The sequence below is a fragment of the Rhodococcus globerulus NBRC 14531 genome, assembly GCF_001894805.1.
Taxonomy (GTDB): Bacteria; Actinomycetota; Actinomycetes; order Mycobacteriales; family Mycobacteriaceae; genus Rhodococcus_F; species Rhodococcus_F globerula.
The window spans coordinates 56,144-113,353 of sequence record NZ_BCWX01000009.1; the positions used below are offsets into that span (position 1 = coordinate 56,144).

At 60.2% G+C, this 57,210-nt stretch carries 57 protein-coding genes and 1 pseudogene (1 of these 58 running past the window's edge); 34 read left to right on the top strand and 24 right to left on the bottom strand.

Translation table 11 applies throughout. From position 1 onward, the window contains the following. Positions 1-50 precede the first annotated feature (50 nt). The 3 genes from RG2_RS28405 to RG2_RS28415 all read left to right on the top strand — a co-directional run bounded on the left by RG2_RS28405 (position 51) and on the right by RG2_RS28415 (position 1,568). Positions 51-434 (top strand): MerR family transcriptional regulator, encoded by a 384-nt coding sequence (locus RG2_RS28405; RefSeq protein ID WP_051730773.1) that lies wholly within the window; start codon positions 51-53, stop codon positions 432-434. 126 nt (positions 435-560) lie between these two features. Next, positions 561-764, top strand: a complete 204-nt coding sequence (locus RG2_RS28410; RefSeq protein WP_072782779.1) for a cold-shock protein — start codon at positions 561-563, stop codon at positions 762-764. A 159-nt stretch (positions 765-923) separates the two neighbouring features. Beyond that, positions 924-1,568: a TetR family transcriptional regulator gene (locus tag RG2_RS28415; protein ID WP_051730750.1), complete on the top strand. Its 645-nt coding sequence runs from the start codon at positions 924-926 to the stop codon at positions 1,566-1,568. A gap of 537 nt (positions 1,569-2,105) precedes the next feature. On the opposite strand, the gene RG2_RS31945 is transcribed toward RG2_RS28415, so the two are convergent. After that, positions 2,106-2,258, bottom strand: a complete 153-nt coding sequence (locus tag RG2_RS31945) for a membrane protein (RefSeq protein WP_033236823.1) — start codon at positions 2,256-2,258, stop codon at positions 2,106-2,108. A gap of 336 nt (positions 2,259-2,594) precedes the next feature. On the opposite strand from RG2_RS31945, the gene RG2_RS28420 reads away from it, so the two are divergent. From RG2_RS28420 to RG2_RS28435, 3 genes are all read left to right on the top strand, one after another. Continuing rightward, complete coding sequence (locus RG2_RS28420) at positions 2,595-3,074, top strand: hypothetical protein (RefSeq protein ID WP_033236903.1); 480 nt, start codon at positions 2,595-2,597, stop codon at positions 3,072-3,074. A 1,143-nt stretch (positions 3,075-4,217) separates the two neighbouring features. Continuing rightward, the gene (locus tag RG2_RS28425) at positions 4,218-5,225 is read left to right on the top strand and encodes a beta-propeller fold lactonase family protein (RefSeq protein WP_051730751.1); all 1,008 of its coding nucleotides are present in this window, start codon (positions 4,218-4,220) and stop codon (positions 5,223-5,225) included. 1,322 nt (positions 5,226-6,547) lie between these two features. After that, positions 6,548-6,964, top strand: coding sequence for a hypothetical protein (locus RG2_RS28435; protein ID WP_033236824.1), 417 nt, complete (start codon positions 6,548-6,550; stop codon positions 6,962-6,964). 945 nt (positions 6,965-7,909) lie between these two features. Here RG2_RS28435 and RG2_RS28440 read toward each other — a convergent pair. The 3 genes and pseudogenes from RG2_RS28440 to RG2_RS32770 all read right to left on the bottom strand — a co-directional run. Then, the gene (locus RG2_RS28440) at positions 7,910-10,657 is read right to left on the bottom strand and encodes a class I SAM-dependent DNA methyltransferase (RefSeq protein ID WP_033236825.1); all 2,748 of its coding nucleotides are present in this window, start codon (positions 10,655-10,657) and stop codon (positions 7,910-7,912) included. Beyond that, positions 10,654-12,381 carry a C-terminal helicase domain-containing protein gene (locus RG2_RS32765; RefSeq protein ID WP_371851353.1) on the bottom strand — a complete coding sequence of 576 codons (1,728 nt, stop codon included), beginning with the start codon at positions 12,379-12,381 and terminating at the stop codon, positions 10,654-10,656. The genes RG2_RS28440 and RG2_RS32765 overlap by 4 nt, the downstream gene beginning before the upstream one ends. A gap of 555 nt (positions 12,382-12,936) precedes the next feature. Next, positions 12,937-13,842: pseudogene (locus tag RG2_RS32770) on the bottom strand (phospholipase D-like domain-containing protein); the annotation flags it as partial. Positions 13,843-14,133: 291 nt separating this feature from the next. On the opposite strand from RG2_RS32770, the gene RG2_RS28450 reads away from it, so the two are divergent. The 4 genes from RG2_RS28450 to RG2_RS28465 all read left to right on the top strand — a co-directional run bounded on the left by RG2_RS28450 (position 14,134) and on the right by RG2_RS28465 (position 17,401). Continuing rightward, complete coding sequence (locus RG2_RS28450; protein ID WP_033236827.1) at positions 14,134-14,547, top strand: hypothetical protein; 414 nt, start codon at positions 14,134-14,136, stop codon at positions 14,545-14,547. A gap of 154 nt (positions 14,548-14,701) precedes the next feature. Further along, positions 14,702-15,805, top strand: coding sequence for a DUF3320 domain-containing protein (locus RG2_RS28455; protein WP_072782781.1), 1,104 nt, complete (start codon positions 14,702-14,704; stop codon positions 15,803-15,805). Between the two features lie 165 nt (positions 15,806-15,970). Beyond that, positions 15,971-16,525 (top strand): SLATT domain-containing protein, encoded by a 555-nt coding sequence (locus RG2_RS28460; protein ID WP_207787567.1) that lies wholly within the window; start codon positions 15,971-15,973, stop codon positions 16,523-16,525. A 9-nt stretch (positions 16,526-16,534) separates the two neighbouring features. Next, positions 16,535-17,401, top strand: a complete 867-nt coding sequence (locus RG2_RS28465; protein ID WP_165826430.1) for a nucleotidyltransferase domain-containing protein — start codon at positions 16,535-16,537, stop codon at positions 17,399-17,401. 756 nt (positions 17,402-18,157) lie between these two features. Here the strand turns inward: RG2_RS28465 and RG2_RS28470 are convergent. Further along, positions 18,158-18,376: a DUF8691 family protein gene (locus RG2_RS28470; protein ID WP_033236828.1), complete on the bottom strand. Its 219-nt coding sequence runs from the start codon at positions 18,374-18,376 to the stop codon at positions 18,158-18,160. Between the two features lie 535 nt (positions 18,377-18,911). Between RG2_RS28470 and RG2_RS28475 the strand changes: the two genes are divergently transcribed. Further along, positions 18,912-19,160: a hypothetical protein gene (locus tag RG2_RS28475; RefSeq protein ID WP_033236908.1), complete on the top strand. Its 249-nt coding sequence runs from the start codon at positions 18,912-18,914 to the stop codon at positions 19,158-19,160. 86 nt (positions 19,161-19,246) lie between these two features. On the opposite strand, the gene RG2_RS28480 is transcribed toward RG2_RS28475, so the two are convergent. Further along, positions 19,247-19,609 carry a histone-like nucleoid-structuring protein Lsr2 gene (locus RG2_RS28480; protein WP_033236829.1) on the bottom strand — a complete coding sequence of 121 codons (363 nt, stop codon included), beginning with the start codon at positions 19,607-19,609 and terminating at the stop codon, positions 19,247-19,249. Between the two features lie 513 nt (positions 19,610-20,122). Between RG2_RS28480 and RG2_RS28485 the strand changes: the two genes are divergently transcribed. From RG2_RS28485 to RG2_RS31605, 3 genes are all read left to right on the top strand, one after another. Next, the gene (locus RG2_RS28485) at positions 20,123-20,458 is read left to right on the top strand and encodes a hypothetical protein (protein ID WP_072782783.1); all 336 of its coding nucleotides are present in this window, start codon (positions 20,123-20,125) and stop codon (positions 20,456-20,458) included. Next, positions 20,455-20,580 carry a hypothetical protein gene (locus RG2_RS32490; RefSeq protein WP_255285243.1) on the top strand — a complete coding sequence of 42 codons (126 nt, stop codon included), beginning with the start codon at positions 20,455-20,457 and terminating at the stop codon, positions 20,578-20,580. Before RG2_RS28485 ends, RG2_RS32490 begins: the two co-directional genes overlap by 4 nt. Positions 20,581-20,713: 133 nt before the next feature. Beyond that, the gene (locus RG2_RS31605; protein ID WP_116538833.1) at positions 20,714-21,172 is read left to right on the top strand and encodes a hypothetical protein; all 459 of its coding nucleotides are present in this window, start codon (positions 20,714-20,716) and stop codon (positions 21,170-21,172) included. Positions 21,173-22,578: 1,406 nt separating this feature from the next. Here RG2_RS31605 and RG2_RS28490 read toward each other — a convergent pair. The 4 genes from RG2_RS28490 to RG2_RS31950 form a co-directional block, all read right to left on the bottom strand. Further along, positions 22,579-23,232, bottom strand: a complete 654-nt coding sequence (locus RG2_RS28490) for a TetR family transcriptional regulator (RefSeq protein WP_080711861.1) — start codon at positions 23,230-23,232, stop codon at positions 22,579-22,581. 6 nt (positions 23,233-23,238) lie between these two features. Next, positions 23,239-23,598, bottom strand: coding sequence for a histone-like nucleoid-structuring protein Lsr2 (locus RG2_RS28495; protein WP_033236830.1), 360 nt, complete (start codon positions 23,596-23,598; stop codon positions 23,239-23,241). Between the two features lie 118 nt (positions 23,599-23,716). Further along, a complete protein-coding gene (locus RG2_RS28500) occupies positions 23,717-24,211 on the bottom strand; it encodes a hypothetical protein (protein WP_033236831.1) in 495 nt (164 codons plus the stop codon). 134 nt (positions 24,212-24,345) lie between these two features. Next, entirely contained in the window at positions 24,346-24,495 is a 150-nt protein-coding gene (locus tag RG2_RS31950) for a hypothetical protein (protein WP_165826426.1), read from the bottom strand. Positions 24,496-24,546: 51 nt separating this feature from the next. Here RG2_RS31950 and RG2_RS31955 point away from each other — a divergent pair, with 51 nt between their 5' ends. Both RG2_RS31955 and RG2_RS31960 read left to right on the top strand, forming a co-directional pair. Beyond that, complete coding sequence (locus RG2_RS31955) at positions 24,547-24,714, top strand: hypothetical protein (RefSeq protein WP_155276699.1); 168 nt, start codon at positions 24,547-24,549, stop codon at positions 24,712-24,714. Between the two features lie 569 nt (positions 24,715-25,283). Further along, entirely contained in the window at positions 25,284-25,433 is a 150-nt protein-coding gene (locus RG2_RS31960) for a hypothetical protein (RefSeq protein WP_155276700.1), read from the top strand. A 953-nt stretch (positions 25,434-26,386) separates the two neighbouring features. On the opposite strand, the gene RG2_RS32495 is transcribed toward RG2_RS31960, so the two are convergent. From RG2_RS32495 to RG2_RS32500, 5 genes are all read right to left on the bottom strand, one after another. Continuing rightward, positions 26,387-27,511: a hypothetical protein gene (locus RG2_RS32495; RefSeq protein WP_230590405.1), complete on the bottom strand. Its 1,125-nt coding sequence runs from the start codon at positions 27,509-27,511 to the stop codon at positions 26,387-26,389. Next, positions 27,512-28,309, bottom strand: a complete 798-nt coding sequence (locus RG2_RS28520; protein ID WP_033236834.1) for an N-formylglutamate amidohydrolase — start codon at positions 28,307-28,309, stop codon at positions 27,512-27,514. A 38-nt stretch (positions 28,310-28,347) separates the two neighbouring features. Beyond that, positions 28,348-29,010: a DUF8176 domain-containing protein gene (locus tag RG2_RS28525; protein WP_033236835.1), complete on the bottom strand. Its 663-nt coding sequence runs from the start codon at positions 29,008-29,010 to the stop codon at positions 28,348-28,350. Positions 29,011-29,118: 108 nt separating this feature from the next. Continuing rightward, positions 29,119-30,339, bottom strand: coding sequence for a hypothetical protein (locus tag RG2_RS28530; protein WP_033236836.1), 1,221 nt, complete (start codon positions 30,337-30,339; stop codon positions 29,119-29,121). Between the two features lie 84 nt (positions 30,340-30,423). Beyond that, positions 30,424-31,236, bottom strand: a complete 813-nt coding sequence (locus RG2_RS32500) for a P-loop NTPase family protein (protein ID WP_230590407.1) — start codon at positions 31,234-31,236, stop codon at positions 30,424-30,426. A gap of 254 nt (positions 31,237-31,490) precedes the next feature. On the opposite strand from RG2_RS32500, the gene RG2_RS32505 reads away from it, so the two are divergent. Further along, positions 31,491-31,658, top strand: a complete 168-nt coding sequence (locus RG2_RS32505; protein ID WP_230590409.1) for a hypothetical protein — start codon at positions 31,491-31,493, stop codon at positions 31,656-31,658. 231 nt (positions 31,659-31,889) lie between these two features. Here the strand turns inward: RG2_RS32505 and RG2_RS28540 are convergent, their stop codons facing one another. The 3 genes from RG2_RS28540 to RG2_RS28550 form a co-directional block, all read right to left on the bottom strand. Continuing rightward, complete coding sequence (locus RG2_RS28540) at positions 31,890-32,453, bottom strand: hypothetical protein (protein WP_230590411.1); 564 nt, start codon at positions 32,451-32,453, stop codon at positions 31,890-31,892. Continuing rightward, positions 32,453-32,806: a hypothetical protein gene (locus RG2_RS28545; RefSeq protein ID WP_033236837.1), complete on the bottom strand. Its 354-nt coding sequence runs from the start codon at positions 32,804-32,806 to the stop codon at positions 32,453-32,455. The genes RG2_RS28540 and RG2_RS28545 overlap by 1 nt, the downstream gene beginning before the upstream one ends. 101 nt (positions 32,807-32,907) lie before the next feature. Next, entirely contained in the window at positions 32,908-34,992 is a 2,085-nt protein-coding gene (locus tag RG2_RS28550; protein WP_033236838.1) for an FtsK/SpoIIIE domain-containing protein, read from the bottom strand. A gap of 684 nt (positions 34,993-35,676) precedes the next feature. On the opposite strand from RG2_RS28550, the gene RG2_RS28555 reads away from it, so the two are divergent. The 10 genes from RG2_RS28555 (at position 35,677) to RG2_RS28600 (ending at position 47,278) form a co-directional block, all read left to right on the top strand. After that, positions 35,677-35,988: a hypothetical protein gene (locus tag RG2_RS28555; protein ID WP_033236839.1), complete on the top strand. Its 312-nt coding sequence runs from the start codon at positions 35,677-35,679 to the stop codon at positions 35,986-35,988. Between the two features lie 48 nt (positions 35,989-36,036). Further along, positions 36,037-36,441, top strand: a complete 405-nt coding sequence (locus tag RG2_RS28560) for a hypothetical protein (RefSeq protein WP_051730755.1) — start codon at positions 36,037-36,039, stop codon at positions 36,439-36,441. Next, positions 36,441-39,470, top strand: coding sequence for an ATP-binding protein (locus RG2_RS28565; RefSeq protein WP_033236840.1), 3,030 nt, complete (start codon positions 36,441-36,443; stop codon positions 39,468-39,470). The genes RG2_RS28560 and RG2_RS28565 overlap by 1 nt, the downstream gene beginning before the upstream one ends. Continuing rightward, the gene (locus RG2_RS28570; RefSeq protein WP_230590413.1) at positions 39,467-41,596 is read left to right on the top strand and encodes a hypothetical protein; all 2,130 of its coding nucleotides are present in this window, start codon (positions 39,467-39,469) and stop codon (positions 41,594-41,596) included. The genes RG2_RS28565 and RG2_RS28570 overlap by 4 nt, the downstream gene beginning before the upstream one ends. A 1-nt stretch (position 41,597) precedes the next feature. After that, positions 41,598-42,395 carry a hypothetical protein gene (locus RG2_RS28575; RefSeq protein WP_033236841.1) on the top strand — a complete coding sequence of 266 codons (798 nt, stop codon included), beginning with the start codon at positions 41,598-41,600 and terminating at the stop codon, positions 42,393-42,395. Further along, positions 42,395-44,008: a peptidoglycan DD-metalloendopeptidase family protein gene (locus RG2_RS28580; protein ID WP_051730756.1), complete on the top strand. Its 1,614-nt coding sequence runs from the start codon at positions 42,395-42,397 to the stop codon at positions 44,006-44,008. The genes RG2_RS28575 and RG2_RS28580 overlap by 1 nt, the downstream gene beginning before the upstream one ends. After that, entirely contained in the window at positions 44,005-44,595 is a 591-nt protein-coding gene (locus RG2_RS28585) for a hypothetical protein (protein ID WP_033236842.1), read from the top strand. The genes RG2_RS28580 and RG2_RS28585 overlap by 4 nt, the downstream gene beginning before the upstream one ends. Before the next feature lie 237 nt (positions 44,596-44,832). Beyond that, positions 44,833-45,726 carry a nucleoside hydrolase gene (locus RG2_RS28590; protein WP_051730757.1) on the top strand — a complete coding sequence of 298 codons (894 nt, stop codon included), beginning with the start codon at positions 44,833-44,835 and terminating at the stop codon, positions 45,724-45,726. Further along, complete coding sequence (locus RG2_RS28595) at positions 45,678-46,262, top strand: hypothetical protein (protein ID WP_167378161.1); 585 nt, start codon at positions 45,678-45,680, stop codon at positions 46,260-46,262. The genes RG2_RS28590 and RG2_RS28595 overlap by 49 nt, the downstream gene beginning before the upstream one ends. After that, a complete protein-coding gene (locus RG2_RS28600; protein WP_033236843.1) occupies positions 46,259-47,278 on the top strand; it encodes a DUF6545 domain-containing protein in 1,020 nt (339 codons plus the stop codon). Before RG2_RS28595 ends, RG2_RS28600 begins: the two co-directional genes overlap by 4 nt. On the opposite strand, the gene RG2_RS28605 is transcribed toward RG2_RS28600, so the two are convergent. Both RG2_RS28605 and RG2_RS28610 read right to left on the bottom strand, forming a co-directional pair. Then, complete coding sequence (locus tag RG2_RS28605) at positions 47,235-47,603, bottom strand: hypothetical protein (RefSeq protein ID WP_033236844.1); 369 nt, start codon at positions 47,601-47,603, stop codon at positions 47,235-47,237. The genes RG2_RS28600 and RG2_RS28605 overlap by 44 nt on opposite strands. Further along, a complete protein-coding gene (locus RG2_RS28610) occupies positions 47,596-48,186 on the bottom strand; it encodes a helix-turn-helix domain-containing protein (RefSeq protein ID WP_165826424.1) in 591 nt (196 codons plus the stop codon). Before RG2_RS28610 ends, RG2_RS28605 begins: the two co-directional genes overlap by 8 nt. A 620-nt stretch (positions 48,187-48,806) precedes the next feature. Between RG2_RS28610 and RG2_RS31610 the strand changes: the two genes are divergently transcribed. The 5 genes from RG2_RS31610 (at position 48,807) to RG2_RS28640 (ending at position 52,056) form a co-directional block, all read left to right on the top strand. Further along, entirely contained in the window at positions 48,807-49,070 is a 264-nt protein-coding gene (locus tag RG2_RS31610) for a hypothetical protein (protein WP_133637989.1), read from the top strand. Continuing rightward, entirely contained in the window at positions 49,067-49,462 is a 396-nt protein-coding gene (locus RG2_RS28620) for a hypothetical protein (RefSeq protein ID WP_051730760.1), read from the top strand. The genes RG2_RS31610 and RG2_RS28620 overlap by 4 nt, the downstream gene beginning before the upstream one ends. Then, complete coding sequence (locus RG2_RS28625) at positions 49,459-50,010, top strand: hypothetical protein (RefSeq protein ID WP_033236846.1); 552 nt, start codon at positions 49,459-49,461, stop codon at positions 50,008-50,010. The genes RG2_RS28620 and RG2_RS28625 overlap by 4 nt, the downstream gene beginning before the upstream one ends. Beyond that, complete coding sequence (locus RG2_RS28630) at positions 50,007-50,330, top strand: hypothetical protein (protein WP_230590415.1); 324 nt, start codon at positions 50,007-50,009, stop codon at positions 50,328-50,330. The genes RG2_RS28625 and RG2_RS28630 overlap by 4 nt, the downstream gene beginning before the upstream one ends. 430 nt (positions 50,331-50,760) lie before the next feature. Then, positions 50,761-52,056, top strand: a complete 1,296-nt coding sequence (locus RG2_RS28640) for a hypothetical protein (RefSeq protein WP_051730761.1) — start codon at positions 50,761-50,763, stop codon at positions 52,054-52,056. 14 nt (positions 52,057-52,070) lie between these two features. Here RG2_RS28640 and RG2_RS28645 read toward each other — a convergent pair whose 3' ends face one another. Next, a complete protein-coding gene (locus RG2_RS28645) occupies positions 52,071-52,310 on the bottom strand; it encodes a hypothetical protein (protein WP_033236849.1) in 240 nt (79 codons plus the stop codon). A gap of 284 nt (positions 52,311-52,594) precedes the next feature. Here RG2_RS28645 and RG2_RS28650 point away from each other — a divergent pair, with 284 nt between their 5' ends. Next, entirely contained in the window at positions 52,595-53,716 is a 1,122-nt protein-coding gene (locus RG2_RS28650) for a hypothetical protein (protein ID WP_033236850.1), read from the top strand. Between the two features lie 283 nt (positions 53,717-53,999). Here RG2_RS28650 and RG2_RS31965 read toward each other — a convergent pair whose 3' ends face one another. Beyond that, the gene (locus RG2_RS31965; RefSeq protein ID WP_165826422.1) at positions 54,000-54,167 is read right to left on the bottom strand and encodes a hypothetical protein; all 168 of its coding nucleotides are present in this window, start codon (positions 54,165-54,167) and stop codon (positions 54,000-54,002) included. Next, complete coding sequence (locus RG2_RS28655) at positions 54,164-54,493, bottom strand: hypothetical protein (protein WP_133637988.1); 330 nt, start codon at positions 54,491-54,493, stop codon at positions 54,164-54,166. Before RG2_RS28655 ends, RG2_RS31965 begins: the two co-directional genes overlap by 4 nt. Before the next feature lie 314 nt (positions 54,494-54,807). On the opposite strand from RG2_RS28655, the gene RG2_RS28660 reads away from it, so the two are divergent. Continuing rightward, complete coding sequence (locus RG2_RS28660; protein ID WP_080711863.1) at positions 54,808-56,808, top strand: cutinase family protein; 2,001 nt, start codon at positions 54,808-54,810, stop codon at positions 56,806-56,808. A 131-nt stretch (positions 56,809-56,939) separates the two neighbouring features. Here RG2_RS28660 and RG2_RS28665 read toward each other — a convergent pair whose 3' ends face one another. Beyond that, a protein-coding gene (locus tag RG2_RS28665; RefSeq protein ID WP_033236851.1) for a hypothetical protein crosses the window boundary here: on the bottom strand, positions 56,940-57,210 show its 3' portion. It continues 83 nt past the right edge of the window; 271 of the gene's 354 nt are visible here — the last part of the coding sequence; its start codon lies beyond the right edge, outside the window — the gene reads right to left on this strand; it ends in the stop codon at positions 56,940-56,942.

The window sequence follows — 57,210 nt, forward strand, 5'->3', positions numbered from 1 at the left end:
AAGTTCAACCCAGACCCCCGGCGGCCTCCACGGCGCCGGGGGTCCCGTCCGTGGACAGGAAGAAGCGACCCATTCAGGTAGAACCACCCGGCAGTGCACTGTCCGACAAATTCGACGACGAAAACTACCCCGCCTACAGCATGGGTCAGGCCGCCGACATCCTCGGCGTCCGGCAAGCATTCCTGCGCAGTCTCGACGCCGCGAAACTCCTCACCCCGCAACGCTCCGGCGGCGGACACCGCCGCTACTCCCGCTACCAACTCCGTATCGCCGCCCGCGCCCACGAACTCGTCGCCTCCGGTACCCCTCTGGAGTCGGCGTGTCGCATCATCATCCTCGAAGACCAACTCACCGAAGCCCGACGCATCAACGCCGAACTTCGACACACCCAGCAGCAAACTCACGGGTCCGGTAACACGCCCGAACAACCCTGATTCCGAGTGTCGGCCCCTGCGTATTCACTCCGCCATGACCGCCGACGTGTACGGCGTGGGAGGATAGAGCCATCGAGATCGGGACTTCGATGTGAAACCCGGATCGATTTTGTAGGGAGTATTTGTATGGCACAGGGCATCGTGAAGTGGTTCAACGGCGAAAAGGGCTTTGGTTTCATCGCTCCCGACGACGGAACACCGGACGTGTTCGTTCACTTCTCCGAAATCTCAGGCAACGGCTACAAGTCGCTCGACGAGAACCAGCGTGTGGAGTTCGAGGTCGGCCAGGGCCAGAAGGGCCCCCAGGCCACCAATGTGCGCACCGTCTAGTTAAAGACCTCAAGTAGAGGGCCGCACCCGCCCGGGTGCGGCCCTTTACTGCATCACTACGTTTTTTCAGGACCACGACGAAGCACTACGACACAGAACCGTCACATCCCGGTGTGGGCCGAGAACACGACAGTTGGCCCCCCACAACAGGAACGCGACATGACCGAACCCACCCATCACGTACACCCGGCCACCCCGCAAGTACATTCACGCCGCCCACGCCAACCGCGGGCAACGATCACCAAAGCAAGAATCCTCGAAGCCGCTGCGCGATCCTTCGCCTACGACGGCTATGACGCCACCTCACTGAACGACCTCGTTGCTGCCTCGTCATCAACGAAGGGCGCAATCTATTTCCACTTCGACTCGAAAGAAGCGATAGCGCGAGAACTCCTCACACGCTGGTCGAGCGCACTGCATCACGCGTACTCAGCCGCACAGGAATCACCGCAGCAGTCCGTCGCCGACATCAGCTCATTCTTCCGGGACCTCGCGGCAAGCCTGGCAGCCAGTTCACTGGCACGAGCCGGTCTCCGACTCGCTACGGAAACCGGAATCGACGGCGCCCGAGAAGCATTCACTAATTGGGTTGATATCACGAGCCTGCTCGTTGATGCTGCGATCGAAGCAGGAGAGCTCCCGGACAACTCCGTAACGCGTCAACTCCCGTGGAACCTGTGCGCGGGATTCCTCGGAACCGTCACCATCATCCGAGTCGTCGGCGACCCGGGCGACTTCACCACTCGGATGCAGAACCTGGCCGAGGTACATCTCTCGGCATGCACGAGCGCAAAGAGGAATTGAAGATCCGTAGCTGCCCGTGCCTGTGCTGTCAGGTTCGCCGCACCTCGCCATCACAACTATGTCAGCGCACCCGCCGAGGAATCCCCTGGTTTATGACAGCGTGAGCCGAGACCACCGGCACCGGCACCGGCACCGGCCACCTTCAACGAGACCGAGCAGAGAACATAACTCCGGAAGGATAGTCAGGGTGGCAGCCACTGGGAGAACGTGCCCCCGCCGAACCATCTGCGACTTACCTGTAAAAAAATTGTTGATCGATACCCATCTACCGAACCCGGCCCGCACGACGACCGCAAGGTAATGGAACAGTAATATATTCGAGTGCTCTTCCTTGCCAGGTCCGAGCGCTGGCTCATCGGTGCAGCGGTCACACGCAATCCGATGAGCCATCAAAAAATTGATGGTCTGCTGCGATCAGCATGGCCCCACAGAAAGTATGTGGGGACATCGCGGTGATGGAGAAAACTGTTGCAGCTCAACGCGAGAGCGGGCGCATCTCCAGTTCATGCATTGCGCCGATCCCCCGAATCCGCCGATCTATGTGGCCTTGCGCTTAAGCCATCCCCATACCGCAGTCGCGACGAACAGGATGGCCCCGATGAACGCCAACCACAATAATCCCTTGACGGCGAAACCCAGTACCACGAACACCAGCCAGACTATGAGAAGAAAACCTATGAGTGCCAACATGTCTACATCCTTGCACCTCAATCAACTCCCATCCGCGACATCCTGCCGAGTGGGACGGATGTGTCGACTTGTGAATGCCCGTGCGTCGTGCCGGCACCGGTATTGAGCAACGACAATGTCCGCGCGTGAGGAACGTGCACCGTCGACTCGCCAGCTCACAGCATCGTCATCTCACCTCAGCCGTGCAGGGCCGTTTTCGCTGCCTGCGTGAAGAACCCGCAGCATGGGGGCGCAGTCCCGGCAACGCCGACGGCGAAGCGATTGCGGCGGGGCGGTTGCGGCGGGCGGCAACCACCCCACTCCCAACCTCTGCGGGCTGCGAGGTAAACATCAATGATGCTTACTCCAGAACGTAAAACCCCTCGCAACGACGACACGGACGAGCGGTTCCGATTCCCCCGCACATGGAACCAGGTCGACGAATCACGCCGCGGCCTGGTGCTGGCCTGGCTCGCGTTCACCCTCACCTTCGGCGGCGCCCGACTGGTGACATGGCTTATCCAGATCGATACACGAGACATCGGCGACGTCAGCGCCGGCGGCACCCACCTCCACCACTACCTGTGGGGAATTCTGTTGTTGGCCGGGGTGGCCGTTTTCGGGCTCGTCGACCGTAGTCCGCGCACCCGGACATGGATGGGCATCGCGTTGGGTGTGGCACTTGGACTCATTGTCGACGAGGCTGCATTGTTGATCACCCTCGAAGATGTCTACTGGCAGACGGGCGGTTGGCCGAGCATTGCCATCGCGGTGTCTCTCATCGGAATTGTCGGCACCGGACTCATCCTTACCCGCAGTGGCGCGAAAAAACCCTGAACTCCGCCTTCCCGCTCTCATGTTCATTTTCGATCATCCAGAGTTCGAAACGCCTCCAAGTGCTCATCCCGGCGCGATGCCACACCGGCGAGATGTTCAGGGCGCTGTCGGCCTGCGCTCGATCAGACTGCGCGCGGCGCAGGGATCCTGATTTCGGAGTATCTCGCGTCAGAACAATGTCCCCATCGAACCGCTCCCCGGCAACTCGTTCTCCGGCACCTATCGCCCAGAATCAATCGGCGACCATAGCTCTCGAAACCGCAAGAGAATATCTACAGCAATTGGGGTAGACATTCCGGACCCTGCAAACACTTACAAGCAATTCACTCCGATTTGATGTGCGAGGAGAGAAGAAAAGTCCTGCGGCCCGCAAGAGTTACATATAGAGTCGAAATGTAAGCATAGTTGATATCGCCACCAGCGTCTTATCAGCGCCGTCGGTCCCCTGTTCTGTGTGGCCGTCGGAGTCTGCCGGCTTGAACGAGCCAGCGAGTCGGTGCGCTTTTCCTGCTCATGTCATGGCCGGGAGTCGATGTCCGCTTCACATCGCCGACTCTCCTGCACGGTGCACTATGCAGAATCAACTCCTCCTCGCAGCTCCTCCGGTCTAGCTTGATCCTGACCTTCCGCTGCCGTTGATCCGATTTTTTCGGCACATTCCTGCGTTTCGCCTAACGCAACCCTGCGGGGTGTACTTTCCCAAAGTGTGCAACACGCGCATGTCGACACCTGGTGTCCGGTGACGCACGCATCTCCGGTACAGACCCCACCCCCTTCCCGCCAGAAGTGGACGTCGGCACGCAGCCCAGGGATCGACACCGCAGAACGTTCCGGAACAACACCGTCAACCACGGCATCGAACGCATCAGTACCCAGCGCAGGGCAGGTCACCTGCCTCACACCGCGGGCATCACCGAACAGTCACTTGCGCCGCGATCTCGAACTCTGACACCGGTCTCCAATTTACTGCTGCCTATTCGCAGGAACCCCATACCTCGCCGGGGGCCGCGCACGGGCGGTAGCTCTCGGCACTACCCGGTTGCTCGTCCGTTCCTGAGTCAGATACCTTTGTGACCAAGTTCACTTGTCTTTTGCGACAAAGTGCACTTGCTCTTTCCCTGGACAAATGCCCTCACTTGGGGTGTGGACTGCACCTCCGAAGGGAGCACCGTCATCGCCGTCGAACGACCTCACCCGCGCACGCAATGCTCCAGGACTGCCGCCGACACCATCATCAACCCGATCGCAGTCGGCGCGTCTCCCTGCGGGGTAGCGATCACCCCCGACGGCACCTGTGCCTACGTGACCAACTACTACGACGATTCGGTGACGGTGATCGACACCGCCACCAACACAGCCGTGGACACCATCGGAGTCAGCGCGAATCCGGTCGGGGTGGCGATCACCCCCGACGGCACCCGCGCCTACGTCACCAACCAGAACAGCCGCTCGGTGTCGGTAATCGAGACCGCCACCAAAACAGCCGTGGACACCATCACGGTCGGCTCGTCTCCGTGCGGGGTAGCCATCACCCCTGTTGGTGCCCACGTCTACGTCACCAACGAGTTCAGTAATTCGGTGTCGGTAATCGACACCGCCACCAACGACGTCGTTGCCACCATCACGGTCGGAGCGCAACCGTGGGGGGTCGCGCTCACCCCCGACGGCACCTGCGCTTACGTCACCAACCAGAACAGCCGCTCGGTGTCGGTAATCGACACCGCCACCAAAACCGCCGCTAAAATTCTCGTCACGGGCGCTTCGCCGGTCGGGGTGGCCATCACCCCCGACGGCACCCGCGCCTACATCACCAGCCGAGGCCGCATCTCGGTGATCGACACCGCCGCTATCACCCTCACCACCACGCCCCTCGGAGTAGGCGCATCTCCGGTCGGGGTGGCCATCACCCCCGACGGCACCCGCGCTTACGTCACCAACTACTACGGCAACTCGGTGACGGTGATCGACACCGCCACCGGCGACGTCTCCACCACGTCCCTCGCCGTCGGGAGTTTTCCGGTCGGGGTGGCGATCACCCCCGACGGCACCCGCGCCTACGTCACCAACTGGGGAAGTAATTCGGTGTCGGTGATCGCGATCGACCAGCGCGCCACTCTCACCGGATACGGGAACGTCACAGCTGCGCCGTGATGCTGGTTCGTCAACGCGAACACAATGGTCGACAGCGTGATCGCGGCATCGTACCTGCACAGCCAAAACCAGGATCGATACTTCCCGGCCGGCACTACCAGATCGGCCGAATCCCGCACCCAGCTAGTAAATCTAATGAACTTGCGCAGAAATCTGTATCGAATCTGATGCGCTGACTTACCGTGGTTGCACAGAGATTGGACATGAGGGGTCAACTCGGCACGGATATTGGGTCGCCGTGTTGTGTGCTCAACACGGACGACGTTCGGCTCTCCCCGGCTTCCTCGACGTCGGAGGGAGCCGAATTTGAGAAGCGGCCGTCATCGTTCGGCTCCGGATGGCCCCGTTTCCGCCGACACCAGAAACCCTGCCGGCAACCGTCGAGAACCCCCTGCCACCGGTAGCAATCCGACATAGATTTTCGACACGAGTTCTCGACATACCCGGATAGCTCTGAACTGTACAAACACGATCGCATGCCGGGTGACGTAAACCGATCCATTTTCGACAAGACTTACATTCCGGACTAGGGCCAATGCGCTCGGAGTGGGCTTACGATTCCGGCGGTGTTCTGATTTTGACTCTCGAACTGGAAGAAATACGGAAGCGACGAGCGCCTGACGTCTTTGGCGACAGTGTCATTTTGGCCTTTCCCTACGACTTGGCCTTTCCCCACGACTCTGATTCGGTCAGTGAAGTCAAATATTGATTTGAGCGCCACCGCACGCACCCCAGAGGCTGAGTGGAGTGGCAGTGGGACGATTTCGGTGCTGAGCGAAGAATCTACGCGGCGGCGCAGCGGTGAATGGCTCAAAGCTCGCGGTCGTGATTGGCCGATTAAGGCAGCTCAGTTAGTTGACGTTCTGGTCTGCGGTAATGCGCAGCTGACGGAGGACCGTCCTACGCCAAAGGTTGATGCGATCGCGTCCAAGCTCTTGCCTCGACCTCGTAGTGTCCGGGCGACTTCGATCTTGTCCGGCGTCATGACGGTGGGGCGTCCTCCGAGGCGACCTTGTCTGCACGCGGCCTTTTGGGAGCATCCTTCATCCTGAAGTGCAGCGCTCGTCCCCTGAAGAATCTCCTCTCCACTGACACTCCCATTCACAGCATCCTGGAAGCGTTCGCCGGAAAGTTCGACTTCCGCCCGGAAAAAACGCGGACCCATCCACAACAACTTGGAGCGTCAACGAGACTAACCTCAATGAGATGGCCACGACTTGGAGTTGTCACAAAACGATTCATATCGAATCAGCACACAACAAGTTGACTGTCAACACTCGTCACGCACCTTCATTCAAGACGTGAGTCAGGAGATGGCACACATGGCATTCGAAGTTTTCGACAAGCGAAACACTGCACTGGGCAGGTCCCCCAGCGTCACCGTCCAGAGGAAGGGGATATTTTCCTTGAACCGAGCTGCGCACAGCCTGTTAAACGAGGCCGGGACGGTTGAACTGCTCTTCGACAAGGAAGATGGGATCATCGGCATGCGTCCTGTGGGTGACGAGGTAGCGCATGGTTACGCCGTCCGGCCTCAATCACAAACCAGAGATACCGGGCCTGTTCTTGTAGCTGGCACAGCATTCACCCTGTACTTCGACATTGATACGAGCATCTCGCGCAGGTACACGCCGCATCTTATAGATGGGGTTCTGTGCCTCAATCTCAAGACTGATGGCGTCGAGATCGTAGGAAACCGAAGTGGCAAGACCATCGATGGTCGGAATGAGAACGAGTAACTAAAGCGCATGTTGACAGCTTGGGATGACGAGTCGCAGTCCAACGGATCCATGGATCCAGGAACATACATTTGGCTGTTGCGTTGAGTTTTTCTGAAGACTTAGACACGATCCGTAGCGGGATGGAAGAACTCAAACTACCTGGCGAGCGAAAGATCGATTGGCGTGATGACGACGAACGCCCGCCATAGAAAAGCTGTCAAGGCAATCAGCGAATGCCCGTAGGAGGTTTTGTAGCAGTTCGGTGCGCACTCAGCGAGAGAGGGGAACGAGGCCGCCGGAAGTGCCTGGAAAAACTTCTGCCAGAGTTACATGATTTTGGGTGTGACAACTTGACCCTGGAATCCAGAGGACGTTCTGATGATCGCCGGGAGATCAATGCTTCAGAATTTGCGTCAACAGAAGAATCCGGGCGGTTCAATCCGGTTACACCATGAGGTTGGCCCTAAGCAACCGCTCCTTGGGTCGGGGATGCTCTGTGCCACCGCGGTGGGCTGGCTACGCCCTTAACGTGCCTGATTCACCTGTTCGGCGCCAACGAAACAACCGCGCATCGCGGCAAGCCCGCCAAACGCCGCCGTTTGCCCAGTGGCTGCTTCATGCAGGGTATGCACGATCTACGAGTCTTCCTTGCCAGCGTCGCCTTCGACACTGCACGGACTAACCTTGTGCAACAAACGTCTGGTTAAGGTTGCGATAGGGGTTGATCGACTGACTTACGAGCGCGTGAGCCATCGTGGTCATCGAGGCGCCAGAACCTTTCACTTCGCGCGGGATCGCATTTTGCTTGTCGTCGAGCGCTGGCGCGCCCGTACCTTGAGCGTATCCGCGACATTCGCATCGGCACACAGACACAACGCCTGCCTTACACGTGCTCAGCCGGCAAGCTCGCCGCCTGAGCGCTTTGTTCAGTCGCCTTTATATAGAAAAGATCTTTTTCCTCACCTACAGGAGCATCGCCTGTCCAGTGAGAGCGGCGTATTGCCGGAACAGCACTTTTTGCCGAGCGGCCTCTGTACTTAGGTCAACTCGTCCGAAAAGTTGGTCTACGAAATGATCCAGAGTGTTGTGCGCCTCGATTAAGTCGCCGGGCATGCCCGCCGGATCGTAGAGTTTCGCTAACGACATGCCCGGATGCGCTTCGCGCGCTACCACAATTCCCGACGCGGCTTCCGTGATCGATCGCCGCTGTCTAGCTGTCACTTCCGGAAGAGGGAACGTGTTGTAAGTGAATGTGTTTGAAAATCGGAGATCGGACTTGATACGGCCACCTACAGCCCTCATCCACGCGATAAACATCGACGAAGACAAGACACCTAGGAGAAATCCATCAGGATCGGGTGCTAAAGAGTTCGCATCGCCGCATATCGTGTCGGGTGCAAAACGTCTGGCAGTGAAGTAACGACGTAGCTCACCAACATGCCGGGGAATCGCAAGGTAGCTCGTATCGGGGTGCCGTCGTTCGTCAAACAAGTGTGGCGTGGACGCCTTCTTGACTGTCGCAGCTTTCGAACTATCCTGCCGCATTGCTTTCACCGCCGCTATTCGCTCCCGAAGCACAGGACTAGATGAGAGGTCCGATATCCGGGCTCCATCCAGCCAAAGACACCATCTCGGCAGATCGTGAATGAGCTCACGAGCCCCAACGAATCGTCGAATATATTGAGCAGCAATAGGATCTGCTGCGACATCTTCGTACTCGGCCGGGGAAATCAATAAGCTACCCCCGTCTGTCGGCTGATTCCCTTTGGTGACAGCGGGCATCTCAACACTCAGAGGTGCAGATCGGTTGCTGACAAGGACATTTGGCGCTGCGACGAGGTAAGGGTTGATATTCGGAACCCGATTCGGGAAACCTTGACTTTTCCCTCCTTCTTGATAGGTCCACAATATCGGCCTTGGCGAGGAAAGTTTATCGAAGCCGACGATAGAAACGTGAACCGCTGCCCCTCCCGTAGACTCGGTAACCCACTGGAAAGATCGGTGCGCAAATCGGCATCTCCATCCAGATTCCAAAATGGGACGCCACAAAAATTCGACGGCCTCGCCTTGACAAATCGAGTTTGTGGAAACAAAGCCCCACCGTCCGGCGTAGTTACCGTAATAATCGATGGCTTTGGCATACCAGCAAGTGACATAATCGAGATAACCATTATATCGCTTACCCCAGATTGATTTGGCATCTGCAGTCTGTCGCGGAGTTTTGGTATATTGCCCGATAAATGGCGGGTTCCCGAGGATGACAACATCATCCGACGGTGGAATAATCGTAGCCCAGTCTATATGGAGTGCATTTTGGTGATGAATGGTAGGGGATATTGCGATCGGAAGTCGGTCGGGAGCGAAACCAAAATCTAGAGCCATCTGCTGGTTCGCCAAGTGGTCGACGAGGAGCATTGCAGTTTCAGCAATCCGTGCCGGCCATTCTTCAATTTCTATACCGTAAAAGTGATCGAGGGTTACCTTTATGTCACCGGTGACGTCAAGGCTTAGCTGCGCTCGTTCCACCTTTTTAGACAATGCCTCAGTCATATCGAGGTCTCGACGCCGTTTGAGAATATCCAGTTCGAGCGCTCGAAGTTCTCGGTAGGCGACGATTAGGAAGTTTCCACACCCACAAGCAGGGTCAAGGAATCTGAGCCTGCCGAGGTCGTTATGTAACTTCGTAAGCTGAGCTTTGTCGTCCCAGGCTCGTTCCAACCGCTCTCGGTACTCGTCGAGGAACAACGGCCGGATAGTCTTGAGGATGTTCTCCTCAGTAGTGTAGTGCTCACCCCCGTGTCTGCGGGCTTCCTTGCTCTTGACCGTCTGAAACATCGATCCAAACACGGCGGGCGAAATGATTGACCAATCGAACTCACATGCTTCTACCAGCGTGGAGCGAAATCTCGTGGTGAGCTCCGGTAACCGAATCGTGTCATGAAACAGTCCACCGTTGATATATCGAAACTGAGCAAGCGGGCTATCGGCGGGAAGGGTGCGCTTTCGCTCATCAGTGTTGAGGACAGAAAATAGTTCCAGTAACTCAGTATGAAGGTTCTGAGCAGAAGTGTTTTCGCGAAGGTATCGCTCGAATTGACCCGCAGGTTTCCACATGTCGGCGTCGTCACCGAAGAGCAAAAACAACAGTCGGGCGAGTAGCAGAGTCGCATCGCGTTCACCGACACCGGCGGTTTCGAGCTCAAGGTACAGCGCGCCCATCAGGCGAGCCGCAGCGACTGAGGCAGTTTCAGCCTCTGCATCGAAGGCATCCCGCATTTTGTCGAGCAAGGCGACGAGAGGAAGATTCTCGTCGAAGTCGAGTTCGATTGCCTGGAGTCGTTGCGTCAGATGTGTCGTGCGGTCGCCAGCAAGGTGTTCGTGAACGAGAAGTTTCGCATTGGCACTACCGAGTTGAGCCCGGCGCGGCCAACGCCATTCCTGCTTGTGTTCACTGCTGAAGATAATCAGTCGTTCGTGGTTGTCTTTACCGACAAGCACATCAATCAGTCGTTGAGTCTTTCGCGGCGGAATTACCTGGCAGTGCCAGATACGTAAACCTTTGTATCCGGCGACTTGGGTAAGGGTGAAGGTTTCGTCGTCGATGTCCAGGTCAAGATCAGGTTGGTCCGGGTTTCCCCAGCCGAGTTCGTCAATGAACAGGGTCCGGAAGTCGCGGGCGTCGACGAGGTCGAGTAGGCGGTGTTCGGTCATGATGTGACTCCCATGCTGCTGACGACCCGGATCGGGTCCTTACCTGTTCGGGTGGCGATGACCAGTCGCTGATCGCGGTGCAGTGTCCTGATCATGGTGGTGAGGTCGTCGTCGCTGGCGCCGTTGCGGACGGAGCGTTTGAGTCGGTTCTCCGCATCGCGCTGCAGGGGGTGCTGGAACAACTCGTCAAGAGCCTTTTCGGTCTCGTTGTCGTGCTTATGCAGCGTCTCGCCGAGCCGACGCCACAAGGTGCGTCGGACTCCGCGCAGACGACCGGCAGCCACAGTCGGTGTCGCGAGCGGGCCGCGAACCAGCTTTTCGATCAGCTCGTCGTGGTCTGCTCGGTGTTCGAGACCGAGTTCCTCCGGTGTTGCTTCGAAGGCGCGTAGAACCTCATGCCCGGTGAGCAATCGGGTTTCACCGTCCGGGGTGGCAATCCCGAATCCGTCCATTCCGGAATCAGTGCGCACGTAGCAGATCACGCCTTCGTCCTTGTCGCTCAACCGTTTTGCGCGGGTGGCATCGATCATGTCCGGCAGTGCCGCGATCCGCGCGGCAAGGTCAGGATCTTTTTCCTGTGCTTGATGCCAAAGTTGATATGCCAAGCTGGATGCATCGACGTCGTCGGCGGAGTCCTGGTCGTCGAGGGTGCCGTTGTACAAGTCCGCGATGGCTTGTACTTCGCCGTCGCTGCCGAAGAATTGTTCGTCGGATCCGAATGCTTCTGCGTTTGCGCTGAGCCGATCGCTGATGCGTTGACGCAGGGAGATGACGTTGTCGACAGATTCGTGGAAGAACGAGTACAGCAGTACCTCGTCGGATTGCTGGCCGACGCGGTCGACACGGCCGGCACGCTGGATCAGTCGGATGATCGCCCAGGGCAGGTCGTAGTTGACGACGATGTGCGCATCCTGCAGGTTCTGGCCTTCGCTGAGGACGTCGGTGGCGATCAAGACGCGTAGTTCGTTGTCGATGTCGAAACTGTCGTGCCCAGGTAAGGCGTTTGAGCGTGGGGAGAATCGGTGTGCGAGGGCAGTGGGGTCGTCGCTGTCTCCAGTCGCCAATCCGACGCCGCTGATGCCGGCTTCTCGTAGTGCAGCGGCGATGTAGTTGGCGGTGTCCTTGTATTCGGTGAACACGAGGACTTTGTCACCAGGGTGATCGGCGGTCAGCAGTTTTTTCAGGGCATCGAGTTTGGAGTCGGTCGCTACTTCCCACCCGCCGTACGACTTCAGCAGACCATGCAATTCGGTGGTGTCGCGGTCGAGGTCGTTACGCAGCTCGGTGGTGAAAAGCTCCGGCCGAATCCATGTCACGGCAGCAGGATTCGAGGATACGAGCGCTTCGTAGCGTCGGCCGGGGTCGTCGGTGAGACTCTCGGCGGTGTCGAGGTCGGAGGCTGTGGGGTCGTCGTCATCGGTGAGACTAGTATCGACGATCGTGCCCGTCGGGATACGTAGGCCGTTGTCGATCGCGTAGCCGAACAACTCGTTGCGGGCGATATGCCGTTGCAACGACAGTGTGAACGAGTGCCCGCATGAGGAAAGCCGTTTGTAGAACGTGGTGCGGACGAAGCCGGCGACATTGCCGCGGCCGCGTTTGAGATTGTCGACGAACTCCTTCTCCTCATCCGTCAGCTTCGCCGTCTTCTTCAAGTATTTTCCGAGCTCGTAACGAGGCAGGACCAAGTTCGTGAGGGTGTCGAGGGTGGTATCGCTCGACATGATCGCCGCCGGGTCGTTCGGCCCGAAGGAGTGATCGACGGGCTTAGGGATGCGCTCCGGGAACGCGAACCGTGTCCCGTTGGAGAATTCGAGGTACTGACGACCGTTCTCGTCGATCTGGGAAAAGTTGTTCTTGATGAAGGTACGGGTACGGCGCACCAGATGCTCACTCATCAGGCGTTTCCAGTCGTCCGGATCCTCCGATTTACGGAAGGCCGCCATCGTGGTGATCTTGCCATCAACTTTGTCGATGAGCCTTGGGTCGGCAGCCATGGCGTTGGTCGGGGAGATACCGAGGTCGTCATCGTCGTCGATGTAGAGCGAGAGCTGGTTGGCAACGTCCCGGAATCGGATGTTGTACGGGGTCGCGGTCAGCAATAGCGTTTTGCTGTCGTTGGCATGAATGTATTCCTGGATCGCCTTGTAGTCGCGGCGTTCGTCGTTGCGCAGCGTGTGAGACTCGTCGACGATCACGAATGCGTACCGGCGTAGATCCGGAAGGATCGTATGGGCCATGCTGTACGGCACGACGCGCCCATACAGGTTGTACGCCTCGAAATGCTCTTCCCACATCTTGACCAGGTTCTTCGGGCACACCACCAATGGCATGTAACCGTGTTCGTCCCGCAGCATCAGCGCCACAGCGATCGCGGTCAGGGTTTTACCCAAACCGACGACGTCGCCGAGCATGGTGCCCTGTTTGGTCATGATCCGCCGCGCCAACGTCCGGACGGCGGTGGACTGATATTCGAGGAGCTGAGAGCTGACCTCGGACGGGACGGAGTACTCGGCCAGCCCTTCGCGCACGTCGCGGGAGAGGTCGTAGCAGACCTTGAGGAACACCTCGTACGGCCGACGTGGCTCTTTGCGGGCCCATGATTCATCCAACATCGTCAACAGATCCGCGGTGACTTCGCGACTGAACTTGTCGGTCCATCGGTCCTCGAACCACTCCGCCAACGCCTCCGCGGCATTTGTGTCGATGACGTCGACGTTGAGTTCATAGTTATGAGTCAAACCGGGGGCGGTGAGGTTCGAGGATCCGACGAATCCTGTGATCGGATTGTTCAGGTCTTCCCGGTGGAAAATGTATGCCTTGCCGTGCAGTGGCCGGCGGGTGAAGACCTTGATCTCGACAGCTTTGGATTCGAGGAGATCTCGAAGTGACTGCAGCGCGGCACGATCCGCAGTGGTGGGCAGTCCTCGCATGAGCTGGGTGCGCAGTTGTTCGAGGAGTTGCGCTTTGCGTTCACGACCGACAGTGAAGTCTGCATCGAGCACTTCGGTGCCTTCGACCGCAGCTTGCAGTTCCTCGAGTGCTTCTTCCTGCGGCCCGGTCATAACCATGCCGATCAGGATTCGCACGACCGGCACGGGCTTTCCCTGTTCCGCTTTCTCCTTTACCAGAGAGTCGAAAACGGACCACCCTCGCAGGTTGAAGTACCCGACGGCGACGTCCATCCGCTCTGATACCTGCAGTGTCTTCTGCAGGTGAGAGCCCAGTTTCAGATGGATGTTGTCGAAGATCCGCGTCACGGGAAATATCGCTCCGTTCGAGTGTCAGCCCTGGAGGATCCAGGAAATGCACCGAACTCGTCGTCCGGATGGGATGAGTCTTTCAAACATGCTCGCGGACGCTCGATCGCACCCAGTTATTCGGTGCGTCGGCCGAAACCTGTCGGACTTGTCTGCTTAAGTGAAGGTTCTCATTAACGCCGCCGTAATTAGCGACTTGAAGAAAAGACCTATGAAATGAACTCGTTGAAGATCTTCGCCGCTGTCTCGGCTACCGCCGCGCTTCTCCTCACGTCGGGTTGTTCGTCCGATTCCTCCGATGGAGCTGCAACACCGGAAAGTGTGTGTGCGCAGATCGAAGACGCTGGTATCGGCGAGAACTGCGCACCGGGAGATCCCGGCGGGCTCGCTGTGGCAGCAACTGAGAAATACGACTTCGATCTCCCCTCGGTGCCGGGGGAGGGCGGGACCGTCATGATCTTCGACAATGCCGATCAGTACCGCAAAACAGTGAAAAGCTATGACGACGCTGCCTTTCTGGCCGGGCCACACCGCTACGGGTCGGAAAATGCGTTGATCTTCGTGCAGATAAACGAAGGACTCTCCTCGAGCGATGGACAGAAAGTCAAGGACATCGTCGATTCCCTGTAGCTCCACTTAGTGCAGTAAATATCTGAGAATTCAAACCATTCCAGGCGTACACCTCTGCCCGATTCACCCGCTCTGCGTACGTCGCCGACGTGATCGGCTGGTGGGTGTAACCGCATGGATGAACGCCGGGCAACCTGATGACGATAGGAAACGCATGGACAATCGCGCGGCGATCCAAAAAGGTCTCGACCACCTCGCCTCTCGACTCAATCCCTACTTCGCTGCCGCACTGGCAGACGAGCTCGGAGGCCTTCCATGGACGGCGGTACTGACCGAACTTGATCGAGCCAAGGGATATACCCCACGTCAACACTCCACCGGCGATCTTCAGGCGCAACTGCGCATGCTCACCGAAAGGCTGGGCAAGCTCGGGTTTCCCTTCGACGACCCCACCCGGACGGTGTCCGTACTCGGCGGCGAACTACGCATCGTTCGCAACAGGTGGGCACACAATGACGATTTCTCGTCGCTCGACGTATGGCGTGCCCTCGACTTCGTCGTACGCCTGCTCAGTCATCTTGGTGACCACGAGGGAACCGCTGAAGCTGAGGCCCAACGTAACGACGCCCTCACGCACGTCGTTGCTGACGCCGGCCTCGCAACAACAAGTTTCAGCGAGCAGGTCGACGATGAAGAGGGTGGCGAGTACGTCGAACCTGATAAGTCCGTTCTTACACGAGGCGAGGACACCGAGACTCCCACCATCGGTGAACAGCGTTTTGAGTTCGAACCGTGGGTCGTCGTTCCCGTTGGTGACATCGCCGTTCTAGATGCGCTACCCAAAAAGGTTGCGAAAGAGGCGGTTCGAGCTGTCGCCGCCGAGATCGTCGAGTACGAAGGACCCATCCAGATCGATCGACTGGCCAGCCTCACCGCACAATCGTTCGGAGTGCAACGCCTCCATGCCGCTCGCTCGAAAAAACTCGTCTACCAGATCACACAACTCGGATACCAGAGCGAGGACAAGTTCGTCTGGCCCAACCACATCGACAGAACGACGTGGGCAGAGTTTCGCCCGAATGCAAGTACAAGCACCCGCCGTTTCGACGAGGTCAGCCCGGTGGAAATCGTAAACGCCGCCCGGTTCCTACTTCGTGAAGGACCGATGGATATTGACCGATTAGAAACCTCCGTCCTTCAGACATTCGGGCGCAAACGACGAACCAAGATGATCAAAGATCATCTACAAAAATCGCTGAAGAACGCGCAGTCCCTTGGCGTCCTCCAGACAGAAAACCACCAATATATTGGTGGATAGGGTTCCGCGTAGCACATCATCGTCAATGCCGCTCTCGATGAGACAAGGATATCCTGCACGTTCACAACCGCAAAAACTAGTTTTCTCGACCGAGTCCACTCCCTCCATGAAAACTTGACATGAATACATATCAACTCTGTCGGTGGCCTTCGATACTCTTGCTCAGTGCCCGATGAAGATGAGAGTGCGTTCGACGACAACGCTCGACGAGAAGTTATTCGAGACGAGCTGAAGCGTCTCGAAGAGAGCTCGATGTATTCGTCTCAGGGGCAATTCGAGCAAGCCAAACAGTGGCGCAGCGTCAATCTCGGGCTCGGGACTCTCACGAGCCTTCTGGCAGCCGTGTCTGGTGCCACAGTTTTATCGGATATGGGGCATGCGGTAGTCGGCGGCATCTTGGCCTTGGCTGCAGCAGCGGGAAGTGCGATCTTGACGACGCTTAACGCATCTCACCGAATGAACCAAGCTTCCGCGGCAGCGAACGCATACCTTGAGATCCAGACGGCGGCCCGTCAGGCCCGACTTATCGACGTCCCTGGGCAGGACGTAGACGAGGCACGGACGATCTTGGCCGAATTGACTGCTCGACGTGATGAGCAGAACAAGACTGCCGAAGTCATAAACGGTCGGGCTAGAAAGAAGGCCCAAGACAATATTGGTAGCGGCGGCCAGGTTTACGCGGTAGATGAAAGCTCGAACCAATCCGATACAGAACACTGAGGAAAAACGATGGCGAGAACAGTTGATCAAGGGTTCGACGTATTCATGTCGAGCCTTACACCGCTATCCAGTCAGCAATCTGCAGCATCATCCCACCGCGCGAGCATCGAAAAATCATTGCGCAACGCCCTTGATGTGTCGGTAGTTTGGGAGACGGGCTCGTTCCATCACGGCACCGGTATACGCGGACATGCAGATATCGATCTCCTCGTCAGCTTGAAGAACAAACCAAACTCTTCCGACACCGCATTAAGGTGGGTTCGGGACGCTCTGACTGCATCTTTCCCTTTCACTACGGTACGCACGAGTAGGCCCGCCGTTGTTGTTGAGTTCGCAGGTGGAGCGGAGACCATCGAAGTCATTCCCGGTTTCCTCACTGGTCGCGGCAACTCCGATACCCTCGTATACGACATCCCAGGCGCTGATAGCGGGTGGATCGACACCGCGCCCAGAGCACACCTGGACTATGTCAACGAGTGCAACAACCGCGATGGTATGAAGGGTGCCGCCAAGAAGCTCACCCGCCTGGCGAAGGCCTGGAAGTACTACAACAACGTCCCTATCTCATCGTTCTATCTGGAAATGCGTGCAGCACAGTACATCACCACACAGTCCACTTACGTCGCTGTGTGGGATATCTGCGGTCTTCTTGAGGATCTCAATTCCAAACAGCTCGCTGCAATGAACGATCCCAAAGGGTTCTCGGGGAGGTTCTACCCGTGTTCGAGTGAAGCGCGGAAGATTGAGGCCCTCTCCAAACTGAGTACGGGAGCCAGCCGTGCCAGAAAGGCCCTCGATGCCCATAATGCAAACAATTCGGCGACCTGCTTCATCTACCTCGATTTTCTCTTTGGTGGAAATTTCCCTTCCAGGTAATGCAATTGAGCGTGGATTTCTGCCAAAATCGAGTCCATGTCCGATTCTGGTCCTGTACCTCCCGATACCATTACGGTTGACTCTTGGTTCACAGTGATCCCGACTTCCGGATTTCAAGTCCAGCGACTCCGAACCTAACCTCAATTTTGCATGAGAGGCCGCTGCCAGCCTGATCGGTTCGCCGATCATGTTTTTACGGCCCGAATCTGTATCCGGATGTGACAGACCGACCCGTTGCAGTGGGGTGCTGCCGGATTCCACTTCCCGGAGTCGTATTCTTTCCGCTCGTTCCAACAGGACTCGCCGGTTCAGGTCGGCGCCGTCAAACCACGATCACGGCAGCGATGTCATAAACCCACGTCATTGCGAAGTCCCGCGATGCGTTTCCTGTGCCCGATAATCAAGACGGGACGATTCCCTACCGGCCGAGGTGCTCGTGCAGGTGGGGCGAGGTGCTCGTGCAGGTGGGGCGAGATGGTCGTGAAGGTTCGACGGTGACGATGGAAAGCTCACCGGCGCAAGCGTGTGAATGCGGAGCGCCGGTGAGCTCAGAGCACCGCACGAAATACGGTGCGCCTTCCCCTACTGCCACCATCCGACCGTGGCAGCCGGTTGGCGGATTAAGCGCGACAGCCCCACGCCAGTGAAAACGCCGCATCACACGCATACCCCCTTATGCCGGCACCGAAAACGCCGGTTTCAGCGTATTTTTCGTCCATGCAGAAACTCTCCCCGCGTGCGGGAACGCGTGAGAATTCAATCCGGCAAACGCCGTAACTCTGCCAACGTAAGCCCGAGGACATCGAGCCGCGCCATGATACTGCGCAGACTCGAATGGTCGGAGACAAGACCAAAAAGCGTGGTGAAGCCGCCTACTGAGCGTCCTACCTGCATCTGCGGAAAAGCGGCTTTCACACGATCCGACACTTCTCCGTCGATGAGAAATTGGTACCGGGTAGGAAAAATCGGTGACATCGTCGTCCCCTCTCACAAAAGGCCCCATAGTGCCTCGTCCCTCACACGAGGAGAATCCTTCCTAGTCCTTTGCCCGCAGAATACCGATCGGACAATCATCGAGCACCGTACCGACACGAGACGACGATGATCGGTTGCCCCCCTTACCCGACTCGCCGTAAATCAACGGCACCGGCACCGGCGTGGTCCGTATAGTCCCTGCTGCATCACCGCACCCCCGAAGCGGTGATGCGTAACGGCCCGCTGCAGTGAACACTCACCTGCACTGCAGCGGGCCACCCATACGCGCGATACACAGACGGAGGTTCTGAGCCGTCCAGTACGACAAAGGCTCACACGCACGACGAATCCGCAGAATGCTCTGAACGCGATTTAAGTACTGGACACTTGTGTCAATCAACTCTGACCGACACATAACGCTGGTAGTTCCCACTACTCGTCTGCGCGTGATTGATTTGTCTCGAATTAGAATCAACTGAACACCCATGCGATGTCGACGAGTGCGCCTGTCGGATTCTCTGCCAGAATCAGGTTTATGTCCGATTCTGACGCTCAACCCGCTAATTCCATCGTGGTGGGTTCTCGGGTCACGGTGATCCCGACCTTCGAATCACAGTCCGGAGACACCGAAGCCCAGGTCGGTACCGTGGTCGAGGACTACGACGATACCGTCATCGATAGCTCTGACCTGGGGCGGGATTGGGCGCCGGTGCTGCGGTGGGCGATCGCCCTCGACGACGGCCGTTTGGTCTTCGCCGCCGAGGGTGGCCTTGAGCTCGCCTGAATCTTTCCCTCTCTCACCGAGAAGAATCACGAGATAGAAGTACGACACACGTTGAGTGTCAGTGAAAAAATACGCTGTTCACAATCTCAATGTGCGACGTCGAAAGCGTCGATGACGTCGGCCTTGATCCGCCCACGTGGGGAGACGTCGAAGCCGTTCTTGCCGGCCCAGTCCCGAATCACTTTCAGCTGCTCGGCTGATCGACCAGAACCCGACGATGCCCTGGACGCATTCGAGGTTTTCGCACGGGCCTTGCCGGCAGAGGAGACCTTCTCCGCGACCTTGATATAGGGAGCGAATACCGCTTCGATCTTGTCGGCATTGGCGGGTCGAAGATCAATCCGGTAGTCGGCGCCCTGATAGGAGAAGTTGATCTCGTGGCCTAATCCGGCGTCGATGGGTTTTCCGTCGAGATCGTCGATAAGTTGGCGAATAAATATTACGGCCACAGGAACCCTCTTCGTTGCGTGTTGGAAGGATGTCCAGTTCATATTATCTGGAGTATCTGATAATTCAGGACACTCCAACCGACACCGATGCCGACAACACCCACCTGCCGGCGACCTCGGATGAGCCCGTGGCGGTCTTGGCAGTCGATCGGCCCCGATTTTCGGCGGCGCCGAACGATGTTTCATAAACGGTCCCTTTCGGGAGCCATGGAACAATTTTCGGTGAACTCGACGACGCATGTTCCGAAACTCGTGTCCGATATGGATGGTTCGTTAGATGGGCTATCGATGAGTTGTGAAACACCATCACTTGTGAGGTACGTCCAGGTCTCGTGCTGCAACTCCCTGAATTATTTGGCGCGGTGAGGCCCGTCAGGCGAGATGTCGATGGACGTCGGAGCCAAACTTATCCTGACGATGTTCCGATGACAATAATCGAGGCTGCGAAACACATACGCTGATCGAACAACGGGCTGGTCTACCCTGGTCCATCGAGGATGAAGGGAGCCGCAGATGTCCGCAGTCCCGTCGAAAGTCGTCCGGAAGAAACTCGTACACGAAGCGGTCCTGGACAAGATCGACCGCGAACACCTCTCCATCAACACCGACAAGGTGCGCGCCAGATTGCAGACCAACCGTGAGCACGTTCACGGGAACATGCTCCGCAAGTGCCTGGACCAGTGGGAACGCATCATCGCGGACAACGACATCGACACCGTTCGCAAGATCAGCGTCTCCGATACCGAGACCGACCGCGAGATGCGAAACATGTCGCCTCTGTCGGTCTTGTTGAGCGAGAGCGAACGACTGCGGGTACTCGACCTTCTCGTCGAGAGAACTCGTGAGTGAACCGAAGCGACCTCGAGAAGTCGGATATCGCCACGTTTGGAGTGGGCGGGCATCGACGCCTCTACGAGCGCGGCGGCGACGTTCCTCCGGCCGAACTCGAGCCTTTTTACTGCGGCCCCTAGCACGACGCGCGGAACGCAAGAACCGAATCGTCTACCTCCGGAGACTGGGTATTCGCGTGAGGGATGTAATCTGTCTTCTGTGTCAAAATCATCTAATTCGGGCTATCTGGTACAGCTATTAGTGTATATTTTAATGGCATTCTTGGTGGCACTTTTCGGACTACTACCCTTCTATTTCGGCAAAACTCTAGCGGAAGATGCTTTGGGTTCCGACAACGGATCTCTAGTTCCTATCCTCATTGGAATTTCTCTCAATATTATCTATTTAGCCTCCATTTTCACTTTACTGCTCACGCTGCTTCAAGAAAAATTGGCAATCGGAAGTTCCAACAAAAGCGCACCGACGAATCATCGCCCGAAGGTAATATCAGGATTTGGGTTGTCTTTCGTTGTTGTATCTCTTGTCGTTCTAGGCATCGCATCATACGACGGCCGATCTTCAGAAGAACTTCTACAAGAAATCGATAAAAGAAAAGAACAGTGTTTCGACAATGTAGCGGATATGCCTCCGGGCAATCAGAAGCTCGCTGCATACGATTCTTGTACAGATAGGGTTACTGAGGAGGTCCTGAACGAGGTCATCAACGATTAGTTCATCGAGCTCGATCCGAGCTCCGCGATCTCTGCAGTACGGAATCCGCCCCTCAGGGCGATCGAACCGTCACCGGAATACTACGATAAGTAGCAATTCTCGTAGTATTCGCGCGGTTTTCTCTTCGACTGGTGCGCTCGACCCAGGTCTCGGGGACGACACACCGAAGGCGGAGTTCGGTGGACTTCTCCGCGATTCGTAACTTCGAAAGTCCGCTGAGCGCTTCCCTGCGGGTTTGGGTGTGCATTTTGACCATCGATAAAACTGGCAATTTTTGCCTGAATAGTTCTGGGCGGATGAATTCATGGGTGAATCTTCCACCTCGGCAGGACTTACGTCCCACATGACTGCAGTCGTGTGGCACACTTCCAGCTATGTGGTGGATTGTCGGAATTGTCGCTGTCTGGATCGTCCTGGGCACGTTAGCTGCCTTCTGGATCGGACGAGCAATCAGCCACACCGACCTTGAGGAATCAGCCGCCGAACTGCGACGTGCGGAAAAGCATCAAGAGCAGCCCAATAGTTGCCGAGAGTAGTTCCCGATCAGCTAGGCGGAAATGCTCGCGGCCATTCTATTCCCATCGTCCCTTGCTCGCCGGTTTCTGACGTCGGGCAGCTCGCACCGTCGGTGCCGGACACTGATGCGTACACGCGAAATTCATTCTTCAGCCCCACAACCGACTCGCACTGAGATCGTTTCTGCGGGTTTGGGTGTGCGTTTTGACCATCGTCATACCGGACGATCGCCAACGGGCTTCTGCGTGAAATGACGTGGGGAAATTCTCGCGATTTCGTCCGGTTTATGTGTCCGTTGGATTCGTCCGGTATGGCATAGGTTCTAGCGGACAGTTTGCGTCCGGGACGTCGTGAACGGCGAAAATCGGGAGCGGGAATGAAGATGGGCTACGCGCGTGAGTACGGCGCCTCAGGACTCGATTCAAGTCGGACTCCGCCAATGTCGTGGCTTTCATGGGTCTCGTGATCATCGTCGTGTCGGGCGTGGTGTGGTTTCGATCGAGATCGACTGCCTAGCACCTCTACTCGACGGTATCCGTGCGTTTCTTCACTATGTGGACTCGTGTCTCACCCGAGAATGTCTGAATCGAATGTTTCTCGGGCACCTATCGAGCACTCATCCGCTCGAACTACCGATGTCCCCATGGCAGCTCTACCACTTAACTGACGTCACCAGCAGCACATCTGGCCCGCTCAGGAAATCCAGGTACGCGACCTGCGGGCCGCGGCGGGCCGTCCGTGCGGGTGTTAGGTACCTCGGCATTACCGGGCCGGGCTGGTTTCGAACAATGCAGTCGGTGGTTCCTGGAAATCGGAAAACAATTCCCGGTGGAGTATTTCAGTAACAGAGGCGGGTCTCGGACGGATCTGCTGCGCAGGCTGGTTCATTCTCATCGGGCAGCCACCGGCATTGCAGGATCACTGCCGAGCCACAGCATCAGAAGATCATCGACACGGCGACTGATCGTCTCGGGTTCACCGAGACTGGTGGCGACGTGAACGGCGCCCACGAAACCCGCGCACAAGGTTTCTCCGAGCCGTGAGTGTTCGGCTGTGTCATCGAGTTGACCAGCCCGAATTGCGTCCTCGACAATGACGCTGACGGCGCTCGTCCATGCGGTGTACACCTTTGCGCTCTCGTCGACAGCTCGCTCGAGGCTCAAAATCAATCCGGCCCGCGCTACGTGATCCTGCGTGATGATCTCCGCGAGTCTGCGCTGAACGCTCGCGACCTGGCGCAGGGCAGGCTCGTCTGCGGCAGTGACGTCGGCGATGGTGTCGACAAGAACAGTGCCCCATCCCTGCACCAGGTACTGCGCCAGAGACTCTTTGGACGGAAAGTGGTGATACATCGAGCCCTTCGAGACCCCAGTCGTGGCCACGATGTCAGCGATCCTCGCCCCGGCGTACCCGACCGTATTGAAATGTTCGGCCGCAGCCGAAGCAATGCCGTCCCGCGTCGCGATCGCCCTCCGCTGGGTTGCACTCCGCCTTGTCCGTGTGCTGATGGCTGAGACGGTGTCGATATGATCGTGCACGATCACAGGTCCTTAATGTGCGGCGTCGAACGCATCGATGACCTCGGCTTTGATTCGCCCGCGTGGAGAGACGTCAAAGCCGTTCTTGCCGGCCCAGTCCCGGATTGCTTTCAGTTGCTCGGCGGATCGACCAGAACCCGACGTCTTGGCCGCAGCCGAGGTTTTCGTACGGGCCTTGCCGGCAGAGGAAGCCTTCTCCGCCGCATTGATATACGGGGCGAAGACCGCTTCGATCTTGTCGGCATTGGTGGGGCGTAGATCGATTCGATAATCGGCACCCTGGTAGGAGAAGGTGACTTCGTGTTCCAAGCCGGTGTCGATGGGTTTTCCGTCGAGATCGTCGATGAATTGGCGGATGAATATTTCGGCCACAGAGAATCCTTGTCGTTGTAATGCTGAATGAGTATGTCGTTCATGTTATCTGCAGTATCTGATAATCCAGGACACTCCTGCTGTCCACGGGTATGTCGTGCCATAATGCTTGCGCCACTCATATTTTCGACATGCCGGGCCGGTGCGCGTGGGCGCGGGCGATCCCGATGTCGTAGTCGTCGACGTACTCCCCCGCCCCGGGTGTGTACATGCCGCCGACGCGGTCGGGGACATACGCCATGAACACCGCGTCGGGTCGTCCGCCGTTGAATCGGCCGAACTGTTGGTAGTCCCAGCCGTCGGGTGCGTAGTCGTCGTTCCAGGCCAGTCGCGCAACGGGGACGAATCCGGCGTCCGCGTACAGCGTCGGCAGGACAGTGTCGAAGCAGTCAAGGCGATGCCCTCCGAGCCGGGTGGCCTGGCGGAGCATCGACTGCACAGCCTTCGGGTGCGCGCAGTCCTTGTGTCCGAATGCCGAGACGATTTCGTCGTCTTTGAGTGCGACGCCGGCCTTTCCGTCGTCAGTGACCAACAGTCGCATCTGCCGATACTCGTCCTCGTCGTAGACATGGACCGAGGCGGCGTGCGGATTCTTGTAGGTGAGCTCGAGCATCTGCTCGCGGTAGCCGCCAGCGTCGGTAGGTGCCAGTTCGTAGAGCGTGGGAGCGGAGAGTCCGCGCGTGGCGAAGCTTCGCGTTCGTCAGTAGCGAGGGTGGTCGGTGACCGGTTGGATCTGGTGGCCGCCTATCAGAAGCCGAGGGCTTCGGCTTCTTCGATCCCCCAGTCCGGAAAGCGTGCTTCGATCGCCTTGCGCTGGTCCTCCGGCAGTTCCGGATTCCAGCCGTACTGCCTCCAGAACTTCTCGCGGCGTTCCTGCGTCATCGGTTCGTTCATCATGTTCCCCTCTCGCGTTTCTCTCATGATCATTGCCCACACGAGTGCAGATCGATGACGATCGCCCCGCCCGGATACGTGCAACCGGTTCCTGACGGCGGCGGCGGATCGAGGTCCAGCAATGCCCAACCTTTGGTCCGTGTTGTGGTCGAGGACTTCGCCGAGTCCGTCATCGACAATTCCGAACTGCGGCGGACCGGGCGCCGGCGCAGCGGTGGGTGATCGCCCTCGACGACGGCCACTTGGTCTTCACCGCCGAGGGTGGCCCCGACCTCGCCTCAACTTCCCTTTCTCTCACCCACAAGAGCCACCGGACTTGACGTGCTATTTGTCGGTCGTCAGTGAAAAAAGATGCTGTCCAATACTTTTCAAGATGCGCTACCGAAAGCATCGATGACTTTGGCTTCGATCCGACCACGAGGACTACCACCTTCCCCACTCGCATGCACTGCTTGCTCGCATCTATGCAAGCACGGATGCGCGCAGCCGTGCATGCACTCGCCGCAAGACAGAATTCAGCGTCCCAGGGAGCATCGCAGCACTGCGCAGGAAAGGGGACATGCACCCTGAGAGCGTTGATCGAAGATGAGAAAAGCCGCGAGAGTTCGCAGCGTCGCGGCGACAGATCCCAGCAGCGATTCCCGACAGTTTCGTCGGCGACATTCGCTTGTTGGGATTCAAGTTTTCACTGTTTGGGCATACAAGGTGTGGGCAGCATTTTCGCGGGCGTGAGGCTGTCGCACTTGACCCGCCAGCCGACCGCTACGGCCGGAAGGTGACAGAAGGAGAAGGTGCACCGTGATCAGGTTCGGTGCGCTCTGCTCACCGGCGCTCCGCATTCACACGCTAGCGCCGGTGAGCTTTCCGCTGACGGTCGAGAGTCCCCTACCCGCGCATTGCAGGCGATGGACCGGGGTGTCGCCGTGATGGACACGTTCTGAAGCCGGAATCCCTGCAGACTAGCTGCCAGGGCGCAGGACATCGCCCTCTCACCAAGGAGCCAGCAGGGAAGGCACAACGTTGCGCTTGTCGTTGAAGCCGGGCCGGTCTCGACGGCCACACAAGACAGGGGACCGACGAGACCGGTAAGACGCCGACAGCGACATCAACGCTTACACTTCGACCATACATGTAAACATCGCCATGCGATTGCGCGCTGTACCTGCAATAGCTCCAAGGAGCCTTTATGTAGCGCACTCGTTTTACTGGGCGGGTGGCATCTCACCCAGAACAGCGCGGACAGGGATCCGCTATTTCTCAAGCGCCTCCCGCAGCGACGAGTGTAAATCCGCTAGCGCCGACCAACTCGATAATGTTGGCCCGGTGACGGTTTCGGCGAAAGAAGCCCTGGTTCCGAATGGGTGTGACTGCGAAAACGTACCTTCTGTCGTCGCCGATGACGCAGGACGACGTCGCTGTGATGGAATCGGTGTGTGATTCGAGCGTTTCCCAGAGAGCCGTAACTTCCGAGTGGAGCGCTACGAGGAAGTCTTCAGTGATCAGAGCTGCGGCAACGCGCTTTTCGAAGACGAGATCATCGCAGGTTTGGTGGTTGGTGATGAAGGCTTCGACTCGAATTCGTGCTTCTCGAGATGGTTCAGGTCTATGCGCGACGTAGTGTTGGTAGGTCTCCCGCATCTGTTTCGGAAGACTATTTGTAAATACCGTGGACTGTTTGCCGGCACTGCAACTGTGCACGTAAGTCACTGTGGTCGGCGGCTCTCCGGCCTCTGTTGCTTGTTGTTCGGCATCGCTGGTCATTGCAGTCAATCTTAGCGGTCCGACAATTTTTGAGTACTCGACTCTGATTGGATTAGATGAGCTTTTCAATTCAGATCTTTATCGCAATTTGCAGGACCGATGGACGGACTCGGGCGCTGTGCTGGCCCATCTCTTATCGTCCGAGTCGGGCGCGGACCGCATCGATTCCGTCGTCGTACGAGTTGACGTAGCGACCGGATCCGCGCTGGTAGCGCGAATCCACAGATGCCGGGTCGTAGGCCATGAACACCACGTCAGGGCGACCACCATTGAACGCCGCGTATGTGTTGTAGTCCCAGCCATCGGGGGCGTAGTCGTCGTTCCATCGAAGCCGCGCGACGGAGACGAATCCGGACTTCGCGTAGATGGCAGGTAGAACAGTGTCGAAGCAGTCCAGCCGACGCCCACCTGCGGCGACGGCCGTTTCGAGCATCGAGTTCGCGGCGCCGGGATGGCTGCTGTCGTGATGTGCGTAGAGGGAGACGATTTCGTCGTCTTTGAGTGCGATACCGGAGCGACCGTCGTCGGTCACGAGTAGCCGCATCCCTGCGTATTCGTCGTCGCTGTAGACGTAGACGGAAGCTGCGAACCTGTTGCCGTCACGCAGTGTTTCCATTTGGCGTCGGTATGTCTCGGCATCCCGCGGGTGCAGTTCGTACAGCTCCGGAGTGCTTTCCCCCCGACTGCGAAGATGCTGGGCGCGTTCGTCCTGCAGTCGATGCACAGCGACCGGCGTGATGTGCCGGTCGTCGATCAGAAGCCGTGGAACTTCGCCAGTTCGATCGCCGTGTCGTGCCACTCCTGCTCGATCGCCAAGCGCTCGGCTTTCGGCAACTCCGGACTCCATCCCCACCGACGCCAGAACGATTCGCGCTCTTCCTGCGTCAGAGTCGGTGTCTCGTTCGTGGCCATTGCTGTTGTCCTTCGGGTCGTCGTGGGTGAAACCTGATGCTGCTCTAATCTGCTGCTCGCGTAGCGCTTTGCCCCCTTGGAGGCGACGCTGCAGCTTTTCTCGCTTACCTGGATCGTCCTCTGTGCCGAGTTGGTTGCGCAACTCGGTTTGTCCGCCGGGAGTGGCGTCGTATTCGGCGGATCTGGCGTCGAGGTTCGCTTTCGCGGAATCCAATCGTTGTCGGTTGCGGGTGATCGCCGGGTTCGCGTCGAACAATGTCTGTGCGGAGCCGAGTCGTTTGCGGGCGCTGTCGAGGCGTGCTCGTACGTGTGGGGTGCAGCGGGGGCCGGGGTACTTCTGGCACATCTACCGGCTCCCCCGCTCCGCCGCATCGACGAGTCGACCGAGCATGGCTCCGAGGTTTTCGGCGGCGATGTCGACGAGTTCGCCGTTCTCGGTGAGGTATTGATCGCGGCGTAGTTCGATCATCACCGAGTACACGCGGGGATCGGTGCGGTAGTGGTCGAGTGGTACGTACGTACCACAGAATGGGGTGTTCCTGCCGATATCGGTCAGGGGTGAGAACGCGGCGTGGGCGGCGTCGGTGAGCCATTGTGGTGTGTGGTGTGGGTCGGTGCCGATGCACAGCGCTGGGCGGTCCCCGTCTGGGAGCATCTCGTACGCCGACGGCAGGGTCGGGTAAGAGTGGACATCGATGATCACGGCACGGCCGGTGGCGGCGATCCGATCGGTGACGAGATCGGACATCGCGGCAGCGTACGGGTGAAAGTAGGTATCGAGCAGCGCATCTCGCGCGTCATCATCCTCGTTGCGGAGGACGGCTCCGTTGCAGGTTCGGGTGTAGACCGCACCGCGCCCGACGGCATTGAGTTCTTCGCGTTCGTCGGGGAATCGTTCAGGATCGATCACCAAACGGGAGAGGTCGTTGCGCAATATCCACGGTGGGAAACCGGCGAATCGGGCGGCCTGCTGCGCGATGACGTCAGTGTAGGCGTCGGTGATCTCGTCCAGCTCTACGGTGAGTTGAGCATCGGTCACGGTCAGGGTCGAGCGGATCGCGCCTGGAATTGTGCGGGAGGCGTGCGGGACGTGCAAGATGACTGGCGAGGATGGATCGCCTGCTATCAGTGTTCTGGGGTTCACGAGATCTCCTTGTGCGTGTGCAGAAGTGGTGTGGGTTTCTAGCTGATGACGTCGACGAACCACCGGCCGTCGATGTTTTTGGTGGTGATGGTCTGGGCGAACTGTGCAGGCTCGGCGCCGGGGCGCATCTCTGCAAGTGCGACGGAGTAGACATCGGTCGCGATCGGGGTGATGCGTACGCAGTGGGTGGTACCTGTTGGGACGGTGTCGATTCCGGCTTGAATCTTCTCTGCCGGCGGCAGTGAGGTCTCGGGGGTGGTGAGTGCGCGGACCGCTGCTCCGGAGCGAGTGATGTAGTAGGCGTACTCGAAGGCTGCGATAACGCCAGGGCCACTCTTCTGGTCACCGCGGTCCGTGCGGCAGGCGCCGGGATCTACCGCGGAGGTGGGTTCGGCCGCGAGTGTCTGCGGAGCGGCATCCTGGGTTGGATTCGATGCGTTTGACTCCCCTACGAGGTGCGGCGGCACGGTGTCGCCCTGGCCGGAAAAGATGCGCAGGAGGAACCACCCGAGTAGCGCGGCCACGACAATCAGGGCAGCTAAGTAGCGCAAGCGAGGTGATCGAGAGCGTTTCTCGCGCGGCGGTTTCGATACTTTGTCCGGCTGGGGCGAGGTGACGACTGCGGGTCTGTCGGTGCTTGTGGGCAGGGGCGCGCCGCCGAGTAGGTCGATCACTGCGGGGTGCCTGCTCGTGTTCTTCATCGCTGGTTGCCCTTTCGGTGGCCGAGCATGGTTCTGCGGTGCTGGAGGAATGGTCCGGGGCGGACGACAAGCTGTCACCCGCCCCCGAACGTCTCTGATCGAACGGGTTTACGCCGGAATGCCTGCTCCGACTGCGTCGCTGATCAGCGAGGAAGCCAGGCCAGGAGTGGCAGTGGTGAAGAAGTCCTTCAGTGCGGAATCGACTTGCTCAATGATCTGCTCGCCGCCGGGCTGTGCGGCGACGAAACCTCGGACCTGCGCATCGATCGCAGGTGCGGCGGCGACGGTGTCTCGAACAGTGGTGGCGACGGCGACGCCGACTGGTCCGGAGTTCTCCCACTCGGTGAGCGTGTCGTGCGTCTGGGTGGTCACTGCAGGCTGATCGATGTCGGGGATCTCGATGTCGACGGGTTCTCCAAGTTCGCCGGCGCCGTACGCGGTTGCCGCCACGAAGCCGCCAATTCCGCCGCCGACTGCGCCCGTGAGGAAAGCCGGAACACCTAATGCCAGTGCACCGATACCTGCGCCTGCGCCGGTTCCGGCCAATCCTCCTGCCACCCAGCCGATTCCGGGAACGAACACGTTACCCAGGCCCATTCCGATGTTGCCGCCGATGGTGCCGCCGATCAACGCGCCTCCTGTGGCGAACGGCGCTGCGAGCGCTAATCCGCCGGTCAACGCTCCGCTGGCTGCGCCGGCGATCTGCGCTGCGGACTCACGGCTTGCCTTGTCGACTGCAACACCGGTCGAATGCCAAAATGTCGCGACCATCGACTCGACGACAGAGGTCGTGTTGTTGGTCCTTTCGAGGTCGGCGTCGGAAACCCAGTTCGGCTGCGCCATGTGGAATGTACCGAAGCGGAGGGTGTCGCGGGGAGCGATGATCGGCGCGATGATCTCGACCGGGCCGGGGAGGTGAAGCTGGCTGTAATCGATCGGTGTGGCGTCATCGGTGTTGTTCGGGGCTTTGTAGGTATTGGCGTCGTAGTCCCAGTTTTGTAGCGGCTGGTAGGTGATGTTCTGGTACTGCGGGGGCGGGGCGACCCAGTAGATCGGCTCGGTTTGAACCGGCGCAGTCGCAGCAGGGGGCGAGGCGGGTTCGGTGGTCACACCGGACTGGCCGCCGCCACCGCCGGTGATGCCAGCCTGTCCCCCGCCGTCGGTGATACCTGCTTGGCCGGGGGTTGCGATCGCGGGCGGCGCGAGGGCGATACCTGCGGCCACTGCCGCGGCTGCAAGCACGGCGACGGCTGTCTGCCGGCGGTGACGGCGACCACCCTGCTGTGCGCGGCGCGTGGCTCGGTTACCTGGAGTGATGTCGACATTCATGGTGAAGCCTTTCGTGAGAGCGGGATTCGAGTTGTGTGAATGTGAAGTGCGCGAAAATAGGAAGATTTGCCTGCGCGGAGTTGTTCAGTCCGGCGCGCCCGCGATCAGGCCGATGACCGTTGCCGCGAGGACGGTCAAAGCGTCAGTCGTGTTGCGGCGCAGCTGGTTCGCCGCGATCCGCTCGCCGGAGGCGAACAGCGGCTCGAACGGCATCCGCAGAACCGCGCGCACGCCGAGTTCGATGAACGCGTCGACAGCTTCGGTTTCGACCATCGGCGCATCGCCCGGTCCGTCGGTGATGACGACGACGGCGTGGGCGAGTACGTGCGGGCCAGCAGTGGCGATGATGTCGAGGAGCATGCGGTGCGCTGCTGCAGCAGCGTCGCGGCGCAGCGGCACAGGAACAACAAGCACATTCGCGGCCGCGGCGGCCCATTGCCAACTTCCGGCGAGGCTGCTGTTGCCGGTGTCGGCGATGAGGATCTCGCGGTGCTGGGCCAGAACATCGGCCAAGCTCGTTCCGTCGTCGTATTCCAGTGCGGCGGCGGTGTTTGTCTGGTTTCCTGCGATGATGTCCTCTCCGCTGGGCTGGCGAACGAGGTACCGCGAGAGTGTCGATGGGCGGATACTGCCCCGTGCTGTTGCGGCGGCGGTGAGAAGTGCGGAGACGTCTTGTCCTTGGCGCGGAGGCACGGCGACGCGGTCGGCGAGGCTGCCGCCGATCTCGGCGAGATCTGCGCAGACGAGCGTTCCCGCTCCTCGGTGCTCTGCGATGACGGCCGCTAGTCCCGCAGCAAGTGGAGTCTTGCCGACGCCGCCCTTGGGATTGGCGAGAGTGATCACCGAGAAGTCCGGGATCGGGCCGGTGATCGCGGCGACTGCGGTGCGGTGACGCATTTCGGCGGACCCAGCTTTCGGTGCCAACCGCAGGTTGAGGACAGCGTTGAGTCGGCCGCGGATTCCTATGCGGGAGGGATCGTTTGAACCTGAGGTGATCTGTGGGGCTGCCAGTACCGATGTTCGTGGGGCGCTGTTCTGCGTCGGCGTGGTGGACGTGGGGGGTGTCGCTGTGCTGATCCTGCGTCGGGGCGAGTGGGCGCGGCGGGTTCACCGCAGTAGCGCACACGCTCACCGGTTCGTCGACTGTGGGCGTGGGTACGGCTACCGGGGAGATCGGGCCGGGTGGTGGCCCGGAGACCGCGACGTGTCCTTCGGGGGTGACGGTCAACCGCGTGGTGGCGCCGAAGCCGCTCACCGATACCTCGACGGACTCGCCGGAATCGGCGGCTTCCGTCTTGGCGAATTCTTCGATCGCGTGAAAGAGCGCTTTTTCGTTAACAGCTGCCAGTTCTACGTTCGCAGTCCCCGATCCACCGCTCACACGTGCGGTCGTCTCCGAGGTGACCTCGACAGCCAACGCCGCCGTCACGCGTTCACCCCAGTCGATGGGGGGGGTGGACCGGTCGTTGTCCGTTGCGGCGACGATCTGGTCGGTCCTCATGATGGTCCTTTCGTTTCGGAGGCGATACAGGCGTGTGGACGTACTTCGGTCAGCTGCAGTCGACGTGGATGGAGACGTACATCTGCTGGTTCGCTCCGTAGGGCGAGTACCAGTCGTCGGGCACTCGGGGTGCGGCGGCGATGTCGACATGGTCAGGGGTGGACCAGTCGATTTCTCGCAGATCCGGGTAGTACTTGTTCGAGGTGTCCAGTTCCGCTGTGAGGTCTTGTTCGGTGTTCTGAACGCTCAGGACTTCGGAGGGGTGGGAGACGGAAATCTTCCATCCGTAGGGAGCGGTGATCACGGCGGAGAGGTCATCGCCGTTGCCGAAGCACCGTGCGGTGACGTCGTCGGGCGAGGGCGTGGTGATTTCGGTGGGCGAGTGCTTTTCGCCCCAGCCGATGATGATGTTGTCGTAGTCGTTTCTGGACTGGCTGACGATCTGCCCGGTGTTGGTGGCGGAAACGCTTTTCGCGTCTCGACCTCCATCGCCGCCACATCCGCTGAGTGTCAGCGTTGCGCCGATCAGCACGACGCATGTGGTGGCGTAGCGATGGCGCCGCGACCACCGTGCCCCGGTGATCTCCGCTCGCGGCCAGAGACTGGTGTTCATCAGGAACCCGCTCCGAACGCGCCGACAGCGCCCAGTTCGCTCAACATTTCGTCGATCGTTTCCTCGGTCCGAGCCAGCTGTGTGAGGGCTCCGTCGCGGGCTGCTCCTGCGGGTAACGCGCCGATGATCGCGCGCCGAAAACCTGCCGATTCCTTGATCTGGGCCAGGCGCTCGACCGTGAGTTCTACCCTCTCGTCGAGCTTGGGCAGCCACTCCGGCGTTCCCTCTTTCAGGGCGGTACGCAGTTCGAGGATGACGGGGTCGTTGGCTCCCTTGGCTACGAATGGCCCACGGAGCGCCTCGACATCGGTGGGTGTGGGGCTGATGGATTGGGAGATTCGGCGGCTGGCCATGTGTGGTTCCTCTCGGTGGGTCGGATCGATCTGATCGGTCAGTTCGCGGGTGTCGCGCGAACGGTCAGTCGCGGATTCAGTTCGTTGGTTGGGGCGGCGGGTTACATGGCGAATTCGGTCTCACGATCGGCGCCCGCGAGAAGCACGATTTCGCCCGGATCGAAGGTCACCTTGGCGCGGGTTCGGCCACCGGTGTCGATGGTGATGGTCGTTCCGGTGGTTTTCGCGTCGACGGAGGCGACGGTGACGATGTCCGAGCCACCGTGCTCGTCCGTGAGCAGGATCGTGGTTCCCGGCTTGAGTGCGTGGGCGGGTATCGCGTCCGCGATATCGGCGACCGGAACGTCTCCGAGAAGGACGGGTTCTGCCACGCTTCCGTGCTCGCGCTTCTTCGTCGCCAGCGCGCGTTCCGTTTCGAGGAATTCGCGCAGTTCTCGTGAGTAGCACATGAATTCCGGCGCCGCGCTGGGTTGCAGTGCGTCGATAATCGCGATATCTGCCGCCGAGAGTTGATTCCACTTGTTCGGGTGACGGTCGACATTCGGTGTCCACCACACCTGCGCTTCCATCGGTGTTCCGTCGGGGCCGGTGGCCATGGCGCGGCCGGGGATCGAGGTATCGATACTGCGGCCTTGGTGCGCGTCACCCCACACCATCTGTGCACCGTCCTGGGAGAGGTTCGCCAGCGAAAGCCGAGTACCGAAGTTATCGCGCGCGTTTCCCGAGGCCCCACCGAACAACGACGCGTCGGGACGTTGCACTCCCAGAAGGAGACGGATTCCGGAAGAACGAGCGAGCACGGAAAGTTCCGCCCACGCTCCGAGCGGGTCCAACGTCGCGATCAGCGTGCGAGTGTCCTCGTCGGGATCTTTCTTCAGGCGTGTCCACGCAGCGGAGAGGATGAAGAACTCGTCGAGGACCGCGATCAACAGCGGAAGTTGGGACGGTTCGATTTTCTTCACGTGGACGTACTGGTTGCGCGCCATCATTTCCGCGTGCAACGCGCGGATGAAGATCGCTGCCCTGATCGGGTCGTAGACGATCGCGCCGCAGCCGGGGTAACCCTCGAGGCCGTCGAGTTCGATCATCTTCGGGTCGACGCCGATAAAGGGGATTCCGCGCAAGGACGCTTCGGTCAAGATCGTGCGGATGGCGGAGGTTTTGCCGCCTCCGGTCGGGCCGACGATCAGGCAGTGCGGCTTGTTCGATTTGGTCGAGACGTCCCAGTAGGCTACCGCGCCGGCCGCCCCGGTTGCGTAGGGCAGATAGCGGCTGGCGATTGACGTCAGCTCACTGGGAGCGGGGTGCGATACCCGTGTGGGCAGAGGCGCTTTGAGAGTCAGCAGCAATTCTCCCGCGTCGGGTGACCATTGCACGTCCCAGTTTTGTCCGGATTCGTGTTCGCCGGCGATGGCGATCAGGGCTTCGTTGACGCGGTACTGAAACGCCCCTGATCCGCTGTTGAGGTTGGGGGTGAATCCGATGCGGTAGCCGGTCTCGACTCCGTCGTCTCCGTACGAATGCACGCTCACCTTCGCGTCTTTGAGGATCGAGGCACCTTCGAGTGAACCGGCGAGTGCCTTGTGTCGGACGCTGCGCTGATCTGCCACGGTCAACGCTCTCGCGATCATCAGAGCGTTCTTGTGTGCTTCGTGCGAGATCTTCATCGTCCACTTCGAGCCGCGAACACTATTCGCCACTGCCGCTGTGAACTCGTCCATCTGCTTCGGGCGGATGACCGCGCCGACGGGAAGCTTGATCCGTGCGGATTTGACCGCTGAGCGCCGCGAAAGCATCGGCACGCGCACGGCGAGCGCTCTGTGCCCGGTGGTTTGACGCAGTTGGGCGGCCATGGTGACGCGGTGACGGTGCGAGTGGAACCGGCCGGTGTCGACCGTGACCGCAACGATGGTGAGTGCGAACAGTGCGCCGGTGACGCTGTGCAGGCGATCAAGTACGGCGGCGATCTGCGCGAAGTTCTCGGTCGGGAGTTGTAGTTGTGCAGCGAGATCCGGTGCGACGTAGGCCACCGCAGCCAGGGCGGCGAAGAATGGGGAGACGGGAAGGAAGCGGCGCGCTGCCAGGTCGTCGATGCTATCCCTGGCTGGACGTTTCTTGTCGCTGGCGAACATGTCGACGAACAGGTCGGCGATGAAGTCGCGGATCGGATCCGGTTCCGCCATCATTCTCCCCCCTTCTGTTCACCGCTACCGCGACGTTCGCGGCGGGTGTCAGGGCAGGACGCTACGAGGGGCGAAAATTCCTTGCAATGTGACTGTGGATAACTATTTTCGGAAGCGCTTGTCGGAGCGCTCTCAAAGGCGTTCGGAGGGCGCTCTTTCGACGGTCGACGAGCGAGGCTCCACTGCTTGGAAGAAGCGGCCGGACCTCCGAGTGTGAGACCGCTCGCCGTAGCGTCTGATCTGGCGATATTTGGAGCGCTCTCGAAACTGACTGTGCGCGACGCAATTTCAGCAAGTACACTCCCCCCGGAGGAACGGAGGGGGGAGTGACCCCCACCAGGGGTGCTCGTTCGGACGCCTGCCCCGCCCGCCTCGACTCGCGTACAACCAGCCTGCTATTGCGAGCGCTGTTTCCATCGCGATCCGTCGTCACGCTCGGCGCGCCCGCACGGTAGCACTGGATCATCGCGCTGGAAGCAAATAAGTCGGCACGCGCACACAACTCGCTCACCGCACCTGTTCGATCGCTCCGCTACCCGCATCGCACCCAGCGTTCAGCGACCGCCATTTTCGGTCGGTGCCGCGAGTTATCCACAGTCACTTTGGAAACCGTCCACTCCCTACCTACCGTCTGCACTCATCCCACCCATGCGGGACGCCGCACAATCACACACGTTGGAGACGAAGATGATTGCCCTCACACACACCGTCAGCACAATCGCGCAGACCGCTTATCGGCCCGTCCACCAATCCACGGTCACCTATCTCGCCGAGCCGAGCACCGAGGGGCTGACCGGCTGGATCAGGTCGAACGGTGCGGTCACCATCATCGCGATCATTGCCTGCGCGCTTCTTCTCGGTGCACTCAAGGGCAATGTCTCGAAGGTCGTCACGATCGGCGGACTCTCGGTGGTCGGGCTGCTGTTCGTTGCGCTGGCAGCCAATCAATCCGCCCAAGACGCCCTCGGCCAGTGGGCGTTAGGGCTGCTCGGCATCTGAAAAGCCCTGAGCACCAACCGCATCCGAGTTCACCGCCGAGGAGCACCCGTGATCGAAACCGACGACCTGATCTACCGCGTCGACAACCACTACCTGGGGCCGACCGGCAAGACCCTTCCTGTGCCGATCCGCTACTCGGCTGTAGGCGTGGGCCTGAGCACGTTCTTCGCACTGTTCATCATCGCCCGATCCGTCCTTCACCTCTCCTTGAGCTACGGCACATTTCTGATTCTTGTCGTCTCGACGGTCGCGGTGTCGAGCCGAATCACCAAGTACATCAGCGCGGACCGGCCGTTGCGTTCGGTGATCACAGCCGCCTACAACGACCTCACCTCTCCGCGCCCACCCAAGGCTGGCGAAAGCATCTACGTCACCCTTCCACCACCTGATCGAACTCGCCGTGGCGTTGGTGGCCACGACCTTTGCGCTAGCCCCTATGAGGCGAGCATCTGATGACCACGCACGAGAACGACGTTGCGTCTCTGTTCGACCCACGCAGCACCGGCCACATTCCCGTTGTTCCGCCCGGCGCTCTGCCTCCGTCCTGGGCTGCGGGGCGTACCGCTGCGCCACCGGATCGTCATGAGCCTGACCCGCCGCACATCCCCGATGTGTGGGCCGGGCCCGAACCGGTCGAGACAGACGACGCCGCGAGCATGACGACCGCCGACGAGATCCCCGACAAAGCTCGCGGTCGACGACGTGGGCGCGGCACGAGCGGTAAGTCCGCCTGCGCGAAAAAGTCCGAGACGCTCAAGGCGCAGGAACGCGCTGCCCGCAGGGTCGCGAAGAACCGCAAGAGCGTGAAGTTGGAACTGTGCGGCACAGCAGGACACATCACCCGCACACCGAGGACTGCGACCGCATGGTTCGTGCAGCCGCCCGGACCGTGGAACATGCGCCCGACGCCCAAGCAGCGCCGCTACATACGCGACGAAGCGCTGATCCTGGCCAACCTCCGCGAGGCGGGCGTCGAGCACCTGCACCGTCGGCTCACCCGCGCGCCGTGGCCGGTCCGAGCATGGGCACGTTCACATCACGAGTGGGCGACACCCCTGCCCGATGTCGACGGCGCTCTCTCGTGGAACGACTACCTGCGCGGTCAGCAGCACGGCATGCTCTGGTCCGAACCGACGATTAAGGGCCGATACTGGGGCATCGAATTGCCGGCGCGCTCGATGTCGAGCAGGGGGCTCGACTACCTTGCGATGTGGCTGTCCGGCTTCGGCCGGATCGGTGCAGCCGTAACGCGGTGGGCGGACGAGTCGTTCGACAGCGAAACGGCCATGCTCGACGAGCATCTGGCGACCCTGGCCCGGATCATGGCCGCACGCGGAGCCGATGCACGCCCGGCCACCGCAGGGCAGATGGACTACCTGTTGCGGCGCTCCGCGGCGATCGGTCTCCCGCTCGATATCGACGGCGTGATCTCGGGCGGTGGCGATTGGACGGACACCGACATTGCCTCCCTCGAAGACCTCGCCGATCTCTCGCTCACCCCGGGCGACGGCTTCACTACCGTTTCCGGTCTCGTCGACGGGCGCCGATACAGCGCTGCCGTGATCGTTTTGACGATCGGCCGTATGGCGCCGATGCCGATCCCGGAGCAGATGTTGCCGTGGCAGGTGATCGGCGACGGATCGGGTGAGCCTCTCGAATGGTCCGAACGCATCACGCTCGAAGAGAAGACCGCGACCGCCCGCGCGATGCGCTTCGTGACCGACAAGATCACCAACCAGTTCAAGCATTACACGGTCGAACACGACGAAAGCCCGCCGACTGAATTGCAGGAGCAGCATGCGGCGGCGCAGAAGATCAAAACGCATCTCGAACATGATCATTCGGGGCTCTCGACCCGGGTCAAGGGGTGGTGGCGGATGGCGGTTGTGGGAGCGAACGCCGACGAGGTGCGCCGTAAGGTCTCGACCCTGCAGGAGATGTACTCCCCGCACATCATCCTCGAGCACGAGCATGGGCAGTACCAACTACTCCGCGAGTTCATTCCCGGCCAGCGGCAAGCGAACATCGCCCACGCGCGCCGCATGAGCGTCTACGACGCCTCCGCGGGCATGGCGGCGGTCGGGGACCGTATCGGTGACCGGACAGGACTGATTGTCGGACAGACTGCGTCGATCGCACCGAGGCCGGCTGTGTGGAACTGCTTCGCAGGCCCGGAGAACAAGGACAAATCCGGGCTCACCCCGATCGTTGCCGTCCCCGGGTCGGGCAAGACGTTCCTGGCCGGAATGACGGTCTACCAAGCTGTGCGCGCCGGGGCCTACGGAGTCATTCTCGACCCGTCCGGTCCGCTCGCCCGGCTGGCCACACTGCCGGAGTTGGCGCCGTTCACGAGGGTCTACGCATTGACCGGGCGCTCACGTCCGGGCGCACTCAACCCGTACCGCGTGATCGCCGACCCGGACCCCGACGATCCCGAGTACTCCCCCACACATTCGCACTACGCACTCGATCCCGATCCGGCCGCAGCAGCGGCAGATCAGTACCAAGCGGATCTGCGTGCAGCTGCCGCCGAACGCATGGAATGCGCCGTGTCGGTGCTGAAAATGATGCTCACCGACAAGGACGTCGAGCAGCGATGGACGGAAAGTGTCCTCCACACGGCAGCGCACAACGTCGGCGGCGACGCCGACCATCACCTCGGTCAGGTTCTCGATCAACTCGCCGCAATGGCGGAAAACGAACAGGACACCGAGGTCAAGACGACCGCCCGCAGCATTCATCAGAAACTGCACATGATGTCCCAACTCGCTGAAGCTCGGGTGCTGTTCCCCAAGCCCGGCACACTCGGCGGATTCGACGCCGACACCACCTTCGACGAGCGCCTAACCATCCTGACGATGCCCGGCTTGCAGCTCCCTCCGGAAGGCGTTCCGTCCTCGCAGTGGACACCGCAACAACGGATGGCCGCGCCGCTGATGCACATGGCAGCGTGGCAGGCCAACCGGCTCATCTACGACAAGCCGCGCCAGGCCCGCAAAATCCTGTTCCTCGACGAAAACAAGTACCTCGAACAAACCGGCGCGGGACGCACGCTGAATCTCCGGATCGCACGTGACAGCCGCAAATTCAACGTGCGCGCCCTGGTGTGCTCGCAGCTACCCGACGACTACCTCGGTGTCGACGGCACCGACGACAAGTCGGCGCTGACTTATGAGGTCATCATCGGAGACCTCGGCGGCAACGAACACGCCATCGAGGGCGCATTGAAGTTGCTGAACCTGCCCGCCGGGCAGGGATACGAGGCGACGTTGGCCGATCTCGGGGGCGGCGGAGAAGACACGTTGGACCCGGACACGGACACCTCGCACATGGACCAAGCTAGGCGGTTCGTGATGAAGATGGCCGACGACATCGAGATCGTCCGCTGCGATTGGACCAATTTCACCCACCTCGCGCACGTCTTTCAGGCCCTCGACTCCCGTCCACGAGCGGCCACAACCATCGCCGGTGGTACGCCGTGAACGACGCTGCGCCGAACGTCCCGACATTGGGCGTGCCCGCAAAGCTCATCCGGTTGTTCGCAGTATTCACGATCGTGGTGATCTCACTGGTCGGCCCACAGTTGGGCACCGCGCACGCGGGCGGTTTCGACTGCAAGGAAGCCCCGTCACCGCAGTTCCCGAACGCAGTCTTTCCCACGGTCTTCGATTCCCGCAGCGCCACCGAGCCACCCCACAACGGAAACCCCACCGGTTACCAGACCTACGGGTGGGCCGGATTACGTTGGTACACCTACGACCTCGGCTGCGGTGAAGACTTGGTCCGCGCGCCCGGCGCTGTCGCGGACACAAGCACCGGCAACGCGTTTCTGATGGTCGGGCAGTCGTTGGCCGCGATCGCGTTCTGGCTCGACGATCAAACGAAGTCCGGGACCGAAGCAGCCCAATCCGGAATCACTCCCGCGCTCGATCAGTTCGACACGATCGTCGCCTCCATCGCCACCGGCACATCCGGTGTCTACGGAAAATGGATCGGGCTGGCATTGATGTGCGGGGCAACAGTCATCTTGTGGAACGCGCTCAAGTCCAACGCCGCGGCTGTCACCAAGACAGTGATGCTCGCCGCCGCCGGTGTGACGTTGGGGGCGTTGATGGTCGGAGCGCCCCAGAAGGCGATGAATGTCGCGGACGAAACGTTCGGGCAGCTGATCACCGGAACCCAAGGTGAAGTGTTCGAGGCGGCGGGTCTGGAAACCGATCCGCGCAACGTCCTCATGGACAAAATTCTCCTGCCGGACATCTCCAAAGGCTGGTTCGGGCCGAACTTCGACGAATCCGGCGTACCGCCGGATCAGCAACTCCAACCCAAACTCCGCGACACACTCGCCTTCACCTACGACGAACAGGAACGGGTCAAGGGAGACACCGAGGCCGCGAACGAACTCGCCGAGTCGAAAGCGGCGCGGTTCCAGGACGAGATCATCAAACCCCTATCCGCACAGAACCTTTCATACACACAGTTTCAAGGAAAGGACAGTGGCCGAACCTCGACCGGGTTCCTGGCCATGGTGAAGGTCGGGTTGCCGTCACTTCTGTGGTCCGGCGCCTCGATCCTGAAAATTGTTGCGCTGCTTTCTATCCGATTCGCGATCCTGTTCGCTCCGATGTGGGTTCCGTTCGTCGTCCTCTCCGGAGGATTCCTCGAACGTGTCATGCGGATGATCGGCACCGCCTACCTCTGGGGTGTCGCAGGAGCGACGATCGTGGCGCTGTATCTCGTTGCCCTCGTGAAGCTCTACCACGTCGACAACGGCTCGGTCGACGGTTCGTGGCGCCTGTGGTTCATGGTGATTCTGTCGTTGATCTGCTGGTTCATCATGCGCCCGTTCAAACGGATCTCGAGCACCTTCCGACAAAACTCCGCCGGTGCACTCAACCGCAAAGCTGTCCGCGCGAAATCGTCGATCAAACACAAAGCGTTCGATGCCGCATCGTTGGCTGTCGGCGGACCCGCCGCGATGGCGAAAAAGACAGTCGGAGCGTTCCACCGCAGCAGCGACAACAACGACGGCGACGACACCACACCCGTGCGCCCCGAAGGCCGCGGACTCATCGCCCGCCGTCAGCAAGACTCCGACAATGCCCGCGCTGCCGCGCGCGCTGCTTCCGACCGGGTGCCGGGCACCTCCCTCCGGCGCGAGAGCGAGCGAGATGCACATATCGCCGGGATCGCTGCCGCATCAGGTGCGGCAGCGCTGCGACCCAAGACCGGAATCTCCTCTGCCGGCATCGATACCGATGCCGACGACTCCGCAGAGGACGACATTGATTTTGCTCGACGGCGCGGCCACAGCGAACGTGCCCGTACCGATGCCGACCTCCACGACGAACGCAACCGCAGATTCGGGCAAGCTCCACAACGTCCGTCGGTCGACGAGGAATGGAACGGCGGAACCAGCTCGGTCATCGCGCCGATGAAGGTTTTCACACCCACCACCACGTCGAGCGAACACAGAGCCGCCGCAGACGTGACCACCGGTGGCATGTCCGGCTCCAGCGATTCATCTCGCAGAAGCGCGCGCCCGCCCACCTCATCGGTGTGGACTCCACCGGCTCGGCCTGCTGTCGATCGAGAGAGGTCGAACTGACATGCCTGCAATCGGCCACAACCCAGTCCTGACCCCGATCCGTCGGTGGGTTCTCTACTCACGCACGAATCTCGCAATCTCCACCATCGGCATCTTCGCCGGACTCGTCATACTCGGCCAGATCCTCGGATCACCGGAAACTACGACCCCTGCCGCCGAATTACCGTCAACCGCAGGGTCCGGCCACGACATCACGGACACCACACAGCCCATGAGTGCGCCGCATGCAAGCGAGGAAGTCACGCAAGCGCACACCGCTGCGATGTCGAATGCCGACGTGGCATTGAGCGCGCAAGCGACAGCGATGACGTACGCGCACCTCTACACCGATCACGCCGCAACTGCCGACGCCTGGGCTTCCGGACTCGCGGTGCTGGTCCCTGACGGCGCACTGACACCGAATTTTCGCGCCGCCCGCCCGACCGTTGCCGTCGCGATCACTGGCCCGACACACACGGCACCAGCGCCCGCAGACGGGCCGAACGCTACGACAGTGACTGTGCCGACGTCCGCCGGAGCGTTGAAAGTCCACCTCGTGCAGAGCGAATCCGGGACGCGGCCCTGGCTCGTGACCACACCTCTGCCGACCCTCGATACTGGTTCCGACAATTCGGATCCCACCGCGACCACCGCCCCGACTACGACGGCATCGAACAGTGCGACGACGACGCGGGCCCCTCAGAACTCCGCGCCGACCACATTGCAGCCGCCGTCGACCTCGCAGGAACCTCTCCCCACACCGGCACCCGGCCCCATCCCGATTCCCGACCTGGATACGCCGCTGCCAGGGGCCATGTGATGGCGAAAATCCCTACTCGACAACCCATTTCCGGCATTCGAGCGAGGATTATTCTTTCCCTGCTGGCCGCCGCAACCATGCTCTCGGTCACTGCATGTGGAGGTTTCGCGGCGCACCCGGTCATCAAGAAATCACGCTGCGGAACATCGTCGACGTCCGATAAAGGTCCGGCAACACTTGCGGGCCCTACGGAACTGAAAGCATCAGGTCCGATCACCCAACCCACCAAAGCCGGTACGACAACACAAACCTCCGGCTTCGGGCCGCGCTGGGGAACCGAGCACAAAGGCGTCGACTTCGCCGGCCCCGTCGGTACCCCGATCTACGCCGCCCTCGACGGCATCGCGGTCAAAGCCGGCCCCTCCGGTGAAGGACCCGGCGTCGGCTTCGAGAATTGGATCGTCATCGATTCGCTCGTCGACGACAAACCCGTGAGCACGGTCTACGGGCACATGTTCACCGACGGCGTCCTCATCACCCCCGGCCAACAGGTCAAAGCCGGTGACCATATCGCCAACATCGGCAACGCCGGCGGATCCACCGGCCCGCACCTGCATTTCGAATACTGGGAAGGAGGACGACTCCAGGGCGGATTCGCGATCGACCCGATGACCAAACTCGGCGGAGCGTCCTCACCTACCGATGACGTTGACGCCGGCGGGCCGAGCATCGCGTTGGCCGCATCGTCGTCCTCGATCGACTGCGGTGGTTTCGGTGTCGCCGGCGGCGGCGATCTCAAACCGGGAAGTGTGCCAGCGGAATTCGAGCCGTGGTTCCGCAAAGCCGGATCCCTGTGCCCCCAGATCAGCCCGGCACTGCTCGCCGCGGACACCAAAGCTGAAAGCGGATTCCGCGCCGTCACCAGCCCCAAAGGAGCGAAGGGCTACACCCAATTCATGGATCCGACCTGGGTTGCTTACGGCAAAGACGACGATGGAAACGGCATTATCTCGCAAGGCGACGTCGGCGACGCGGTCATGGCGCAAGGCCGATATTTCTGCGAAATCGCAAGGCAGGTCGATGGCTGGATCGCCGACGGATCAGTCACAGGCGATGCGCGATCGCTGTATATCGCCGGATACAACGCAGGCGAGTACGCGATCAAGAATGCCGGCGGAATGCCTTCCGGCGGCGACTACACCAGCGAAACTCAGCCCTACGTGCAGAAAGTGCTCTCGTTCATTCCCGAGTTCGAGCAACCCGGTGGCCGCGGTGAGTTGGTGGTCTTTCCCGCATCTGCTTCCGGTGCGCAGGTCGTCGAAGCTTCACGTCAGTACCTCGGCACCCCGTATGTCTGGGGCGGCGGCGGAATCGGGGGACCGACTGGCGGCGGGTTCGACTGCTCCGGACTGACCAGCTACGCCATCTACACAGGCAGCGGCAACACGGTCACCTTGCCTCGCACGTCGGAGCAGCAATGGTCCGTCGGCGTCGAGATCCCGATCGCCCAAGCACAACCCGGCGACCTGGTCTTCGGATCATGGTCAGCATCTGGGCCCGGCCACGTCGGAGTCGCGATCGGAAACGGCCAGATGATTCACGCCCCCACCACCGGGGACGTCGTCAAACAAGGTCCGCTGCAGAACGATATGAAAGCCCGGAGGGTCATATGAGCAACACACGCATATTTGTTCTTCTGGTCGTAGCGGCAGCGATCGTTGCAGGGCTGGTGTTCTTGTTCTTCGACTTCCAGAGCGAGGACACCGGCACCGCAACGCCAGCCCCCTTCTCAGCGACACCGTCCACGGCCGCGACAATCACGGTGACATCGCCCGCAGTCGTCGATGTCCCGTCGAATCCGGATACCGATGCAGCGGAAGACACTGTGCGTCAAGCGCTTTCCGTCGCGTTCACGTGGTATCCGGCTACCGATCGCAGCCCCACTGATGCCTATGCACGCGCACGGAAGTGGTTCACCGAACCCTTGGCCGCCTTGCTGCTCGTCGACGTCGATACCGGGCGTGGCCCCGGCACACAATGGAGTCAGTGGGCGTCGGACAACGCGAAAATTGTCGCTGACGTGAACGTGGGCTGCTCGGGCTGCCCACCCGATACCGACATCCTCATTCACCGCGTGGCCAGCATCCACCAAACCGCAATTGCCGACGACGAGACAACAACGGTCACACCGGATACAACCGTATGGATCACCCTCACCAAACATGGTGGAGAGTGGCTCATCGACAACATCCGATACTGATCAGCGCAATGACCGACGGCGAGTATGACCAGGGGTTTCTTCATAAGGTCTTCATGATGCATCGCGTGGAAGGTTGTCGAGACGGCCCGGTTCTACTGACCCGCGGGTCAGTCCGGGACTACGACGGGATCCCAAATGTCCGATATTCTGACCCGATCACACAAAAACATGGACACGTAGCACCACTACGTTAGCGATAAGCAAGCACAGAGACAGCTCAAACGATGCGGGGTCAGTTTGCGATACGTTCTTGTCGACACCGACTGTGGCGTCGACGACGCACTTGCGCTCGGTTACGTCGCGCACACCGCGGACATTATTCTCGCTTGCGTAGTGTCCACGTGGGGCAACTGCACAGCCCCCGAAGCCGCGTCCAATGCGAAGTACATCTTGGATATGGCCGGCGCGATCGACATTCCTGTTGTCGCAGGTTCCCCTCCGAAGGATTCGTGGCGGCGCGGTGATGCGCACGGCTCTGACGGGCTCGGTGACACCGAGCAGCCTCGACCTTCCTGGACTGGCCCGCGAGGTGCAGCTGAGAGGATTGTGCAGTTCGCCAGAGACCATGCCGGTGAGGCGGAAGTGCTGTGCATCGGCCCGCTGACCAATTTGGCAGCTGCACTCACGCTCGAACCTCGGCTGCCCGAGTTATTGAGCCGTGTGGTGGTCATGGCCGGCCACGGACAGAACCGCGACGATTGGCTGAACGAGGTAGGAGATACCAATACCCGTCACAATCCTCAAGCTACGCAGACTGTCGCAGATTCTGCGCTTCCGGTGGTCTGGGTGGGAATCGACGTCACCCGCGCAGTCCTCCTTGAGGACGGAGATTTCGGTGAAGACACTCTCGGCGGCTCGCTGCGCCGTATCCACCACGCGTATGGGGTCCAACGAGGCGGTACGTACGGATACGACCCTCAGGTGCTGTGGAAAGTCCCGGCACACGACGGCGTCACCGCTGCCTGCCTAGTCGATCCTCTCAGGGCAGGCCTGTCGACCGTTACCGGCCGTATGACTGTCCTCGACGACGGCCAAGGGCCGGTGCTACGCAGGGTGGGTATCGGACCGCAGGAGGTCGCGGAATGCATAGACTCGGACTCCATCCGCGCAATGCTCAGGAGTGCGAGATGACAGGAATAAGAAAGCAACTCACCCGACTGAAGGCCCGTCGGATCGTTGCTCAAGCAATGAAACGGCAAGTGGTCACCATTGACGACCTGCGTCAATTTTGTTTCGATCGCACTGGCAGAACCGTCGTTCTAGTTCCGTTCCCGGTCACCGAAGTAGAAGATCGCCCTTCCGGGTTCCTGCTCCGCGCTCGCAACAATGTCGACTATGTGTTCTACGACCACAGAACGGGATCGTGGCGCGCGACATTGATCATCTGTCACGAACTCGCGCACATCCTTCTCGATCACAGCTGTGCAATGACCGAAGTCTTAGACGACCAGATGCTCAGCGCATGGTTTCCCTCATTGTCACCGGCGCTGTTGAAAAACGCCCTCAAACGCACTGACTACGACACGACCACAGAACATGGTGCCGAGTATCTGGCGACAAAGCTCCTACTCTTGACGCTTTTCGATGATCTCGACTTCGAGGCTCTGCGCAGGTCGGTGCAGGTAATTTGCGCCAACAACATGATTCAAGCGTATGGAAGCCGATGAGAAACCACCTCCCACTTTCGATTGATCTTGCCATCCTTGTCTTTGCCTGGATCGTTGTTTCCGCTCGATTTGTGCTGGTATGCACACGGCATGCGCAGATTGTGACCGTACTGATTCTGTGCTTCACCGCAGTCAACACTCTTAAGTTCGGACCGATCAACGATGTACTGACCTCAGCGATAGACGCCCGGGCCGTCCGACTGATAGCTCACATTCTCTGTGTAGCGGCCGCGGCCGCCGCTGCATGGGCGGCTGCCAGCGCGGTAGGACGGCTTCGGCCAGGGCTTCTGATCTTCGGCCTCGTTGCCGCGACGGTCGGTCTGGCATCTCTTGATGCTTTTGCCGGCAATCGGGCGCAGGTCATCGAATCCGTCGATCCTGAGGTGTTCTCGCTGTCCTACTTCACCATTTACGCCGGCGCGATCGTGGTCTTCGAGGTCTACGCAGTGATAGTCCTCGCCGCTGCCATTCGAACCGACAAGCCACATGCGGGGCTGCTTGCGCCGGCCGCGGCGACAGCTGCGCTCTTTCTGGCGACAGGCCTCAATGCAATAAGTCTGCTTTGGTACGCCGTGCGGGCAGCGACTGGTGACATCGGTCCGGCCGAGCAATTGCAGCGAAACACAAATGGCAACCTGTTTGCGTACTTCACCTTGGTTGTCGCACTCGTGGGTTCTGCCGCCGTAATCCGACGCACGGCAGAGCGGTCGTCTGTTCGATCTGCCGTTAACGTCACAGAGCTACGACGACTATGGGAAGACCTCACTGATGCGGCACCAGGTGTGAAGTTCGATATGCGGCACTTCGAGCCTGACGCCCGGGTTGTCCGGATGATCACCGAGTGCATCGATGCCATCTACGAACTAGGAATTGATCCCGAAACAGCCACTCGCTCTGATCTTCTGGAACGCAATCTCGACGGCAACCGATCCGAGCTTCTCGCAGAGACGCACATCAGCGCTCGTGACGTGTTCAATCTTGCGAAGCGGTGGGATGCGAAATCCCTTCAAGGCTGACAAGAAGCGCCTTGCGCTGGCTGGCGTTGGCAGAACCTCGCAGCATCACGCATTCCGGTCCGGCGGCAACAAGCACCTGCAATAACCGCAGCTCTGTGTACGCCTCATTTTCTCCAGAAACCCCGAAGTAGGTGGCGTTGGCCGTGCTGCTGCTTTTGAAAACCTCGCTGAAATCAACAAAATGTTGTTGCTGTTCGGCCGTGAGGTCGCCGGCGCGGAGCTGCGCTTCGGAGCACCCGAGAGCCTGCGCGACCTCTCCACTACTCAAGCCGGTCACACTCAGCAGAAGCTCGACTTTCTGCTTGGTGGTGACTTCCTCAATCATCGCTCTCCTCCCGTCTTAGTTCCCGAGCCAATGCGCGACGTCGCTTGTTGGCGTTCGTGCGCGCCGGAGTGATGTCGTCCGGCGGCACTGCCCAGAAATCCTCGAGCGCTTGGGCAACCCAGGTAGGGCTGACATGGCCGCTTTCACCCTGGCTGCGGAGCATCGCTGACGCTACTTTGCCGATATGTGGCGAGATGAGAGTACGCAACCGGTCGACTACGTCCGAAAGTTCAGAGTTGTCGATCTCATCGGCCAATCGCCTAAGTTCCGCACTCACCTCAACGAAATCACCCAACGCCGAATACGAAATGACCACTTCGCCGGCGGGGGCCCCCACAACTGCCGATCCCCGAGGTGTCGGGTGACCACCCTCGTATGCAGTCGCAGCACTGCCCTCAGTCCATTGCAATACATGGTCCAGTTTGGAGAATGTTGCCATTCGGAGAGGAGGGGACTCACCACTTTCGATCCGCACCATCGTCGGCTCAGAGGGGCCTCCCTGTGCAGCGACTGCAGCAAGGCTCAGACCCAACTGTCGTCGACGCACATGGACCACGTCGGCGAACTGCTGCATATCGGGCATGGGAGCAGCGTACTTAAAGAAAACCCAATTGCCCGACACTGTCGGTTCACACGTCATCACACATTCAACTATATAAGTGTTGCGTAAATGCATGCGCATTAGATATGTTCACAACACCAATATATGTGTGTTACGTAAGTGTTAGCGGTGAGTCGACCACTCAAAGGCAACCGCCCGCCAGATGGTCGAGACCAGACGAAGAAAGTCCCCCAGCCGCGCCAACGGCCAGGGGACCGAGCCACACGGGGTTACAGCCCGTCCAGCGATTTCCTACGCAGAAAGCGAGTTCTGCAATGCACAGATTAGCTGACGCTCCGAGCGTCAAGAAGACCGAAATGCGAGGTCAGACGAACGTTCTCCACACTTCGTCATCGGATCAACTCTTTCGGATCGCTGCACAGCACTCCCCTGTCCCGGGTGGAGGTCGTTGCGCGCGTTGCGGATTCGTCTACACCGACAAGCTGATCGACTGCCCCACATTGCGATGTGTCCGTAAAGAGTTCAATCGTCGAGACGAGTCATCGATCACGCCCCACCCGCGCCCCGCGTCCACTGCTGCCGACTCGCGGGTGGAGGCCCGCGAGCAGCGGCCGTGTCAGGCGAATCCTGCGCTGTGGGATATGGATCAAACCACTCATCGAGGCGCACTCGCCGCCATCGGCACCTGCAGCGCTTGCCCGCTACTGACGATGTGCCAGATCGCCGCAGCTCATGAGTTCGCGACCGGTCGCCCGCCTAGCTCGATGATCTGGGCAGCAATTCCCTACGACGAGGTCGGGACTGAAATCCGCCTCGATTTTCTCAAAGAGTTCATCGCTCGCCGCGACGGTCGCTCCAGCTCAGTCAAGCGGACCTCGTCTCAGCGGTCGGGTGCAGCAGCATGAACAAAGCGCCGACATTGGTCACCCCCACCTTCGACGCGGTATGGGGCGCGTACGGAACGCTTGCAGATTCCGCAGGTCACCTACCCGTAAGGGACCGCTATCACCGTCTGTGGGTACTCGTGGAAGTCGCCGGCCGCCTCCGCAGTCGACGCGCGTTCGTTCGCGACTCTCCACATGTCAACGACTCCCCCGACATCCACGGCCTGATCGATGTCGATTCCCGAGCCGTACTCAGTGCCCGCGATTTGATCGATGCACACGGGCCTTTGACGGTCGAGCCCACGCATTCACCGGTTCCCAAGCCGTTGCACCTCGGATACAGCGATCTCCCCCGATGCGCGATGATCGCACCCCTGGTAGTCGCTGTACCCGGATCGGAGTCCTCGGTATGAGTACTGACCGACTGCTGTGCGACCTCAAGAACGGAAGACGTCCTCTCTCCGAGATCGTGTTCGGATTGAGCAGTGGAGAACTGATCTCCCCGGCCTGGACCGGTTTGGCGGCTGATCGGTGGCTGTGGCTAGCGGACCTCCTCACCCATCCGACGTGGGGGATGGCTGCGATCGTCGACGGTATCGACGACGTCTGTGCACCAGTCGCCAGGCTCTGCCGGCTGACAGCGAATGCAGTCCACCCCCTGAACCTGCGTGAACTGTGGTCCGCCGAGCAGTTACCTGCCGCAGAGCAGATAGCCGAACACACTCCAGGCACAACCGGACATTGGGAAGCACTCAGCGCTGCCATCGAACTCATCACCGACGGACTCGACCATTGCCAAGGGCTCGACGTCTCCGGCAGTGAGGCCGTCGCATCCGCCTTCACCGCGATCATCAACGCCCAAGACTCCGATTCTGCCCGCGCAACCATCACCGCCGCTGTCGAGCACTGGGCACAGCCCACAATCACCGTCCAGACGAAACATCTAGGTGTTGCATCGTGACAACTATCTACCGCTCCCGCGTCGTCGACTCCATGATCGCTACCGCTGCGAACTCACTGTTGAGGGAAAGCGGCATCAACTCCCCCACACCGCACGAAACCGTAGAAGTCCGGCGTCTCGCCGAGACCATCATTCGCGAGACCATCGACATGCTCGCCGGCTCCCGCGACGGCCTCGCGTACAGCACCCTCACAGACGTCACCAACCTCGTCGCGAGCGATCCCGAAACAGCGTCAGTCGATCAGATCAGAGAAGTCGCGATCGCACTGCGCGGACTCCTCGCTCTTCGCGAAGCTCTCGCGGAAGTTGGTCAACGATGACGGCACTGATTCTCACTGTTGCCCTTGGGCTGGTAGGCGTTGTCGGAGCACTGTTTTCGCTGTCTGAGGCTCACTCATGACGATGCAGTACACCATCTCCGGAAAGGTGCTTGAGCTGCCCCGATGGCTGAATCCGGCTCCGCGTGGCTCCCCGAAAAAGGTGCTGGCGCGTGCTGTGATGTGGGGTGGCTATGTCCATCTACCGAAAGGCTTTTTCGCACCCACTGAGTACGCGCATGTGAACGACCTCGATATCTAACTCCATAGCCGCAGTACAACCCCCAGATACGACGAAACCCCCTTGCGGGGGTTTGTGAAACAAAGTTCGTCGAGCTAAACGAGAGCCCCTGGCCGGGCTCCGGTCGTAACTGGTGAAGAAGAAGTTTGCCGCTTCGACTTCGGTACTGCATATCCCCGAAGGGACAAAACCGTGCAGGTCTTGTCTCAGGGTAGCTCACACCCTGAACCAGGCACAACAGTTAACAAAAACAGCGCTTTCGGCGCGTCGCATACCGACGCTGCCGCCACGAGTGCTGCCGGACCCACGACAGAAGACGCCGACGAATGGGCCACAGCAGTACGTGAGGCCACCGAAAACGTCGCCCGCATCGAAGCGCTGAACGCCGAAAGCGGGCAGCGAGGAAACTCCTGGGCTCTGCCAGTAACCACTGGCCGCCGCGCACGAACCCCCGTCTGGTCCGGTCGCGCCCAATGGCAGCACCAAGTCCGAACCCTGCTCAACTCCCCCACCGGCACGGAAATCTGCAAGAAAAACACCATCAGCACTGAAGCAGCATTCGCTGTCGCCGTCACCCACGCCTGCTTCGCTGAGGGAAAGACCGGGCGCGGCGTCACCGCATCACGCGAGAGGATCGCCAACCGCGCCGGCGTCAGCGTCTCCGTCGTCAAACGAGCCCGACGAGTCCTGGGCGCCCTCGGCATGGCCGTCGAGCAAGAACGAGGCCGCTACCTCACGAAACTCGAATCGATGGCCGCCGAAGCACACCATGGGCACAGGCAGTTCAGGGCAGCCTCTGTCTGGGCCCTGATCTCACCCCGCGCTGCGGTCCAGGCGCTCGCACCCCCAATGAAGAAGGCCACCCGCGCCACCCGCGCCACCCGCGCAGCCCTCCGCAGTGCCGCGTACCGCGTCCGAACAGCTTCGCGAACTTCTCCACACCCGAGTGGCCGTGGCCCCCTATCCCCCTCCGGGGGATTTGTTCTTCAATCTCTTGTTTTCAAGTTCTCACCAACGCACGCGCACACGCGAGCGGGCAGACCGAAGAACACACGAAAATCCACGCCGCGCCCAATCGAGCTGCAACGCACCACCGCCCACCTGATCGCCCACATCCCGGCGCTTAAAACAACCAAACATGTCGGCCACATCTGCGATGTTCTGGCCAACACCGACATTGACACCGCCCGATGGACCGGCCGCGACATCGCCCGCGAACTCACCACAGACACCCAATCTCGGGGCTGGGTCTGGCCCGCGCAGCTCACACGACCGACTGCGTTCCTGCGCTGGCGACTGGCACAGATCGACTGGTCACAACCTTCCCCCGCCGAACGTGCCCGTGAACACGACCGAACTCGTCTAGCCGAACAAACAGCACGTCGACGCGAAGCCCGTGAGCGGGATTCACACGTCGCCCACGCTCACACGCGCGCCGAGATCATGCAACACCTGAGGGAACAACTCTCGACGAGAACGCCCGCATGAACCCGAACAATCCATCAGTCGGGGGCCGCAAGATCGTCGTCATCGGCAAAAATCAGCCTTCCGTCATCCAAGGCGATAGCCCACCGATGAACCGGAGCCCAATCCCGACCCACCGACTCCGAATCGATCACCATGTCCGCGTAGTCCTCGATCACCACACCCGCATAGGCCACGCCGCCGCTGCCGGGACCAGACACAGTGACCCGAGAGCCAACACCCGTCACGGCATTGGTTTCGCCGTTCTGTTCGTTCATTCACGGATTCTCCCCCGACCACACCCATTCTCGCGCACCATCCCTTCACACACTCGCGACGGAGGTACTGGTACTGAGGGGTGCACGTAACGAAGTGCGAAGGGCTCAACGCGCCACTGCCCCAGTGGTTACCCACGGTTACCCACCTCAACATTTCTGCAATAGCAAGCTCCCGGGACGCCTTCTGGACAGATACGCCGCACCTGCGGCGCTCGATCTTCGAAACCAAGCAGCACAGCGCTGCGCTGCATTCGGGACCGTGAACAGTGGGATAGGTTCCAGGGGTGAAACAGACCGGGACCGCTGTTGTCGACCACCATCAGTTCGTCGTCGGATCGCAGACAGCCGAGACGTACGAGCCGTCGGAAACTGGCAGTGTGATCGAGGTAGGCCCAAACTTTGTCACCATCATGACCGGGATCGCGCACGGCCCTGTCTCGTTGACCATCGAGGTGTTAGACCACGAACCTGACGAGCTCGATCCTTCTTCCGCCGAGTGGGAGGTAGTGGAAAAAGCGACGATCAAAGTCAGCAAACCTGTCCGGGTCATCACCATGGATGGGGAGCTATTACCGGACTTCGCACGAGTGCCGATCACCAAGGGAATGAACACGTTCCGTGTGTCGGCGCAGGGCCGCGACCTCAACTGGGACCTCACCGTGACCGAACCAACGGAATCATATTTGGTGCAGGTGTGGAAGGTGACCCAGCCCGCTGCCATGCGCAGACTTCACAAGACCGATACCGCTTGGAACGACGAGATCGTGACCCATGCGGTTCGGAACTTCTGGGATCCTGATCCGGCGGGAGATGCGACCCTCTACTTGAAGTACGGCTACGAGCAGATGGCTACGTGGGCCAAGGAAGAAGCAATCCGATGGGGTGGACGCCCACCCACGGACACACTCCGAGGCCAGTACTACGCCCAGGAATTCGCAGGTCACGACAGGATGCTCGTCGACGCCCTGGCCCGATGTCGAGCACCGAAACTGCGGCGAATCGCGGCATGGTCAGCGCGTCGCGCGTACACGATCGCCGGCATCGCCCAGATCGAATGGATCCGCGCCGGACTCGACGCATTGGACGCCGCCGCTCCGTTGCCGTACCCGTTCGACGATCACGCCGGTGCACATGTGTGGGAGGCCTTTCAGTCCGAGCCCCGGATCGAACTGTCGACCACAGATGACAACGGAGAGACAAAAGCGTCGGCTGCGCTTGTCGCCAGTCGCGCGTTGATCGACGCAAGCATGGAGAAACCGCTCTCTGCTGTGTTCAACAGCCTGCGGACCGCTGCAATCACCGACGGATCCGACTATCTGCAACTCATTGCCGACCTCCGCCGCGAATTCTTTCCGAAGTTGGCCCCAGCCGAGGAGTACGAACGCTGGATAGGTCACAGCGTGTAATCGCATACGCCAGTTTCAGAAGACAACGTATTTCACAGCTCCGCTGTAGAGGGATCGAGAGCCACACATCTGTCGGGAAGCACCGCGGGGCAGGCTGTGCAGCTTCCGATGAGTGGCCGGTCGGCATCGAGCGCTGGACCCGCTGGAGTGTCCCTCCGACAGGCGGTGCCGGCGTCAGAGTAGAGGCCCTACAAACAACACCAACGCCGTCCCGGATCCGGGGCGGCGTTGGTTCTTTTCAGGATACGGCCGAACATTGCCGGCCGAGCATTGAATTGAGAGGTCAGCTGGCGATGAGGCGCCGCTCACCACTGGTTTTGAGCTGAGCCAATTTCTTGATCTGAGGCTTCGACGCCCTCTTCAACTTCTTGTCGATGATCAACTTGGTCCGCGCTGCATTGATCTGCGCGTCAGTAACATGCGCCGCGCCCTGTGGTGTCGAGTCCGTCATGGCTGATCCTCCGAGTCTTCACTGTCAGTATCGCCCAATGCGAGCACTTCATCAAGAATGACGTCAGCGGCGGCCAGCTCATCTGGACCTGCAAGAGTGCTGGTCACCATCTTCCGCACCATGAGAACACCGATGTTGGCGCGGCGTTCGTTATTCTCGTCCAAGGCGAGCTCGGCGGCGTACTGAAACCGCCGCCACCACTCTTCACGTTTGGCCTGCAGCTCACGCTGATCGGTTGCGCCAGTGTTCGCTTTCCACACCAAGAATCCAGTGATCAGGGCAACAATCAAGGTCAGTGAACTCAGGATAATCTGGGCGACCGGCACGGCACCGAGTCTTCCACAACTGACCTGCTCGTCGATTCTTACCGCCACCGCTCCGGTATCAGTCGCCAACACTCCTCGGACGCCAGCCGTTCAAGCCGGCGATGAGCGGCGGGATCGAGCGCGAGATCGGCCGAAGTCTGTCCCTCCAACAGTCGCGGAGACGGGGATGTCCGTCCACCCTTCCTCGAATGGACACTCCCCGCCACACACCGGCCCCCACCAGCAAAGTTATCCACAGTGACTTTGTCGTCCGTACCCCCTGTCGCCGACACTGAGCCGCAACATCATCCCGGCAGAAACGGACACCACCTCACATGTCCACCGCACCAACATCATTCGGTCGCCGACATACCAGAAAGACGGATTCGAGCCGCCGCGCACTAGCGCTCGGACTCGCCATGTCCACGCTCAGTGCCGCCAGCTTAACTCTCGCAGCCCCCTCACTCGCAGCCGCGACACCGCCGGGATGCACCGACGTCCTTGCAGTGATGACCCCGGGGACGTGGGAAACCACGTCCGACGCTGATCCCGGCGTTCCCGTCGGAATGCTCGCAACAGTGGGAAACACGCTGAAATCGAAGTACGGCGACACAGTCGATCTGTTCTACACCCCGTACGCTGCCTCGGCATTCGATCAAGGAAAAACCTACGGCGACAGCAAAACAACGGCCATCGATGCAGTCAACAACAAGATAAGCACTGTCGCCGCGAAATGCCCCCAGACGGAATTCATCTTCGCCGGCTACTCCCAAGGCGCCGATGCCACCGGAGACATCGCCTCCAACATCGGGAACGGCAAAGGCCCGATCAGCGCCGACAAGGTCCTCGCCGTCGGACTGCTCGCGGACCCCGGCCGAGGAACAGCCGGTGAATCCGTCGTCGGCCCATCCGCGGCCGGAACCGGGATCGCAGACCCCCGACCCCTCGGAATGGGCACGCTCAGAGGGCGGGTCGCGACGATCTGCGATCCGAAAGATCTTTACTGCTCGATCGACAAAGGCCGCAACAGTGTTCTCGGAGCGCTCGGAACCGTTCTGAGTCATTCGCCCGGCGCATCCACCGACTCCGCAGTCGTCGGCGGCGGCTCTCGTCTGGCAACGGCGCTGACGTCCGATTTCTCCCATGCCGACCTGAGCGGTATCGGCGCCGACGTTGCAGACCTGACAGCAGCGGTCAATCCTCCCGCAGGGCAAGCAATCAACGTCTCGAACATCGCCCACAGTGCAACGTCATTGCTGGGCACCTTGAGCCCGTTGGCGGAGCTTCTCACGTCCGGGGCGGCGAACCCGGCGGCGACCAGCGCCTTGTCCAGCGCCCCTGCAGGTACCGCGGAGAACGCTGCCAGCCGAATACTCGAAAGCACCCACGATTCGGATCTCCCCGGAGCGTTGTCAAACGTAAACAGGATCGCGGCCGCTGCAACGCAATTGATCGAGACAGGGAATTCATCCCTGTCCGGAAGTGGACCGGAAGCTGCCACGCTCGCCGCCACCGCCGCAACACTCGACAACCAAGTAGCGCCCTTGACCGCCACACCGCCAGAGATCCTCGGCCAGGCATCGCGCGTGCTCTCTGTTCTCAAGCCTCAGGTTGTGGTCGATCAAGTTCTCAACATCGTCACCGGCATCACCTCGATCAACTACCCCGCGATCCTCAATGATCTTGCGATGCTGCCGCAGAAAGTGGCCGCACTCGACGTCGCCGGAGCACATCAGATCGCCGGAGACCTCAACAACCAGTTCGCACCACTGGTGAAAATGGCCGCCGACGTCGACCTCGCATGGGTATCGCAGATCCTCTCCGCCCTCCCGGACCCGACCGGCACCGCGCACATCGCGGCCGTCGTCTGCAATCTCCTCTCCGGAGCCGACATCATCCGCATCGCTCACAACGTCGGGCAGATCCAAGAAATCGCCTGGTCGGTCCTCGAAGGAAACCCGGCCGCACTCGCCGGACTGCTGCCGATCGGACTCGACCTCGCCTCTGCCGCAACAACAATGCTCACCGGCACAGCAACCAAGACCGAGACTTCCCTCTTGGGCGAAGAAGCCGCCCCATCAGTCTCGTCTACGCAGATCACGCGCCAAGCCCAAACCATGGACCTGCGCGGGCTGACCAGTTCCCTGACCGCGATGGCCGGAACACAGGACACGGAAGATTTAGCGGCACTCCTCGGCCAGGGACTCCAAGCGGCCTCGTTCGTCGCCTCCGGCGCACACACCAACTACACGCAACTCACCGTCGACAACTCCGGCCGCAACGCACTCCAATGGCTCACCGATTGGTTCACCCTCCAAATCCGGCACACCACATAGCAATACGCCCAGGAACATCGATCCTCGAAGAACTGATGAGAACCAGCCCTCACCAATTACAGCCCTGTTTTTTCGGGGCTATCTCAGTTGCACCCTGACCGAACTGAATTCCCTACAGCAACGCGCGGGTTCTACTCCGTCGCCTTCGGATGGCCCGTGCTCGCCACCTTGAACCACAACGTCCGCCGCTCACCATCGACCAGATACCAAACCCGACCCCCACCAGTGACCTCCACCTGCCACTGCTCCATCTGCACCCCACGATGCGATGCTGTCGCCAACGACCCCTTCAACTGATGATGACGCGGAGTCGCCACAGGTTTATCTGGGCGCGAACTCAATTCATTCCACGCTCCACGCGAGTTTCCCGGTGCCTGCTGACACAACTCCTCCCAACCTTTG

What these genes read in the sequence shown, in the direction of transcription:
- RG2_RS28410 (WP_072782779.1), top strand. Translation starts at nt 561, where the DNA reads ATGGCACAGGGCATCGTGAAGTGGTTCAACGGCGAAAAGGGCTTTGGT.
- RG2_RS28415 (WP_051730750.1), top strand. Translation starts at nt 924, where the DNA reads ATGACCGAACCCACCCATCACGTACACCCGGCCACCCCGCAAGTACAT.
- RG2_RS31945 (WP_033236823.1), bottom strand. Translation starts at nt 2,258, where the DNA reads ATGTTGGCACTCATAGGTTTTCTTCTCATAGTCTGGCTGGTGTTCGTG.
- RG2_RS28420 (WP_033236903.1), top strand. Translation starts at nt 2,595, where the DNA reads ATGCTTACTCCAGAACGTAAAACCCCTCGCAACGACGACACGGACGAG.
- RG2_RS28435 (WP_033236824.1), top strand. Translation starts at nt 6,548, where the DNA reads ATGGCATTCGAAGTTTTCGACAAGCGAAACACTGCACTGGGCAGGTCC.
- RG2_RS28440 (WP_033236825.1), bottom strand. Translation starts at nt 10,657, where the DNA reads ATGACCGAACACCGCCTACTCGACCTCGTCGACGCCCGCGACTTCCGG.
- RG2_RS32765 (WP_371851353.1), bottom strand. Translation starts at nt 12,381, where the DNA reads ATGTCGAGCGATACCACCCTCGACACCCTCACGAACTTGGTCCTGCCT.
- RG2_RS28450 (WP_033236827.1), top strand. Translation starts at nt 14,134, where the DNA reads ATGAACTCGTTGAAGATCTTCGCCGCTGTCTCGGCTACCGCCGCGCTT.
- RG2_RS28455 (WP_072782781.1), top strand. Translation starts at nt 14,702, where the DNA reads ATGGACAATCGCGCGGCGATCCAAAAAGGTCTCGACCACCTCGCCTCT.
- RG2_RS28465 (WP_165826430.1), top strand. Translation starts at nt 16,535, where the DNA reads ATGGCGAGAACAGTTGATCAAGGGTTCGACGTATTCATGTCGAGCCTT.
- RG2_RS28470 (WP_033236828.1), bottom strand. Translation starts at nt 18,376, where the DNA reads ATGTCACCGATTTTTCCTACCCGGTACCAATTTCTCATCGACGGAGAA.
- RG2_RS28475 (WP_033236908.1), top strand. Translation starts at nt 18,912, where the DNA reads ATGTCCGATTCTGACGCTCAACCCGCTAATTCCATCGTGGTGGGTTCT.
- RG2_RS28485 (WP_072782783.1), top strand. Translation starts at nt 20,123, where the DNA reads ATGTCCGCAGTCCCGTCGAAAGTCGTCCGGAAGAAACTCGTACACGAA.
- RG2_RS31605 (WP_116538833.1), top strand. Translation starts at nt 20,714, where the DNA reads ATGGCATTCTTGGTGGCACTTTTCGGACTACTACCCTTCTATTTCGGC.
- RG2_RS28500 (WP_033236831.1), bottom strand. Translation starts at nt 24,211, where the DNA reads ATGCTCGAGCTCACCTACAAGAATCCGCACGCCGCCTCGGTCCATGTC.
- RG2_RS31950 (WP_165826426.1), bottom strand. Translation starts at nt 24,495, where the DNA reads ATGATGAACGAACCGATGACGCAGGAACGCCGCGAGAAGTTCTGGAGG.
- RG2_RS31955 (WP_155276699.1), top strand. Translation starts at nt 24,547, where the DNA reads ATGACGATCGCCCCGCCCGGATACGTGCAACCGGTTCCTGACGGCGGC.
- RG2_RS32495 (WP_230590405.1), bottom strand. Translation starts at nt 27,511, where the DNA reads ATGTGCCAGAAGTACCCCGGCCCCCGCTGCACCCCACACGTACGAGCA.
- RG2_RS28525 (WP_033236835.1), bottom strand. Translation starts at nt 29,010, where the DNA reads ATGAAGAACACGAGCAGGCACCCCGCAGTGATCGACCTACTCGGCGGC.
- RG2_RS28530 (WP_033236836.1), bottom strand. Translation starts at nt 30,339, where the DNA reads ATGAATGTCGACATCACTCCAGGTAACCGAGCCACGCGCCGCGCACAG.
- RG2_RS32500 (WP_230590407.1), bottom strand. Translation starts at nt 31,236, where the DNA reads ATGCGTCACCGCACCGCAGTCGCCGCGATCACCGGCCCGATCCCGGAC.
- RG2_RS28540 (WP_230590411.1), bottom strand. Translation starts at nt 32,453, where the DNA reads ATGAACACCAGTCTCTGGCCGCGAGCGGAGATCACCGGGGCACGGTGG.
- RG2_RS28545 (WP_033236837.1), bottom strand. Translation starts at nt 32,806, where the DNA reads ATGGCCAGCCGCCGAATCTCCCAATCCATCAGCCCCACACCCACCGAT.
- RG2_RS28550 (WP_033236838.1), bottom strand. Translation starts at nt 34,992, where the DNA reads ATGATGGCGGAACCGGATCCGATCCGCGACTTCATCGCCGACCTGTTC.
- RG2_RS28555 (WP_033236839.1), top strand. Translation starts at nt 35,677, where the DNA reads ATGATTGCCCTCACACACACCGTCAGCACAATCGCGCAGACCGCTTAT.
- RG2_RS28565 (WP_033236840.1), top strand. Translation starts at nt 36,441, where the DNA reads ATGACCACGCACGAGAACGACGTTGCGTCTCTGTTCGACCCACGCAGC.
- RG2_RS28575 (WP_033236841.1), top strand. Translation starts at nt 41,598, where the DNA reads ATGCCTGCAATCGGCCACAACCCAGTCCTGACCCCGATCCGTCGGTGG.
- RG2_RS28580 (WP_051730756.1), top strand. Translation starts at nt 42,395, where the DNA reads ATGGCGAAAATCCCTACTCGACAACCCATTTCCGGCATTCGAGCGAGG.
- RG2_RS28585 (WP_033236842.1), top strand. Translation starts at nt 44,005, where the DNA reads ATGAGCAACACACGCATATTTGTTCTTCTGGTCGTAGCGGCAGCGATC.
- RG2_RS28595 (WP_167378161.1), top strand. Translation starts at nt 45,678, where the DNA reads ATGCATAGACTCGGACTCCATCCGCGCAATGCTCAGGAGTGCGAGATG.
- RG2_RS28600 (WP_033236843.1), top strand. Translation starts at nt 46,259, where the DNA reads ATGAGAAACCACCTCCCACTTTCGATTGATCTTGCCATCCTTGTCTTT.
- RG2_RS28605 (WP_033236844.1), bottom strand. Translation starts at nt 47,603, where the DNA reads ATGATTGAGGAAGTCACCACCAAGCAGAAAGTCGAGCTTCTGCTGAGT.
- RG2_RS28610 (WP_165826424.1), bottom strand. Translation starts at nt 48,186, where the DNA reads ATGCCCGATATGCAGCAGTTCGCCGACGTGGTCCATGTGCGTCGACGA.
- RG2_RS31610 (WP_133637989.1), top strand. Translation starts at nt 48,807, where the DNA reads ATGGATCAAACCACTCATCGAGGCGCACTCGCCGCCATCGGCACCTGC.
- RG2_RS28620 (WP_051730760.1), top strand. Translation starts at nt 49,067, where the DNA reads ATGAACAAAGCGCCGACATTGGTCACCCCCACCTTCGACGCGGTATGG.
- RG2_RS28625 (WP_033236846.1), top strand. Translation starts at nt 49,459, where the DNA reads ATGAGTACTGACCGACTGCTGTGCGACCTCAAGAACGGAAGACGTCCT.
- RG2_RS28645 (WP_033236849.1), bottom strand. Translation starts at nt 52,310, where the DNA reads ATGAACGAACAGAACGGCGAAACCAATGCCGTGACGGGTGTTGGCTCT.
- RG2_RS31965 (WP_165826422.1), bottom strand. Translation starts at nt 54,167, where the DNA reads ATGACGGACTCGACACCACAGGGCGCGGCGCATGTTACTGACGCGCAG.
- RG2_RS28660 (WP_080711863.1), top strand. Translation starts at nt 54,808, where the DNA reads ATGTCCACCGCACCAACATCATTCGGTCGCCGACATACCAGAAAGACG.